This window comes from Paracoccus sp. 22332 (assembly GCF_052045125.1).
Lineage (GTDB): Bacteria > Pseudomonadota > Alphaproteobacteria > Rhodobacterales > Rhodobacteraceae > Paracoccus > Paracoccus haematequi_A.
Map to the genome: position 1 here is coordinate 169,050 of NZ_JBQEOI010000004.1, position 57,671 is coordinate 226,720.

The window sequence follows — 57,671 nt, forward strand, 5'->3', positions numbered from 1 at the left end:
CCGCGCTGTCCGCCCTGGCCGAGGACCGCTTCGACCTGGCGCTGCTGGACGGCAATCTCAAGGGCCAGCCGGTCGATGCGGTGGCCCTGGGCCTGCGCCGGGGGGCGGTGCCGTTCTGTTTCGTGTCGGGCTATGGCCGCGAACATCTGCCCCAGGGGTTCGACGACGCGCCGCTGATCCAGAAGCCCTTTCCCCCGGCCTCGCTGTCGCAGACCCTGGCGCAGCTTCTGCACCCGCCCAGCCCCCGCGCCGCCGAATAGGGCGCGGGCCGGGGTTGTCCGGATCAGCTTTGAAGGGTTCACGCGGGTCCGCGCATCTCAGCCCTGGAATCAGAGCACCCCCGTTGATGTGGGTCGGACCATGGCCGCTGGGGCGGCGGCTGTCAACGCCCCGGATCGGCGGTCAGGAAATCGCGCCGGGCGGCGGTGAAGGGCGCGGCGGATCGGGACATGGGAGCCGAAAATCCGGGCTGGCCGGAGGCGAACAACATCCCCTGGCAGGCGTGACGGCAGGCCGTTCAACCACAGGTGGAGTCGCAGCGGATTTGCGGAACCGCCCGGTAAATTTGTCTTGAAGCGTGTGAACGGCAAGGCCATATCTCCGCGGATGCCGCAGCCGGAGTGCCTGAATGGCCAGCGAAGAAGCCGCCGCCACCCCCCCTGCGGCCGGGATCGCGCCCCCCCACCATCATCATGACCCGTCCCGGCTGACGCCCGCGCTTGTGCTGGCCTGTCTGGGGGTGGTCTATGGCGACATCGGCACCTCGCCGCTGTATGCGCTGCGGGAATCGCTGGTCCATGCCCACGAGGAAGGGCTGCCCGAGACATCCGTCATCGGCATCGTGTCGCTGCTGTTCTGGACAGTGGTGCTGATCGTGACGGTGAAATACGTCATCCTGATCCTGCGCGCGGACAACAACGGCGAAGGCGGCACCCTGTCGCTGGTCGCCAAGGCGCAGGGCGCGCTGAAGGTCGGCCCGCGCGCCCGGCGGCGGCGCCTGCTGATGCTGCTGGGGATCGTCGGCGTGTCGCTGTTCTTCGGAGACAGCATGATCACGCCCGCCATCTCGGTCCTGTCGGCGGTCGAGGGGCTGACCTTGGTCCAGCCGGATTTCGAACCCTGGGTGGTGCCGGTCACGCTGGGCATCGTCACCGCGCTGTTCTGGGTGCAGCGCGGCGGCACGGACCGGATCGCCCGGCTGTTCGGGCCGGTGATGCTGGTGTGGTTTTCCACCATGGCGATCCTGGGAATCGGCCATATCGCCGACGACGCGCGCATCCTCCAGGCGCTGAACCCGCTGCGCGCCCTGGGGTTTCTGACCCATTACGGCATCGCCGCGATGCCGGTCCTGGGGTCGGTCTTCCTGGCCGTGACCGGGGCCGAGGCGCTGTACGCCGACATGGGCCATTTCGGCCGCAGCGCCATCCGCACGGCCTGGAGCGTGCTGGTCTTTCCGGCCCTGGCGCTGTCCTATCTGGGGCAGGGGGCGATGGTGCTGGCGCATCCCGAAACCGTGTCGAACCCGTTTTTCCTGATGGCCCCCGACTGGTTCCTGGCGCCGCTGGTGATCCTGGCCACGGCGGCCACGGTGATCGCGTCGCAGGCGGTGATCTCGGGCGCGTTCTCGGTCGCGGCGCAGGCGGTGCAGATGGGCCTGCTGCCGCGCCTGCACATCATCTATACCTCGGACACGCAGGCCGGGCAGATCTATCTGCCCAAGGTCAACGCGATCCTGCTGCTGGGCGTGGTGTCGCTGGTGCTGGCCTTCGGATCCTCGGCCCGGCTGGCAAGCGCCTATGGCATCGCGGTGACGGGGGACATGGTGATCACCTCGGCCCTGGCGGTGATCGTGTTCCGCTGGGCCTGGGGCTGGGGCTGGCCGCTGATCGCCCTGGTCATGGTGCCGGTGCTGACGATCGAGCTGATCTTCTTTTCGGCCAACCTGATGAAGCTTCTGGACGGCGGCTATATCCCGCTGGTCTTCGCCGCCTGCGCCATCGCCCTGATGGTGATCTGGGTCGAGGGGATGCGCCGCTTGCAGGACAAGCTGGCCGAAGAAAGCATCAGCCTGGATCTGCTGGCCGGAAAGCTGGCGAAATCGCCCCCGGTGATCGTGCCGGGCACGGCGGTGTTCCTGACCGCCGATCCGATGGTCGCGCCCCCCGCGCTGCTGCACAACCTCAAGCACAACCGCGTGCTGCATGAGCGGAACTTCATCGTGAAGGTCGAAAGCGCCACCACTCCGCGCGTGCCGAACGACGCCCGGCTGCGTCTGGAAAGCGTTGCGCCCGGCTTCTGGCGGGCCTGGCTGGCCTTCGGCTACATGGAACAGCCGAACGTCCCCCGCGCCCTGGCCGAGGCCAAGCGCGAGGGCCAGAAATTCGACATCATGTCCACGTCCTTCTTCCTGAACCGGCGGACGCTGCGGTCGGGCCGGGGCACCCTGATGCCCCACTGGATGAGCCGGATCTTCGTGCGCCTGTACCGATCCGCCGCCGAACCGACGAACTATTACCGCCTGCCCTCGAACAGGGTGATCGAACTGGGCCAGCAGAAGAACATCTGACGGGCGGGGGCCGGGGCGCGTCCCGCAAGCTGGTGCCTTGACGGCGCGGCCCGTTTCACGGCTATTGCCAGGATGTTGCAGCCGCACATGGACCCCATGACGCCCCCCGTTCCCGCCGACGATCCCTTTGCCTTCCTGGGCCATACCGGACCCGCCGCCCGGCTTGTCCGCGACTTCGACTGGGGGCGGACCCCGCTGGGCCGGGTCGAGACATAGCCGCAATCGCTGAAGACCGCGACGGCGCTGCTGATCCAGTCCCCGGTTCCCATCGTCATGCTGTGGGGCGAGGAAGGCGTGATGATCTATAACGACGCCTATTCCGTCTTTGCCGGGCACCGGCATCCGGCGCTGTTCGGGTCGAATGTCCGCGAAGGCTGGCCCGAGGTCGCGGATTTCAACGACAACGTCATGAAGGTCGGCCTGGCAGGCGGCACCTTGGCCTATCAGGACCAGGAACTGACGCTGCATCGCAAGGGCTATCCGGAACAGGTCTGGATGAACCTGGACTATTCGCCGGTGCTTGACGAAAGCGGCAAGCCCGCCGGCGTGATCGCCATCGTGATCGAGACGACCAACCGCGTTCTGGCCGAACGCCGCAACCGGGCCGAGTTTCAGCGCCTGCAAGCCCTGTTTTCCCAGGCGCCGACCTTCATGACCATGGTCAGCGGTCCCGAGCACGTCTTCACCCTGGTCAACCCGGAATACCGCAAGCTGATCGGCGGGCGCGACGTGATCGGCCTGGCTGTCCGCGACGCCCTGCCCGAGGTCGCCGACCAGGGCTTTCTGGACCTGCTGGACCACGTCTACAGCTCGGGCGAGGCGGTGACGCGCACGGCGCAGCGCATCCTGCTGCGGTGGCGCGACCAGGGACCGCTGGAGGAACGCTTCCTGGATTTCGTCTATCAGCCGATCCGCGACGAGGACGGCACCGTCGCGCATATCTTCGTGCAGGGATCGGACGTGACCGAACGCGTCCGGGCCGAAAACCACCAGCGGCTGCTGATCAACGAACTGAACCACCGGGTCAAGAACAGCCTGGCCGCCGTGCAGTCGATCGTCACCCAGACCCTGCGCCATGCCACGACGCCGAAGGACGCGGCCCAGGCGATCACCGCGCGGATCATGGCGCTGTCGGGCGCCCACAACGTGCTGACCCGCGAGAACTGGGACGGCGCCGATCTGCGCGCCCTGGTCGAAAGCGCCATCCACCCGTTCCGCGGCCCCGGACCCGACGCCTTCCGGCTGTCCGGCCCGGACATGCGGGTCGGCCCCTATGCCGCCATCTCGATCGCCCTGGCGCTGCACGAGCTGGGCACCAACGCGGTCAAATACGGCGCCCTGTCGGTGCCCGCGGGCAGCGTGCGGATCGGCTGGTCGGTGGGCGGGGACCAGCTGTTCCGGCTGGATTGGACCGAAGCCGGGGGGCCGCCCGTGGTCGAAAGCGGCCGCCGGGGCTTCGGATCGCGGCTGATCCTGCAAGTGCTGCCCGACCAGTTGCAGGGCCAGGCCCGGATCGACTATCGGCCGGACGGGGTCGCCTTCACCCTGACCGCCTCGGTCGAGGCGGTCCGCGACGAGGCGACCTGACCCCATGGCGCGCATTCTGATCGTCGAGGATGAGGTCCTGATCGCCATGCTGCTGGAGGATATCGTGACCGACCTGGGCCATCACCCGGTCGGCCCGGCGATGCGCCTGCAACCCGCCCTGGCCGCCGCCGAGCACGAGGATTTCGATTTCGCCATCCTGGACATCAACCTGGCGGGCCAGCAGTCCTTTCCGGTGGCCGACTGCCTGCTGCGGCGCGGCATCCCCTTCATTTTCGCCAGCGGCTACGGCCAGGCGGGGTTGAACGAGGACTATGCGCGCATCCCGGCGCTGCAAAAGCCCTATGATCCCGGCCAGATCGCCCGGATGATCGAGGGATCGGCCCGCTCGGCCTGAAGAAGACCGCCCTAGGCGACGCTTGCCAGCAGCCGGGCCACATGGTCGGGACCGGCGGGGACGATGCCGGTCGGGTTCAGGGCCTTGATCGAATAATAGCCGGCCTTGATATGGTCCAGGCTCACGGTCCCGGCCACGCCGGGCAGACGCAGCATCCGTTCCAGCCAGGCGGACAGGCGGGGATAGTCGGCCAGGCGGCGGATATTGGTCTTGAACAGCCCGTGATAGGCGGCGTCGAAGCGGATCAGCGTCACGAACAGCCGGATGTCGGATTCCGTCAGCCGGTCGCCGAACAGGTATGCGCCGTCCAGCCCGCCCTCCAGCCGGTCCAGCGTGGCGAAGACGCCCGCCACGGCCTCGTCATAGGCGGTCTGGGTGGATGCGAATCCGGCCTTGTAGACGCCGTTGTTCAGGCCGTCGTAGATCTGCGCGTTCAGCGCGTCGATCCGGGCGGCCAGGTCGGCGGGATAAAGCACGGGACGCCCCGGCGCCAGATCGGCGAAGGCGCTGTCGAACATCCGCAGGATCTCGGCGCTTTCGTTGCTGACGGCGCTGTCGGTGCGTTCGTCCCACAACAGCGGCACCGTCGCCCGGCCGGTATAATCGGCGTCGGCGCGGGTATAGAGCTGATGCAGATGCGACGCGCCGTGCAGGGGGTCGGCATCGGCGCCCGGATAGCCGCCGAAGGCCCAGCCCTGATCGGTCACCACCGGGTTCAGCACGGTCACGGCCACCAGGTCGTCAAGCCCCTTGAGCTTGCGCGCGATCAGCGTGCGCGACGCCCAGGGGCAGATCAGCGCGACATACAGGCGGTAACGCCCCGCCTCGGCCCGGAACCCGCCGCTGCCGGTCGGGCCGGGGCTGCCGTCGGCGGTGATCCAGTTGCGGAAGGACGAATCCTGCCGCATGAAGCGGCCCTGGCCGTCCTTGGCCTGCACGGGTTGCCAGTCCGCCGCCCATCTGCCGTTCACAAGCATGATCGTCCCCCCTTGGCCCCTCAGGCGCGCCGCGCGGTCGGGACCAGGGCATAGGGGCCGTCGCCAAGCGCCGCCAGGGCCGCCTGCACGATGGCCCACATCACCGGGTATTCCCAGCCGCCGCCCGCGTTGGACCAGTTGAAGCCCGCGGCGCCATGGCCGAAGACCGCGGCCCCCAGCAGCACCGGCACCAAGGCCAGCGACACCAGCCGCGCCTTGATCCCCAGGATCAGCGCCAGTCCGCCGCCGATCTCGGCCAGCATGGTCAGCCAGCCAAGCGCGCCGGGCAGGCCGATCGATTCGAAATAACCGGCGGTGCCCGCCGGGGTGAACACGAACAGCTTGGTCAGCCCATGGATCAGGAACAGCGCCCCGGTCGTCACGCGCAGCGCCAGAATGCCCAAGGGGGCGGTCTTGAGGTCGGTCATCGGATCTTCTCCTGCTGGGGCGGCCCCGAGGGCCGGTCATGCGAACCCATATGCGCCCGGAACAGCATGGCGAAAATGGCGGCATTGTGGTATCACTGCCGCCCGGATGTTCCGAATTGGGGGCGGCATGGATCTGGTCGACGGAATGCGGGTCTTCGTTGCGGCGGTCGAGACGGGATCCTTTGCCGGGGCGGCGGCGCGGGTCGGCATCTCGGCCAAGCTGGCGTCGAAATACATGGCCGAGCTTGAGGCGCGGATGGGGACGCAGCTTCTGTACCGCACCACCCGCCGCCTTGGCCTGACCGCCGCCGGACAGCGGCTGATGGCGCGGGCGCCCGACTGGCTGGACCAGCTGGACGAGATGGCCAGCGATCTGCGCGAATCGCAGCGCGGGCTGTCGGGCACCATCCGCGTGTCGGCGGCGGTCACGCATGGCGAATTGCTGCTGGCGCCGCTGCTGCGCCGGTTCCGGGCGGCCCATCCCGGCCTGACGATCGACCTGCGGCTGGCCGATCCCTTCGTCGATCTGGTGGCGCAGGGCATCGACCTTGCCGTGCGCATCGGCAGGCTGGAGGATTCGACGCTGATGGCCCGCAGGCTGGGAGGGATCAGCGTGGTCCTGATCGCCTCGCCCGGCTATCTGGCGCGGCACGGCCATCCCGCCGCGCCCGAGGATCTGGCCGACCATGCCTGCATCCGCGACACCAACATGCGCGGCGACGGTACCTGGCCCCTGTCCGACGGTCAGGGCGAACGGCGCATCGCGGTGCAGGGGCCGTTCCTGGTCAACAGCGCCCGGACCGCCCGCGACCTGGCCCTTGCGGACGAGGGGGTGGCGCTGTGCCCGGATTATGTTGTCCGCGACGATCTGGCCCAGGGGCGGCTGCTGCGGGTGCTGCCCGAGGTCCAGGGCCCGTATCTGGACATCCACGCCGTCTATCCGCCGCAGCGCCGCATGACGCGCCGGACGCGGGCCTTGCTGGAATTCCTGGTCGATGCCTTCGACGGGGCCGGGCCGTGACCCGGCCGCCGTGGGATCACCAGAAATCGATCCGGGTCTGCAACAGCCCCGCTAGCGATTCGGCGTCATGGCCCAGGAAGATCACGCCATAGCCGTTCCCCAGGTCCAGGAACGCCGATTCGCCCAGATCCTGCACCCGATCCCCCAGCGAGGCGGGGTCGATGGGCTGCCCGTTGATGTTCCGGGTCAGCATCAGGCGATCCTCGGCCGAGAAATCGGCGATGATGCCGACGCCATGGGCGCTGCGGAACTGGAACTGGTCCGCGCCCGCGCCGCCGGTCAGGAAATCGTCGCCCGCGCCGCCGTTCAGCACATCGTCGCCGTCGCCGCCGTCGATCAGGTCGTTGCCGCGCCCGCCATGCAGCGTGTCGTTCCCGGCCCGGCCGAAGATCGAATCGTCGCCCCGGCCCAGATCCTCGATGGCGGCGACGAAATCGTTGCCGTCGCCGCAGTCGATGATGTCGTCGCCGCCGCCCGCATCCACCCAGTCGTTGCCCGCCCCGCCCTTGATGCTGTCGTCGCCGAAGCCGCCATGGATCGTGTCGTTGCCGCTGCCGCCGTCCAGCGTGTCGTTGCCGTTGTCGCCGCCCAGCCGGTCGTTGCCGTCGCCACCGAACAGCAGGTCGTCGTTCAGCCCGCCCGACAGGGTGTCGCGCCCTGCGCCGCCCAGCAGGATGTCGCGCCCCGCGCCGCCGTCCAGCAGGTCGTTGCCCGTTCCGCCGACCAGCAGGTCGTCGCCGTCCTGCCCGTCCAGGATGTCGTTCCCGATCCCCCCATGCAGCAGGTCCGAGCCGAAGGATCCGAACAGCCTGTCGTTGCCCGCCCCCCCGAACAGCCAGTCCGAGGCGACGCGCTTGGCCCCCGACCAGGCGTCATGGGACAGCCCGCCGCGCGCCGGATCGGTCAGCCAGCGGACATCCAGCACGTCGTCGCCGTCGCCGCCGAACAGCAGGTTCCAGCCCGCGCCGCCATGCAGCGTGTCGTCGCCGCCATAGCCGGCAAGGATATGGTCGCCGATCCCCGCCACGATCGTGTCGCCCACCGGCCCGCCCAGCCGCAGGCCCGTTGCCAGGCTGTCCAGGAACCGGGGAACGGCCGCCTCTGCAAGCCCCTGCCAGGCGGCCAGAGCCTGGGCCAGTTCCGGGCTGGCCGGCAGCAGCGCCAAGAGGTCGTCGGACAGGACGGTCGGTGTCGAAATGGTCGCCATGGTGCTTTTCCAGTTTGAAAATGGCCCGGCGCCTTCTGCCCGGATTGCGGCCCCGAACCGGGCCATCGGGCGGATCTTATCCCGGCCCCGCGTTGCCGCGATCCAGGAAATAGATGAAATTTTAATTAATTAGCGGTCGGTGGACGCGGCGCTCTCGCTTAGGTTGACGCCCGTAGGGTCAACAGCAAGGAAGGGGCCACCCATGGCCACGATACCAGGAGGCGCGTTCAGCGATTTCCTGTTCGGAACATCGCTTTCGGACTTCATCACGGCGGGCGCGGGCAATGATACCGTGCTGGCCAATTCCGGCGACGACATCGTCTATGGCGGCGCGGGCAACGATCTTCTCAACGGCGGGTCGGGCGACGACCGCCTGCTGGGGGAAGAGGGCGACGACCAGCTTCTGGGCGGGTCGGGCAACGATTCGCTGTTTGGCGGGTCGGGCGCCGACACGCTGTCGGGCGGCGCCGGCGACGACCTGCTGGTCGGCGGGTCGGGCGACGACCTGCTGGTCGGCGGCGCCGGGAACGACACGCTGGACGGCGGCGAGGGCGACGATGCCCTGTCCGGCGATGCCGGGAACGACCTACTGTCGGGCGGGTCGGGCGACGATACGCTGAGGGGCGGCGCCGGCGACGACATCCTGAACGGCGGGTCAGGCGACGATCAGCTTTTCGGCGATGCCGGGGACGATCTTCTGCTGGGCGGCGACGGCGACGACCTGCTGGTCGGCGGCGCCGGGCGCGACACTCTGGACGGCGGCGCGGGCGACGACAACCTGTATGGCGGCGCGGGCGACGACCTGTTCATCTTCTCGGGCGGCGGGGACGTGGTCATGGATTTCTCGGATGGCGACATCCTTCAGATTTCCTCGCGGCTGGAAGGGGTCTCGGTGGGGTCGGCCGTCGAAGTGGCGGAATTCGCCGTGGATCTGGGCGATGCCGGGACGCTGATCGACTTCGGCCAGGGCGACAGCGTGCTGCTGCACGGCGTGTCCTATGAAGACGTGACGGCGGATCCGGGTCGCTTCTTCACGGTCGTCTAGAACGGTTTCTTTACCCCTGCCTGATACCCAGGGTCCGGGCGCCCCTTGCGCCCGGACCACCTTGACCGATTCCTTCGTTCCAGGCGCCAAAAGCATGAATATCCCGCTTGAGAGAACGCTTTTTCCTTCCGGCCCGCGCCGATCCCCCCAGCCGCTGGGTGAGGCGACGGCCATTCCCCTGGGCGATTCCCTGACGGCGGTGTTCTTCGACCGTGCCGCCGGGCGCCCCGGCCGGTTGGCGGCGGAACAGGACGGGCTGCCCCTCTCGCGTCCCTTCGTCGCGGCGGAACTGGGCCTGCGCTCGGGCGGGGTGCGGCATGTGCTGTTCGTGCCCCAGGGCCTCGGCACGCTGCTGTCGCGCCATCTGGTGCTGCGGCTGGGCGACCTGCCCGCCGCCGAAATCGACCCCGCCTGGCTGCAACTGCCCCAGGACGACCTTCCCGCCCTGACGGCGCAGCTTTCGCCGCAAGGAACGGCCCGGCTGCTGCGCGTGATGCTGACCACCGGCGCGTCGCTTTTCGCAGGCGAGGCGCAGGCGGGACTGGCACGGGCCATCCCGCGCCTGATGGATATCTGCGCCATCCCGGCCCTCGCCCCGGTCGCCCGGACCGAGATCGCGGGGAGGACGCTGATCAGCTATGCCCCGCCGGGCCTGTCCGGCCTGCTCTCGGCGGCGGCTGCGATCCGGGACGGGGGTCTGATCCCCCTGCGGCATTCCGATTGCTTCCGCGACGGCAGGCTGCTGCATCTGCTGCTTCCGGCCGGTCCTGCGCCGGAACAGATCGTGGCTCTTGCCGATGCGCCGCTGCGGTTGGCGGCACCGGATGCCGCGCCGCGCCGCCTGTCGGCCCTGGCCTGGATCCAGGCGCGTCCCAAGCCGTGCCGCGACTGGCTGTTCGACCGCCTGGGTGACACCGCCGCAGCACTTGAGCAAGAGCTTGCGGGCAACCAGGCCGAGCCGGCCATCGCGGTCCGGCACCTGTCGGGGCTTTCCGCCGGGCTGCTTCACCTGCTGGTCTTGCAGGATCCCGCGCGCCTGGTCCGGAAGGTCATCCTGGAGCGGCGCGGACAGACGGCCGAACTGACGCCCCTGCACGGACCGGACGGAACGGCGGTGCTGGCCGGACTGGCCGATCTGCCGGGCGGGGCAGGGGGCGACAGCTGCCGCATCCGCGTTCTGCATCGTTCCGGCCGCCTGCGGACGCTGGCCGAAGCGCCGGTCACGCCCTTTGACGGGACCGTTCCCGCCGCTTTCGCGGACGCCTGGGCGGCGGGCGCCCCGGTCCTGCACCCATTGGCTGAGGCCCGCGCCGGTTTTTCCCGCGCGGCGCCGCCGTCGGCCGTCCAGCATTTCGGTCCCACGCAGACATGCGGGCTGCGGATCGTCACCGCCATCGGCGGTTCGGCCGACCTGATCCGCGCCCGCGCCGCCATGATCCTGGCCGAAGCGCCTTCCACCCCGGTCGAGGTCGTCTGCACCATGGCCGACGGTCCTCTGGCCCAGGCGGCGCGCCAGGCCCTGGCCCAGACGGCGGCGATCTATGGCGTCGCGCATCGGCTGGTGCTGCTGCCGGATTGCGCCACCGAAAGCGAACGCCTGTGCGCGGCCCTGGCCCAGGCGCGGGACCTGCCCGCCCTGGTGCTGGGCGGCGATGTCCTGCCGCAGGATCCGGGCTGGCTGGCTTTCTGGCTGCGCCGCCTGCGCAGGCCGGGCGTCCTGGCCCCCGCGCTGCTGGCGCCCGACGGCTCCATCGCGGCCGCCTCGGAAGGCCCCGATCCGTTGCGCGGCCTGCCCGCCGCGCACCTGCCAGCCGGGGGCCGAGCGGCCCCCAGGCCGCTGGCCGCCTGCCTGGCGCTTGGCCCCGCCGGAATCGCGCGGCTTCTGGCCGCACCGCCCCATCCCGACCCCGCCGTCTGGATCGCCCGCGCCCTGGGCGCCGCCGCCCGGACCGAGACCCGCTTTCCCTTTCGCCGCTTCGGTCCCGCGCCCGCGCCGGATGCCTTTACCGTGGCCCTTGCGCAGACCGAATTCGCCCTGATCGGAAAGGATCGTCGATGACCCTTCAGGTCTTGCAGATCGCCCATGACCACCCCGCTTATACCCGCGGCGGCACCGAGATCCTGGCCCATGACCTGACCGGCGCGCTGAATGCGGCGGGCGGGGTCCGTGCCCGGTTTCTGGCCGCCACGACCGCGCTGCAACGCCCCGACGACGCGCCCGGATCGCTGGGCATGCAGGAGGACGACCATCTGCTGCGGACCGGGCGCTATGATCGGTTTTCGATGCTACGGCAGGACGGCACGGACTGGATCGCCGCGCTGGACCGGCTGCTGGGCGCCTTTTGCCCGGATGTGGTGCATCTGCACGGCCTCGACCGCATCGGGGCCGAGGTTCTGGCGGTCATCCGCCGCCTGGCCCCGTCCGCGCGGATCGTGATGACGCTGCACGATTACCAGATCCTGTGCCCCAATGACGGGCTGATGCTGACGGTGCCGGACGGCGCCCGCTGTCGCCTGCCGGGCCAGGACCAGTGCCGTGCCTGCTATCCGGCGATGTCCTCGGCCGCGCATCTGCTGCGCAAGGCGCATCTGACGGCGCTGCTGTCGCTGGTCGACCGGTTCATCGCGCCGTCGCGCTTTCTGGCCGACCGCTTCGTGGAATGGGGCCTTTGCGCCGACCGGATCACCGTTCTGCCCAACCAGGTCCGGCAGGTGGCGCAACCCGATCGGGCGCCGCGCGCCCGTCCCGACCGCTTTGCGTTTTTCGGCACCGTCGCCCCGCATAAGGGGATCCTGCCCTTGCTCTCGGCCGCGCGCCTGGCGGGTGACCGGCTGACGCTGGATCTGCACGGCGGGCTGGGCCATGCCGAAGACGGCTTCCGCCGCGCCTTCGCCGACGCCCTGGCGGCCGCGCCCCAGGCCAGCCATCCCGGCCCCTATGACCGCGCGGATCTGCCGGGGCTGATGGCCCGCGCGGACTGGCTGGTGATGCCGTCGATCTGGTGGGAGAACGCGCCCCTCGTCCTGCTTGAGGCGCGGGCGGCGGGCCTGCCGGTGATCTGTTCCGGCATCGGCGGCATGGCCGAGCTGGTGGAACACGGTGTCACCGGCATCCACGTCCCCCCCGGCGACCCCCGCGCCCTGGCCGAGACGATGCGCGCCGCCGCAGCCGACCGAAACGGCCAGGCCCGCATGGCCGCCGCGCAGCGCGCCCGCCACGACGACACCGCCTATCGCGGCTTCGTCGACGCCCATCTGGACCTCTATCGCAACCTTTCGGGAAAGATTTCCGCATGAGTCCCGCCGACGGAGCCTTCTTTGCCATCGCCCAGGACAGCCCGCCTGGGCTGTCCGACCGGGATGCCCCCCTGGTGCCGGATCTGGCGATCATCCTGCCGGGGGGCCGGACGCTTCTGGCCCTGTCTGACCTGGAGGATGCCTTGCCCCGCCAGGGATCCTGCGGCGATGCGCCCTGGCGGGCGGCCTGCTGGCCCGTGCGGGGGGGACGTGCCGGGCTGGCGCTTGTCGGGGCGCCGCTTCTGGCGACCGGCTCGCTTCGCGATCAGGCGGGCGCGGACTATCGGATTGCCCCGCCCCGTGCCGTCGATGTCGCCCCGGCCGCCCTGGCCGATTTCGTGCGGCGCCACGGAATAAGCAGCCGCGCGGCATTCGATTTCCTGGCCGATGGCGCGGATCTGGAGGCAGGCGACGGCGATTTCGCGGCCCGGTTCTTGTCGCTGGCCACCGAAGCGGGGGGCTTTGTGGAAATCCTGGCCTGCCCCGACACCGGGGGGCTGTTTGCCCAGGGCTGGGCGATGTCCCTTGCCGCCGGGCGCCACGATCTGGCCCGGCTGGACGGCAGCTTGAAGGTCTGCGAGGCCGATGTGGCGGTCTTCTCGCGCAAGGATATTCCGCCCCCTGGCATGGGGTTCTGCCTGTTCAGCCTGGACTGGGGGGGGACCGATCTGGATGGGCTGGACTGCCTGTTCTATGAACAGGGCGGCGTGCTGAGGCGGCTGGAGATCGTGCGCGGATCCGTCGTGAAGCTGCATGGCGACGCGGCCGCCGACCATGTGCGGCAGATGCTGCCCCGGCTGGCGGGTGACGGCAAGGTGGTCAGCATCCACCGCCGCATCTGCCGTCCCCGGTTCCAGGGCGTGGACACGCTGTCCCTGACTCCTCTGCCCATCGCCGCCGCCTTCGACGCGGTGTTCCAGGCCCCCTCGGGCGGGCTGCTGGCAACGGGCTGGCTGCTGGATCCGCTGCGGCGGGTGGAACGCGTCATCGTCAAAAGCACCGCCGGGCTTTACGCCCCCCTGCACGACCGCTGGAACCCGCTGCCGCGCGCCGACCTGAACGCGGGTTTTGCCGACGACCCCCGGTTCGGCCGCCTTCTGGATGCCGCCGACAACACCCATGGCTTCGTGGCCTTCGCCCCCGGCAGGCCCCGCCAGGGGGATGAGGATTTCTATCTGGAACTGGTCCTGGACGACGGCTCGTGCCTGTTCCGGCCGCTGGCGATCACCCCCCTGGAGGGTCGCGAGGGGCTGCCGCAGATCCTGTCGGCGATGCCCCTGCACGATCCGGCCATTGACCTGATCGTCGAGACCTCGCTGGCGCCGTTCCTGGCGCAACTGCCCGCCGCGCCTCGGAAATCCCGCGTGGCGCAGCACCCCATTTCCCTGTCGCCCGAGGGGGGAGAGATCACCGCCGTGATCCCTCTGGCCCGGCTGGAGCATTTCCAGCCGATGATGGCGCTGCTGTCGGGCACGTCCGAGGCAGGGCGGCTGGATCTGGTGCTCGTCATGACGCGGACCGATGCGGCGGGCGCGGCCGCGCGGCTGAAGGATCTGTTCGCCTTCTACGGGCTGCGGGGGCGGTTGCTGCTGGTGCCCGACGGGGCCGATCCCTGCGCCCGGATCGAAGCGGGGCTGGCCCTGGCCGAGGGATCGCGCGTGCTGATCTGGCATCCCTCGGTGCTTCCGGCGACGCCCGGTTGGCTTGACCTGCTGGACGGAGAGCTGACGGCGCTGGAAACGCCGGGCCTGATCTCTCCGACCCTGGTGTATGAAGACGGATCGATCTTTTACGGCGGCGACGGCGCGGCGGGGGATGCCCCGATGCTGGGCTATCCGCGCGGCTGGCTGGTCCGGGGCGCCCCCCAGCCTGTGGCGGCGGGGGCGGCGCAGTTTGCCCTGATCGACCGCGATGCCATGGAGGGCGCGGGGGGCTTTGCGGGGCGTCTGTATTCCGGCGCGATGCTGCACCGCGATCTGGCGCGCCGCCTGCACGACGGCGGTTTCGGGACATGGGCCTCGCGCCGCGTCGATTTCTGGATGCTGGACGATCTGCCCGCCGCGCAGGACGTCATGACGCGTCTTCTGGAAACGATTGATTCAGCTTTGCTGGCTAAGACTGGCCCGACCGACAGTGGAGACCGACTCGGATGAAGGCCCTTGTTCTCAGCCATGCGCATCCCGCCTTTTCCATCGGCGGGGCGCAGGTCGCATCCTACAACCTGTTCCAAGGCATGAAGCAGCAGCAGGGCTGGGACGCCCATTACATGGCCGGGGTCGGTCCCCCGGTCGCGCGCCATGCGGCGACTCCGCTGATGTCCCTGGGCCAGGCCCCGGACGAGACGCTGTTCTGGACCAACGACTATGACTGGTTCCACCTGGGCCTGAACGACACCGCCGCGATCATCCGGCATTTCGAACGCTTCCTGTCCGACCTGCGGCCCGATATCGTGAACTTTCACCACGTCATGGGCTTCGGCATCCAGGCGATCCGTGCCGCGCGCCGCGCCCTGGGCGACGTGCCGATCGTCTATACCTTGCACGAATACCTGCCGATCTGCGCCCATCACGGGCAGATGATCAAGGCCCGCTCGGGCGCGCTGTGCATGAAGGCCTCGGCTTCGGAATGCGGGATGTGCTTTCCCGAGATCGGCGCCGCGAACATGCTGCGGCGGGAATTGTTCATCAAATCCTTTTTCGATCAGGTGGACGCCTTCGTGTCGCCATCGCGGTTCCTGTTGAAGCGGTTCCAGGACTGGGGCCTGCCGCGCGAAAAGCTGGTGATGATCGAAAACGGCCTGGACGGCGGCCCCGTCGCGCCGATCCGACCCCTTTCGGCGGGCGGACGCCGCAACCGCTTCGCCTATTTCGGCCAGTTGAACCCCTTCAAGGGCATCAAGGTTCTGGTCGAGGCCGTGACCCGTATCCCGGAAAAGGTCTGGGGAGACGGAATCCTTTACGTCTTCGGCGGCAACCTGGAACACCAGCCCGAGGATTTCCAGGCCCAGGTCAAGGAACTGTTCCGCCTGTCCGGCCGGCGCCTGCGCTTCATGGGATCCTATAAAAGCGCCGATCTGCCGCATCTGATGCGCGAGGTGGACTGGACCATCGTGCCCTCGACCTGGTGGGAAAACGCCCCTGTGGTGATTCAAGAGGCTTTCCACCATCGTCGCCCGATCATCGCCTCCGACATCGGCGGCATGGCCGAAAAGGTGCGCGACGGCATCGACGGGCTGCATTTCCGCGTCTCGAATCCCGAAAGTCTGGCCGAGGCGATGACCCGCGCGATGGACCCGGCCGTCTGGAACCGCCTGCATGGCGGCATCCAGCCCCCAACCACCGCGACCGAGGCTGCGCGCCTGCATGCGGCACTGTTCGACAAGCTTCTGGCCCGTCGGGCCGAACCCGTTCTGGCGGCCCGCCATGGCTGACGGCGCGGCAGAGAGTCCCTGGCGCGGGGCACTGGTCGATCTGGCCAAGGGGGTGGCGGCGGCGGCCTTCATCGGCTTTTTCGTCAACCTTCTGTATCTGTCGCTGCCGCTGTATCAGGCGCAGATCTTCGACCGCGTGATCTCGTCGGCCAGTTTCGAGACGCTGACCGCATTGACGATCATCGTCGGGCTGATGTTCGTTTTCCAGTCGATGCTGGATTTCCTGCGGTCGCGCCTGCTTCTGGTGGTGGCCGCGCGCCTGTCGACCGCGCTTGGCCGCCCGGTCTTCGAAGCCGCAGTCGAGACGGCGTTGAAATCGGGCACGGCGTCTGCGGCGACGGCGATGCGCGACCTGAACGGACTTCGCGGCTTTGTCGCCGGAGGGGCGATCACCCTGCCGATGGACATGGCCTTCACGCCGATCCTGCTGGTCGTTCTGGCCCTGCTGCATCCGCTTTACGGACTGGTGGGGCTGTGCGGCGCGGGACTGCTGACCCTGGTGGCCCTCGCGACCGAGATGCTGGCCCGGCGCCCCGCCGCGACGGCCATTCAGAAGAACGTCCTGCTGCAAGCCGACACCGCCAACGCCATCCGCAATTCCGAGGTGATCGCGGCGATGGGGATGCTGCCGGATCTGTCGCGGCGATGGCGGCGGGGGCAGGCGATGTCGCTTGACAGCATCGAGGCCGGGGGGACCACGGCGAAATTCCTGGCGGCCTTCGCGCGCGGGTCGCGGGTCGGCCTTCAGATCGCGGTGATCTGCACCGGCGCCGCCCTGGTCATCCGCCAGGAGGCAAGTCCGGGCACGATTCTGGCGGCGGCGGTGATCACCTCGCGGATGCTGTCGCCCTTCGAACATCTGATCGACGGGTGGCGGCAATGGGTCAACGCCCTGGCCATCGCGCAACGCCTGCGCCGCCTTCTGCGCGACGGCGCCCGGACCCGGTCGGCCGTCGAGGTTCCGGTCGGCCGGGCCGATCTTCTGGTCGACCGGCTCAGCTATGTCCCGCCGGGACAGGACGCGCCCTTGCTGCGCAATGTCGGCTTTGCAATCGGGCCGGGGGAAATGGTCGGCGTGATCGGTCCTTCGGGGGCGGGGAAATCGACGCTGGCCCGGCTGGTGGTCGGGCTTTGGGCGCCGACCACAGGCGGAATCTTCCTGGATGGGCAGTCCACCTTTCTTCACGAACGGGCCAGCTTCGGCCAGGCGGTCGGCTATCTTCCCCAGGAGCCCCTGCTTCTGGACGGGACGGTGCGCGAAAACATCGCCCGCTTCCGCGACGCCCCGATCGAAGATGTCGTCGCCGCCGCGCGCCAGGCGGGGGTTCACGACATGATCGGCCGGCTGCCCAAGGGGTATGAGACGCCGCTGGTCGACGGCGGCGCGCGCCTGTCCGGCGGGCAGCGGCAGCGGATCGCCCTGGCCCGCGCGGTCTTCGGGCGTCCCCGGCTTCTGGTGCTGGACGAACCCAATTCCTCGCTGGATGCCGACGGTGAGGCCGCGCTGATCCAGGCGGTGGACCAGGCCCGCGCCTCGGGTGCCGCCGTGCTGATCGTGGCGCAGCGGATGTCGATCCTGAACAAGGCCGACCGCTTGGTCCTGCTGCGCGACGGCGCGGTGGCCCATTACGGCGACAAGGCCGAGGTGCTGGCGGCCCTCGGACCCCGCCGCCGCGCATCCGCCGTCGCAGAAAAGGCGCGCCTGTCATGACCGCGATCCCCGACGACGACACCCTGCCTGCCTATCGGCCGGTGTTCCTGACGGCGCTGGCGACGATCCTGTTCCTGGTCTGCACGCTGGGCGGCTGGGGGATCGCGGCGCGGCTGGACGGCGCCGTGGTGACTCAGGGCGTCGTTCTGGCCGAAAGCAAGCGCAAGACGGTCGAAAACCTGGAAGGCGGCATCCTGTCCGACCTGCTGGTGGCGCCGGGGGACCGGGTGCGGGCGGGTCAGCCCGTGGCGCAACTGGACACCACCCAGGACCGAGAGCGCCTGGCCCAGATGCAGGCCGAGCGTCTGGCCCTGGTCTTCGACATCTGGCGGCTGGAGGCCGAGGCCCGCGGCCTTCCCCTGGACACCGCCCACCCGCCCGAGGCCGATCCGGCCCGCAGCGCCGCGCAGGCCGCGCTTTATGATGCCCGGCTGGCCCTGCACAATGGGCAGATCGCGTCGCTGATGCGCCAAGCCGACCATCTGGCCGCCCAGGCCCAGGCCAACCGCGCCCAGGCCCGCGCATCCCAACGACAACTCGACAGCTGGACGCAGGAGCGGGCCAATACCGAAGCCCTGGTCGGACGCGGCGCGGCAACCCCGCAGAAGCTCCGAGAGATCGAGCGGAACCTGTCCGTTCTCGAGGGCGAGCGGGACGAATATGCGGGCTTGGCTCAAGCCAATGACCGCGATAACGCGCGGGTCGCGGCCGACATCGCCACCCTGCGCCGGCAGCGCGTGGCCGAGGCGAACGAGCAGCTGGCCCAAGCCCGCCGCGTCCTTCCCGCGCTTCAGGCGCAGATCCGCGCCGGCGAGGACATCCTTCACCGCCGCACGCTTCGCGCCCCGCAGGACGGGCTGGTGGTCGACATTCCCATCGTCACGCCCGGCGCGGTGATCGGGTCCGGCGCGATGGTCATGGAAATCCTGCCCGATGCCGATCCCCTTGTCATCCAGGCGCGGCTGCCGCCCGAATCCATCGACACCGTGCATGTCGGCCGCAAGGCCAGGGTCAGGCTGACGGCCTATCGCCGCGCCACGGCGCCGACGCTCGACGGCGAGGTCACCTATGTCTCGGCCGATCTGCTGGAGGATCCGCGCGACGGCAGCCACTATTTCGAGGCGCGGGTCAGGCTGGATCCAGCCGCCCTGGATCCGCATCCCGACGTGGCGCTGACTGCGGGGATGCCGGTCGAGGTGGCGATCCAGACCGGCGAACGGCGCGCGGGCGATTACCTGCTGGAACCGATCCTGCGGCATCTGCGCAAGGCGATGCGGGATGAGTGAATTCTTAACCTTCCCAGGCGACATTCGGATCGGGAAACAGGGGGAACGAGAATGAACGAAGGCACCTTCACGCTGAAACACGCCGATCTTCCGGCGCTAGACCGGGCGGGCCTGCGCCTTCCGGGACTTCTCCAGACGGGGCGGCTTGCCGCGGGATCGCGGATCGAAGGTCCGACCTCGATCATCGCGGCGGTGTCGCAGGGGGCGTTCATCGACATCGGCGCCTTCTGCAATCTCAGCGGCGGGACGATCAACAATGTGCGCTTCGGGCGCTATTGCTCGATCGCCTCGGGGGTGATCATCGGGACGCACGAACATCCGACCGACTGGCTGACGACCTCTCGCACGGCCTATTTCCCGCAGGTGAACGGCTGGCGAGACCTTGTCGCCCCGGACCGGCAAGAGGAAATCCGCCGCGGCCTGCGCCCCTTCAAGGCAAGCTGCCCGATCACCGAGATCGGCCATGATGTCTGGATCGGCCAGGGCGCCTTCATCAAGTCGGGCGTGACGATCGGAACGGGGTCGATCATCGGTGCGCGGGCCGTCGTGCTGCGCGACGTTCCGCCCTATTCCATCGTGGTGGGAACGCCGGGCCGGGTGGTGCGCCTGCGCTTCCCCGAGGAGGTGGTCGCCCGTCTGCTGGCCCTGCAATGGTGGCGCTATTCGATTTTCGACCTGTTCTCGGCGCCGCTGGACGATATCGGCGCGGCCCTGGACCGGATCGAGGAACTGGCCGGGATTGGGCAGCTTGCGCCCTACGATGGGCCTGTCGTGACGGCGGATGCGCTGCGCGATCCGCAGGGCCTGGCCGCCGATCTTGCGGCGCGCTTCTCGCGGCCTTTGGCGCAGGCCAGTTGAATGAGGACAGCGGCGCCTTCCGGGCCGGTGGATTGGCTTACGCCCTTTCCTGCGCCCTGGGTAAGCCTCGGTGGTGAACGGTTCGGGCGCGGATGCCGGCAGATGGGCCTGAGGCGCGTTCGCTGTGCCACGGCGGGCGGACATGACGAACCGCGCCCCCGGATGCCGAGGGCGCATCAATTGGATCTCGAGGATTCCGGCATGTCGCGTTGCCGGGCCGCATCGTCACAAGGATTGCCGGATGACAGACCAGACGCCTTTTCCGCAGGCCGCGAAGGAGCCCCGGCTGTATGGCGTGATCGACGTACTGCGCGCCGACCGCGTGGCGGGTTGGGTGATCGACCGGACCGACGCCGCCCGCTGCGCGACGGTCGAGCTGCGCCGCGAAGGGCGGTTGGTCGGGACAACGACCGCCAACCGGCCGCGCAAGGACCTGGAACGCCAGGCGGTCGGCACGGGGGCCTATGGCTTTGCCTTCGCCTTCGACCCCCCGCTGGAAGAGGGGATGGACTTCACGGTCGCGGTCACGGCCAGGTCGCATGACGGGGTCGCGCTGCCCTTGCACCCCGTGGGGGGCGCGGCGAGGCCGGTTTCGCCCGAAAGGAAGGCGCTTGGTCTGATCCTTGCCGAACTGGCCGACCTGCGCGACCAGATCGCCGGCCTGCGCGCGGAGGCCGCGTCGGCCGAGGGGGACCGGGCGCGGTTCCAGGACCGGCTGGAGCTGGTGCAGCTGCGGCTCGAAAGTGGCATCTCGGCGGTGGATGCCCCCGCTGGTCGCGCGCCCGGATGGCTGGCCGGTGTGGCGCTGTCGGGCGCCGTCATCGCGGTCGGATCCCTGGCGATCGGGCTTGTTTCGCTGTGGGGCGGCTAGAGGAGAGTGAACGGCGTCTCTGACAGGTTTCTGAAAATCATCCTGGGGTCGTTTCGCGATGGAAATCTCCCCCAAACTCTTGGATTCGCTGAAAATCGCGCCATGCGGGGCGTGTTCGGACCGATTTTCCGGCTTCCGCATGAGATCAGGCACGGTACGGCTTTTCACCGACCTTCTAGAAGCGGAAGCGGGCCGAGCGGGTGTGCCTTGCGCCGCTGCGGCGGTATCCGGGCAATAAGATCGGCGAAGGAAAGGTTTTCTGAGGGTGCGTGACAAGCGGGCAGTTTCCGCTTGATTCTCTGGCCGCGTTCGGGCCGTTCCTGCGGTGTCCGGGGCGGGAAATCATGAAGCGTGGCCGTCGAAGTCGCGCCGAGCAGGCACTCTGTCACGGCGGTTTCCGCGTCAGGGCCTCTTGTCCGACGGGTTTTCTATCAGAAGCGTCGCCCTGGGCGAGACCGGCATCCATGGCGCTATGGCGCGGGCAGCGGGACTTTCTTGCCGGGGTGCCAGGCGGTGGGACCATCAAGGGTCCACGGTGACGCAGCCGACATCGTGCTTCGGCCACCCCCAACCCTGATCCCCATTACCGCCGGTCCGGCGAAACGCCGATGCAGCCCGCCTGATGCCCGTCGCCACCCTGCGCCTAGGTTTGCTATCGCTTCAGGATCGACACCAGATCCAGCCCCGTCGTCACCTTGTTGCTGAGATCGAGGTCGGTCTTGATCTGCTGGAGATGGTCCTGCATCAGCCGGGCCGCCCCGTCGGCGTCGCGGGCGCGGATCCGGTCCACGATGCGGGAATGGTCGTGGTCGCGGCAGTCGGTCATGTCCTGGGCGCCGAAGATGCCGATGATCAGCGAGGTGCGGGTGATCATCTCTTTCATGATCCGCATCATGGTGGGATTGCCGGCGACCTGCGCCAGCAGCCCGTGGAACTGGCCCGACAGGCGGATCGCGTCGCGCCGCCGCCCGGCGTGGTGGGCCTGATGTTCGCGTTCGATGTGATCGGCCAGCAAGGCGATTTCCGCATCCGTCGCCCGCGTCACCGCCAGCCGCGCGATCGAGGGTTCCAGCATCAGCCGCGCCTCGAACACCTCGTGCGCCTGTTCGCTGGTGGGGCTGGCGACAAAGGCGCCGCGATTGGCATGAAGCTCGACGATCTGGCGGCTGGCCAGAAGCAGCAGGGCCCGGCGGATCCGCATCCGACCCACGCCGAAGGCGTCGCACAGGGCCGATTCGGAAAGTTTCGTTCCGGGGGGCAGGCGCTGTTCTATGACTGCCTCGAAAATATGCTCGACGATGTCTTCTTCGCCAATCTCGGCGGCTTCTGCTGCTGCGTCCGCTGCGTCCATCGGCGATCGTTTCCCTGCAATTTGCTGTCGTTCCCCCCGGAAATAGGGTCAGGACCAGGTTACAGCAAGACAAGCCGCCCTTCCAGATTGTTAACAAAAATGTTGACATCTGTGTTAACTGGTTCAGCATGACAGGATGAAAAGCGCCGCCGGCGGGTTCTGGCCGCCGGGCAACAAGGCGCATCCGAACAGGGAGCCATTCATGCTGCGTCGTCATGTCCTGAAATCCACCGCCCTGGCCTTCGCCGCCAGTCTTGTCCTGACCCCCGCCGCCCATGCCCAGAACCCCACGCTGAAGATCGGTTTCGTGGGCGTCACCTCGGGGCCTGCCGCCGCCTGGGGCATCTCGAACCAGCGGTCGCTGGAAACCCGCGCCGCCTGGCTGAACGAACTGGGCGGCGTCCAGATCGGCGACACCACCTACGACATCCAGATCGTCGCCTTCGACGACCAGAAGGATCCCAAGCGCGCCATCGCCGGGATGGAGCGCATGGCGCAGGAGGGGGTGCATTACGTCGTCGGTCCCAATGTCGACGACGGCGCCGCCGCCGTCCGCCCGGTGGCCGAACAGAACGGCATCATCTATTTCCCCTATGCCTTCCCCAAGGAACTGTATGTCGCGCCTGCCTCGAACGCGATCCTGGGGATGGTGGCGAATTACCAGTCCGGCCCGGCGATCTACAAATACCTCATGGACAACAAGGGCGTGCAGAAGGTGGCCTTCGTGGCCGCCAATGAATCCGACCCGCTGAGCCAGCGGGATTCCGGGATCGAGGCCGCCAAGGCCCTGGGGCTGGAGGTGGTGTCGGACCGCGTGACCTATCAGGTGGACACGACCGACTTCACCCCGGTCCTGCTGCCGGTGCTGCAAGCCCAGCCCGACCTGCTGGTGCTGTCGGGCGTGTCGCCCGCCAATGCGCCGCAACTGATCCGGTCGGCCCGCGAACTGGGATACGAGGGGCTGATCTCCACCGAGACCGCGCAGGATGCCAGCGTGCTGGCCGAGGGGGCGGGCGATCTGGCCGAGGGCTTCATCTCGGTCGGCGGCGCCTCGACCCCGGAACTGGCCTCGGACACGATGCGGGAATTCGTGGACCGCTATACCAAGATGTTCGGCGAATATAACGATGAATCGAACACCAAGGTCTATGCCCTGGAATACATCATCGAGACGCTGAAGGCGAACCCCGCTGCCATCGACGACGTGGAGGCCTTCAAGACCGCCATCGACACCTTCGAGGCGCCGAACCCCTTCATGGTCGGCGACGCCAAGCTGCGCTATGTCGGCCAAAGCTCTTTCGGGCAGAAGCGCCAGATCGCCGTGCCGCTGGTCGTGAACGAATACCGGGGTGGCAAGTTCGAGACCCTGTTCGTGGCCGAGGTCGACTGACCGCGCATCATCCGGGGTCCGGGCAGCCGGACCCCGCCTTTCAACGACAGCGGGGCGGCGGGATGGAACAGATCATCGCAAACGGGCTGTATCTCGGCGCGCAATACGCGCTGATCGCACTGGGCCTGACACTTATCTTTTCACTGATGAACGTGCTGAACTTTGCCCATGGGCAGATGTATGTGTTCGGCGGCTTCGTCTGCTATACGGTCGTGGCGCAACTGGGGATGCCCTTCATCCTGGGGCTGGTCGCATCGGCCCTGGTCCTGGGGGTGATGGGCGCGCTGATCGAGCGGTTCCTGTTCCGCCCGGTGATCCGGCGGTCCAAGCGCGACGAATCGACCATGCTGCTGGCGGCGGGGATCGCGTTCTTCCTGGACGCGGTGATCCTGCTGCTGTTCGGCGAAAAGCAGCGCGGCGTGCCCAAGATCGTGAACGGGGTGTTCAACTGGGATTTCCGGCTGATCATGCCCTATGACCGGATCCTGATCGGGGTGCTGGCCATCGCGCTGATCGCGGGCTTCATCCTGTTCATGCAATATTCCAAGGCGGGCCGCGCCATGCGCGCGCTTGCCCAGGACCGCATGGCCGCGCAGCTGATGGGGGTCGATGTGGACCGCTATTCGATGATCGGCTTCGCCATGGGCGCGATGCTGGCGGGGCTGGTCGGCGCCTTGCTGGTCACGATCACCGGGGTGAACCTGGGAATGGGCGGGCCGACCTCGGTCAAGGCGTTCCTGATGATCATGATCGGCGGGGCGGGCGTCATCTCCGGCGCCATCGCTGGGGGCTTCATCCTGGGGATGATGGAAAGCGTCGGGCTGTCGGTCCTGTCGTCTTATGGCGATGTCACCTATCTGGTGATCTTCGCCACGCTGATGGTCTTTCTTGCCATCCGGCCGCAGGGCCTGATGGGCAAACCCTGGGGCTGAGCGATGGATACGCAAACACAGGCTTATTCGGGGCGGGCGCCGGACCGGACCCGCCGGTCCACGCGGCAGGTGCTGGGCGTGGTGCTGTTCCTGGCCTTCGTCTTCGGCGTCGTGCCTGCCTTCATCGCGGCGACGGGGCGGTGGGATTTCTATTACACGCTGACCTCGGTGGCGCTGCTGTCCGTCGCGGCGGCGGGGGTCTGGCTGACCTTCTATATCGGCCGGATCAACATCGGGCAGGGCGCCTATGCCCTGGCGGGGGGCTATGTCTCGACCATCCTGATGACCCAGGGGGGCGTCAGCTTCTGGCTGACGCTGCCGCTGGCGGGGCTGTTCTGCGCCTTGATCTCGGTGCTGATCGGCTGGCCGATCCTGCGGTTGCGCGGCGTTTATTTCGCGATGGTCACGCTGGTCCTGACCGAGGTCGCGCGCCTGACCGCCCTGGCCCTGCCCGTCACCAACGGCGCCAAGGGCATCACCTCGATCCCGCTGCCGGGGGGTGTGTCGGTGATGGGCGTCACCCTGATCCCCGATTTCGCCACGCTTCAGAACCCGCGACAGGCGTTTTACTTCGTGGCTGTCACGGTGATGGTGCTGGTCTATCTGGTGCTGTGGCGGATCGTGAATTCGCGGCTGGGCCACCTGTGCCGCAGCCTTCAGCAGAACGAGGAGCTGTCTGCATCCATCGGCGTCAACACCGCCTGGCTGCGGGTGCTGGCCTATGCGATCTCCAGCTTTTTCGGGGGTGTGGCGGGGGCGATGTTCGTGTCGATCTCGCAATCCATCTATCCGTCGTCCTTCGTGGTGCAGGACAGCGTGAACTTCATGCTGTACTGCTTCGTCGGCGGCCTGGGCTATGTCTTCGGGCCGATGCTGGGCACGCTGCTTCTGTATTTCGGCTGGGATCTGTTGCAGGTCGCGGGCCAGTACCAGTTGCTGATCTATTCCGGCACGATGATCGCGCTGATGCTGGTGCTGCCCAACGGCGTTCTCAGCCTGTTCGACAGGAAGGGGGCGGGGAAATGACCGCGATCCTGGAAATCCGCAACCTGACCAAGAAATTCGGCGGGCTGACGGCTAACAACGACATCAGCTTCGATGTGGCGCAGGGGGAAATCCTGTCCGTGATCGGCCCGAACGGGGCGGGAAAATCGACGCTGTTCAAGCAGATCGCCGGGTTCGAACGGCCCACGGCGGGCGAGGTGCGCTACAAGGGGGACCGCATCTCGGGCCTGCCGCCGCACAAGGTGGCGCGGATGGGGGTGGTGCGGACCTTTCAGGAAACCACCATCTTCAAGTCGATGACGGTGCGCGAGAACGTCATCGTCGCCCATCACCTGCGGTCCCGCGCCAGTCTGCTGGGCTATTTCCTGAACAGCGCCCAGGCCCGCGCGGACGAGGCCGATTTCGCCCGGTCCGCCGACGACATCATCGGCTTCCTGGGCTTGGCCGAGATCCGGGACGAACTGGCCTCGAACCTGCCGCAGGGCCATCTGCGCGCGCTTGGCATGGCCATCGGGCTGGCCACGCAGCCGCAGGTGATCCTGCTGGACGAACCCTTCGCGGGCATGAACCACGACGAGACGATGCGCATGGTGGCGCTTGTGCGGCGGCTGCGCGACGAACGCGGCATCACCGTGCTTCTGGTCGAACACGACATGCCGGCGGTGATGAGGATTTCCGACCGGATCGTCTGCATCAACTTCGGCCAGAAGATCGCCGAAGGCAGCCCCGCCGAAATCCAGGCCAACCCCCGCGTGATCGAGGCCTATCTTGGGTCCGAGGACGCGGCAATCGGGATATGAGGCGGTGACACGGATGCTGGATTTCGAGAATGTCGAGCTTTACTACGATCACGTCTATGCGCTGAAGGGCGTGTCGCTGGACCTGCGCGAGGGCGAGACGGTGGCCCTGATCGGCGCGAACGGGGCGGGCAAGTCCTCGATCCTGCGGGCGATCACCGGGCTGCGGCGCATCAGGTCGGGCCGGATCGCCTTTCTGGGCGACCGGCTGGACGGCGCGTCCCCCGCCGACATCGTGCGGCGCGGCATCGTCATGGTGCCCGAAGGCCGCCGGGTGTTTCCGCTGATGAGCGTGCGCGACAACCTGCTGATGGGGGCCTTCACCCGACGCGACAAGGCGGGCATCGCGCAAACGCTGGACAGCGTTCTGGAGCGGTTTCCGCGCCTGCGCGAACGCATCAACCAGCAGGCCAGCACCCTGTCGGGGGGCGAGCAGCAGATGATGGTGATCGGCCGCGCGCTGATGGCGAAACCGCGCCTGCTGCTCCTGGACGAACCCAGCCTTGGTATCGCGCCGAAGCTGGTCCAGGACATCGCGCGGGCCATCGTGGCGATCAGCCGCGACGAAGGCGTGTCGGTGCTGCTGGTCGAACAGAACAGCCGCATGGCGCTGTCGATTTCGAACCGGGCCTATGCGCTGTCCACCGGGCAGGTGGTGCTGTCGGGAAATTCGCGCGCGCTTCTGGACGATCCGCGCGTCAAGGCCGCCTACCTGGGCGGAGAGGTCTGAATGCGCATCCTGGTCCTGAACCCCAACACCACCGCGTCGATGACCGCCAAGATCGGCGCCGCCGCCCGACGCGCCGCCGCGCCCGGCACCGAGATCCTGGCCCTGAACCCCGCCCACGGCCCCGCCTCGATCGAGGGCTATTACGACGAGGCCATCAGCCTGGCAGGGCTGCTGGGGGTGATCCGCGACAATCCCGACGTGGACGGGGTGGTGATCGCCTGTTTCGACGATACCGGCTTGGACGCGGCGCGCTGCCTGACCGACAAGCCGGTCGTGGGCATCGGCGAGGCCGCCTATCACATGGCCTCGATGATCGCCAACCGCTTCTCGGTGGTGACGACGCTGGCGCGGTCGGTCCCGGCCCTGGAACACAACCTGCACCGCTATGGCCTGTGGGCGCGCTGCGCCCGCGTCCGGTCGTCCGAGGTCGCGGTGCTGGAGCTGGAGGAACCGGGCAGCGACGCCAGCACCCGCATCAGCGCGGAAATCGCCCGTGCCATTGCCGACGACCGGGCCGAGGCCATCGTGCTGGGCTGCGCGGGCATGACCGATCTGGCCGGGCGCCTGTCGGCGGACCATGGGATCCCGGTGCTGGACGGGGTCAGTTGCGCGGTGGCGCTGTGCGAATCGCTGGTGCGGCTGGGGCTGCGAACCTCGCGCCTGGGCGGCTATGCCCCGGTGCCGCCGCACAAGCTGGCGTAAGGGGCGGGCCGGTCCCGCCCCCCGCGTGGGTCAGCCCAGGCCCAGCTTGCCGCGCAGGGTCGCCAGATCCTCGGCCAGGGTGTTGACCTTGGCCGACAGCGCGGTGCGGTCGGCATCGGTCAGTTCCTCATAGGACACGAAGCCGCCGTCGGCGGTCCTGTATTTCGCCAGCACCTCGTCCACGGCCGCGAAATTACCGTCCACCTTGGCCACGAAATCGGCGTTGTCGGCTTCGATCAGCGGGCGGAACAGGGTATAGATCTTTTCGGACCCTTCGAAATTCGCGTCGAAATCCCACAGGTCGGTGCGGCTGTAGCGGTCCTCCTCGCCCGAGATCTTGGTGGCCGCGACCTCCTCCATCAACACGGCGGCGCCGCCCACCACGACTTCCGGCGGGAAGGTCAGCGCGCTGATCCGCGCGTCCAGATCCTTGATGTCGGCCAGCAGTTTGTCGGCATATTGGTCCAGCCCCTCGGTCGAACCCTGCGACCACAGCCCGTATTCGATGCGATGGAATCCGGTGAAGGCGGGATCCTGTTCGGCCTTTTCGTAATCGTCGGCGCGCGCGTCGATCGACACGTCCAGATCCGAGAACAGTTCGGCGATGGGTTCGATCCGTTCATAGCTGGTGCGGGTCGGCGCGAACAGCGACTTGGCGCGGTCCAGGTCGCCCGCCTTGATGGCGGCGACGAAGGCTTCGGCATCCGTCACCAGCTGCGCGGTATTCTCGGCCACGAAAATCTTGTAGTCGGACAGCGGCCCGACCAGTTCCAGCGATGGTTCGGCGGCAAGCGCGGCGGTGGCAAGGCCAAGGCCCAGGGCGGTGCCGCGAAGAAGGGTTGCGATCATCTCAAGGTCTCCTCGTGATCGTCGGGGATGGGTTGGCTGGGCGTCACGTCCGCCGGGCTGCGTCGACAAGCGCCCGGCCCAGGTAATCCGCATCGTCGCGGACGCCGGGCAGGGCGAAGAAATAACCGCCGCCGATGGGCTTGATATATTCCTCAAGCGGCTCGCCGTTCAGGCGGTTCTGCACGGCGATGAAGCCTGCCTCCAGGTCGGCCTGCCAGCAGATGAACAGCAGGCCTTGGTCCAGCTGGCCGTTTTTCAGCGCGCCTCGGGAATAGTTGAAGGGACGGCGCATGATCAGGTTCTTCTGGCTTTCCGCGTCGCGGGGATTGGCCAGCCGGATATGCGATTCGGCGTCGGTGACGCGCCCTTCGGGATCGGCGGCATAATCGGGAACCTGCTGTTCGGTCGCGTCCAGGCCGCCGTCAAGCGGCGCGCCGGTCATCTTGCGCCGCCCGAAGACGCGTTCCTGTTCGACCAGGGCCGTGCGGTCCCAGCGTTCCACCATGTTGCGGATGATCCGCACCGCCTGATAGCTGCCGCCCTGCGCCCAGTCGGGTTCATGCGCGCCATGGGTCCAGACGATCCGGTCCATCAGCGCGGCGTCGTTGGAATCGGGATTGGCCGATCCGTCGCGGAAACCCAGGAAATTCCGCGCGCTCGGCGTGGCGCCTTCGGCGTCGGGGACGACCGGGGGCACGTTGCCTTCGACCATCCAGCGCAGCACCAGGAATTCCGGCAGGGTCTTCACGATGTCGCGCAAGGCATGGATGTTGGTGTCCTGAAGATTGGCGCAGAACTGGATCGACAGGTCGCCATGGCACAAAGCGGGATCCAGGGCGTCGTTCGGAAACCGCGCCATGCGTTGCAGGGTCGCGGGTTTCAGGCCCGCCAGCCACGGCCGGTCGTCGAACAGCGACGCGCCCAGGGCCACGGTGATGGTCAGGTTGCCGGGCAGGATCACCGGCCCCAGCAGCCCCGACCCGGCGGGCGGCAGCGCCGGATCCAGATCGGGGACCGGACCGCCCCCGGTCAGGAACCGCGCGCGGTCGGTCAGCAGCCGCAGCATCCGTTCCAGGTCGTCGACCGATCCCGCCACCACGTCGAAGGACGCGAGGATGCCGTTTTCCGGGCGCGGCGTGGTGATCCCCGCCTGGTGCGGGCCGTGGAACGGCACCCGCTGCGCGGCGGTCCCGGCATCGGCGGGGGGCGCGTCGCTGACCTGGGGGGCGGGTTCCCCGGCGCGCGCGGCAAGCGCCAGGCCGCTGGCCCCCAGGCCCAGAAGGACGGCGCGGCGGGTCGGGGCAAGGCGCATCTCAGTCGAGTCCGATCACGGGTTGCAGCCGGTCCAGCACCGCCTGGAAAGCGGTCAGGGAACCGGCCAGGCGGTGCCGGGCATCGTCCGGCACCTGGTCATAGGCGGGCCAGCCCCCGCCCTGTTTCAGCGCCGCCAGATCCAGTTCGACCTGGGCCTGCGCCGCGCCGATGTCGGCGTCGAGGGCCGGATCGATCCCCGCCGCCACCGACCGCAGCAGTCCGGCCAGCTTGCCGATCCCATCCAGGCTGGCCTGCAATTCCTCAAGGTCGTTGCCGGCATACAGGTTCTCGCCCGCGGGGACATGGGCGGTGGCAAGCTGGCCCGCCGCCGCGCCGGGCAGGGCGGTCAGCAGGGCGGGGTCCAGGTCCACCGCCTTCAGCCGCGTCGACAGGTCTTGCAGGTCGGCTATCAGGCGGTCGGCGACGGGCAGCAGCCCGTCGGTGCCGGCCTGCCCGAACAGCCCGTATTCCAGCCGGTGATAGCCGGTGAAGCCCGGATCCGCCTCGCGCCCCGCCAGATAGGCGGCATTGGGGTCGATGGCGTTTTCCAGATCCGACAGGCGCGAGGCCAGCGGCTCGATATGGCGATAGGGGATGCGGGCGGCCTTCCACGCCTGTTGCGCGCCGGGCAGGTCGCCCGCCGCGATGGCGGTCCGCAGCGCCTGAGCGGTCTTCACGGCGGCATTGGCCTGCATCACCAGATAGACGCGGTATTCCGACAGCGGCCCCAGGAACTTGCGCAGCGTGACCTGGGACGCGGCGGCCGCCGCCTCGTCCGAGGCGGTGACATGCAGGCTGCCGCGCGGGTTCGACAGCAGCCCGCAGGTGATCGCGTAATCGCCGGGCGCCAGTTGCACGGTCAGGGTCTGGCGAAAGCCGGGGGCGATGTTTTCCCGTTCGGCCACGACCATCACGCCGTCCAGGATCTCCCATTCGATCGGGCGATCCGAATTGTTCACGATTTCGAAGCTGCGCCTGCCGCCTGCGACGGTGATGTCGCCGGGATCGCAGCTTTGCGCGCCGACGCTGACGGTCATGTCGGCCACCGCGCCGCGATTGGCGGCGGCGTTTTGCCGCGCGGCATACCAGAAGGCGCCGCCCCCGGCCACGGCCAGCAGGGCGGCCAGGGCAGCGGCAAGGCCCAGGCCCGCGCGGGAAGGAGCGTCGGTCATGTCAGATCCCGGACAGAGTGGCGGCGCGGCGCGGCGGCCGCGTCGGGGCGCAGGAACAGGACCAGCATCACCGTCAGGAAGGCCGCATAGACGACGGCCTCGCCCAGGGTGGGGGCGTCGCGGTACCCCAGGACGCCCGCCAGCACCGTGCCCAGGGGGCTGGTTTCGGGCAGGATGTGGCTGATGTCGTAGACGCGCGCCTGCAAGCCGTTCCAGACGCCCGCCTCGTGCAGGGCCTTCAGCGATCCCGCCAGCAGCCCGGCGGCCACGAACAGGATGAAGACCCCCGTCCAGCGGAAGAAGCGCGCCAGATCCAGCCGCAGCGCGCCCGCATAGATCCCCCAGCCGATCCCGGCCGACACGGCGACCCCCAGGGCCGCGCCCAGCGGCGCCAGCACGTCGCGGCTTTGCTGAAGCACCGCCAGCAGGAAGAAGATCGATTCCAGCCCCTCGCGGGCGACGGCCAGGAACACCATGCCGATCAGCGCCCAGGCCCCGCCGCCCACCGCCGCCTCGACCGAGGCGTGCAGCGTCGACTTCATCGACCGCGCCGCGCGGCGCATCCAGAAGACCATCCAGACCAGCACCGCCACGGCGACAAGCCCGATCGCGCCTTCGAACAGTTCCTGCGCCTTTTGCGGGAACGAGGCGCTTGCCAGTTGCAGCGCGGCGCCCGCGAACAGGGCGGCGGCGATGGCCAGGAACACGCCGATCCAGACGGCGGGCAGCCAGGCCGCGCGCCCCGTGCGGCGCAGGTATCCCGCGATGATGCCGACGATCAGCGCGGCCTCCAGCCCCTCGCGCAGCATGATCAGGAATGGTGCAAGCATGGCGTTTCCCCTGCTCGGTGCCGCGATTCGATCACTACGCCACCCATGCGCCGAGTCAATCCAGATTATTTGGGTCGGATATTCTGTCGCAGTCCGCGACGGGGCTGCCGGGAAAGGCCGGTTCGTCCCGGCACATCCTTTGGATGAAATACGAAACCATGGATCACCCCAGGGGCGCGGTCACTTCGATGGCGATTAACTGTTTTGCCACAGAATGAATTTGTCCCGGACCTGTCCCGTCGCCCAGGTTGCCCGCAAGGCGGATCATGGCGGGATGCCCGTCATCCGCATCCGCCGCCTGTCGACATCGTGCCGGTGCTGCCGGTGCGCCAGAATCATGGGATTGAACAGCGATGATGATGGACTTCCTGCTGCGCCAGAACGCGGCCTCGACCTTTGACCTCGGCGATCTTTACCCTGGCGCGACCGGGTTCGAGATCACCACCTCGGACGCGGGCAGCGCGACCGCCACGATCCAGGACGGCGTGCTGACGATCGAGCCGGGCGCGCTTGGCCATGCCGACCTGACGCTGACCTTCAAGGATGCCGAGGGCAACAGCGTCACCGACAGCTTCCGCGCCATCGTTGCGGGTCCGAATGCCTACAGCTTCATCGCCGTGCCGGACACGCAAAGCTATACCTCGACCACGGACCCGGAAATCCGGGCCATGTTCGCCGAGATGATCCAGCATATCGCCGCCCACAAGGACGCGCTGAACATCGCCCATGTGTTGCAGGTCGGCGATGTGACCGACAACAACTATGACCATCAGTGGCAGATCGCCAAGGACGCCTGGAGCCATATGGACGGCGTCATCGACTATACGCTGGCGGTGGGCAACCACGATCAGGGCGACGGCGGACACGCGCAGGACTTCACCTCGAAGATCGACGATTACTTCACGCCCGAACAACTGGGCGTGGACGGGACCTATGACGGTTACGACCAGCCTTCGCTGCGCAACAGTTACAATACCTTCACCAGCCCGGACGGGCAGGACTGGCTGATCCTCAGCCTGGAATTCGGCGCCCCCGATGACGTGCTGCGTTGGGCGGGCGAGGTGATCGAGGGCCATCTGGACCACCGCGTCATCATCAACACCCATTCCTGGAACGGCGGCGACAAGCGCGTCGATCCCACCACCGAGGCGCTGACCGGCGAGAACGGCGGCTGGGGCTATGGCATCCGCGACGATGTCCGCAACGTCAACGACGGTGAGGACATGTATCGCGAGCTGGCGTCGAAATATCCCAACATCAGTTTCACCTTCAACGGCCACAACTTCCTGGACGGGGCCGAGACCGTGGTCAGCCAGACCGCGGGCGGCAACAACCTGTATCAGATTTTCGTCAACTATCAGAACGGCATCGCGGACGAGATCACCGGCGGCGGCGACGCCTCGCTGGGGGGACGCGCGGGCAATGGCGCCTTCCGTATCGTCGTGGTCGACCCCGACAACGACCGCATCACCACGCACACCAAGTTCAGCGGGCTGGACAAGTTCTTCGACCGCGTGGACCATCAGGAAACCTTCGAAAACGCCGGGATCGGTGCCCCGAAAGAGATCGCCATCGCCAAGGCGGGCGCGGATCTGGTTCTGGCGGCCGATGCCGATGGGCTGGCCGATGTGACGCTGGATGCCTCGGGCACGATCCTGCCGGATGACGGGCGCGCGCTGACCTATCGCTGGTATGACGCGCAGGGCTTGCTGCTGGCCGAGGGCGACAAGCCCGGACTGTCGGTCGAACTGGGGCAGGGCACCAACCGTCTGGTGCTGGAGGTCAGCGACGATCAGGGTAACGTCAGCCGCGACGAAAAGACCGTCATCGTCGAGGGCCCGCGCCACTTGCTGACCGAGACCTTCGACGACGGCAAGGCGCAGGGCTGGACCACGCCCGACGCCGCCCGCCCGCCCTTCCAGATCGGCACCGACACGGGCTTCCAGAAGCCTGCCGTGAACGACGGCGAGACGATCTCGCTGAACCTCTCGTTCGATTCGAGCTTCCGCCCCTATGACAAGATGACCGGCGATGTCATGGTGTCCTATGACGGCGGCGCGACCTGGAGCGTGCTGAAATCCTTCACCACCGCCAATACCGGCGGCAACAGTTCGCTGGATCACGTCAACGAGCGCGTCTCGATCGATTTCGAGGCGCCGGTGTCGGCGGAATCGGTCAGCTTCGGCTTCCGGCTCAGCGGCGCGGACAATGACTGGTGGTGGGCCATCGACGATGTCGAGGTCAGCGTGGACACCCCCGAGGGGCGCAAGCTGCTGCTGTCGGAAAGCTTCGACGGGCTGACCGACAAGCTGCAACCGGCCGCCGATGAAAACATCCCCGCCGACCGGCTGGGCTGGACCCACGAGACGCCCGAGGGCTGGGACCGCGAGAATGCCGAAGGCATGGCCCCCGGCACCACGGAATGGAGCGGCTGGAGCTTTGCCACGCCCGAATTCTGGACCTCGGCCGACCGGCAGGAGCGCGATTACTTCAAGCTGGGCGACGGTGTGATCGCCATCGCCGATGCCGACGAATGGGACGATTACAACGGCGGCGCGCAGGGCCGCGCCGACAGCTTCGACAGCCGTCTGAAGACCCCGGCCATCGACCTGCGCCCCTATGGCGGCGGCCAGCCTGCGGCGGAACCGGCCAGCGTGGCGCGGATCGCCGCGCTGCAACCCGATCAGGGCATTCTGGTCAAGCCGGATGCGACCGGCCAGATCCTGGAATATACGCTGGTCCTGGACATCCTGGCGGACCGTCCGGCCAAGGGTTGGGCGGGGCTGTTCCAGACCGATGTGACCAATACCACCGATGCCGATCTGTATCTGCAAGATGATGGCGGGCTTGGCACGCTGGGCGTCTATGGGGGCGAATTCAAGTTCGGCCAATGGAACCGCGTGACCATCAGCGTCACGGTCGAGGACGGCGCGCATGTGATGCGCAAATACATCGACGGCACGCTGGTCGGCACGCAGACGGTCGACGGCAACGTCGCCGATGGCAGCCGCTGGACCATCGACGCGGACAAGGGTTTCCTGCTGTTCGCCGACCGCGACAACTATACGTCGGAAATGTTCGTGAACGCGGTGGCCTTTACCCCGGAACGGCTGTCGGATGCCGATATCGCCGCGATGGGCGGGGTCGATGCCGACGGTCCGCTGGCCGGATCGGCCACCCAAGGCGCCTTCCAGATGAACTTCGACGGCGCGCTGGATCAGCTGGATTTCGGCAAGGCTGCGGTCGGCACGCTGGCGCCTGCGGACAATCTGGGATCCTTCCTGCTGAAAGGCTCGATCTTCGGCAATCCCAATGGCGAAGGCGAGGGCGCGCTATACGCCCAGACCAACGGCGGGAACGAACTGCTGGTCTATCAGGGCAATCCCGATGCCGACTGGACCGATTACGTCTTCGACATGGTGGTCCATCCCGCAGACAACGACACCATCGGCGCGGTGTTCTATTGGCAGGATGAAAACAACCACTACGAACTGGCCATCGACCAGCAGAGCTTCACCCGACAGCTTGTCCGCGTCCAGAACGGCGAACGCACGGTCCTGGCGCAGGAATCGGGCGCCTATCGCCACCACGCGGATCAGGATCTGCGCATCGCGGTCGGCGACAGCGGCATCATCGTCACGCTGGACGATCAGCTTCTGTTCGGAGGCCCGGTCGTCGATGCCGATCCGCTGTCGGGCGGCACGGTCGGGATCCTCAGCCGCGCGATGGACCGCGCGTCCTTCGACGAGGTGTCGGTGAACGGCCAGGTGTTGTCGGCCCGCGCCCTGGGCCAGACCCGTGCCATCGACCTGGATGGCGACGGGCGCGAGGGCATCGCCGTCACCGCCGCCGCGACCATCAGCCCCGCCGCTGTCGCCAGCTATGAATGGCTGCTGGGCGGCAAGGTTGTCGCGACCGGCCGCGACGCGGTGATCGCCGCGGGCGTCGGCGAATCGCAGGTCACGCTGCGGGTCACGGATGTGAACGGCAAGGTCTCGCAGGATCGCGTCGATCTTGAGGTGACGGGCCGCGACAAGCTGCTGTTCGCCGACGATTTCCGCAGCGGGTCGCTGGACCGTTACACCATCGTGGACAACGGCACGAACATGCCCTCGGACTGGCGGATCGTGGATGGCGTGCTGGTTCAGGACAGCGATATCGGATCGGGTCAGCAGGGTCCGGGTTGGGGGGCCTGGTCCAAGGGCGGCGAGGGCGCCTATATCCTGCGCGACGGCACCTATGCGCTGATCGAGGGCGGGCAGGACTGGTCCGATTACGCGGTCGAGGTGGATGTGACGCCATCCGATGACGATGCCCTTGGGGTTCTGGTCCGCTATGTCGATGACCAGAATTACTACAAGGTCGAACTGGACGATCAGGCCGGACTGGCCCAGATCATCCGCGTCGAAGACGGCTACGAGACCGTGCTGGCGCGCGGCTGGCACAACTATGCCCAGGACCAGACGATGCGCCTGCGTGTCGAGGCCGAGGGGGACCGCCTGTCGGTCAACGTGGACGGGGTCGAGGTCTTCGAATCGCTGGTCACCGACACGGCTTTCGCCAAGGGGGGCGTCGCGCTTTACAGCTATGCCAGCACCGGGCTGGGCTTTGACAACCTTGCCGTGGTCCGGCTGGACGATGCCCCCTCGATGAACATCGTGATGGGCACGGCGGGGCGCGACCGGCTGCAAGGCACGGACGGCGCCGACCTGCTGATCGGCGCGGGCGGCAACATGGATCAGCTGACCGGCGGTGCCGGGGCCGATCTGTTCCATTTCGGCTTCGAAGCCCTGGACGGGGTGCGGGCGCGGACCACGATCACCGATTACGAGGTCGGCGTGGACCGGATCTCGCTGGCCGAGGGCGTTTCGGTGGCGCGGATCCAGCAGGCGGGGGCCACGGTCGTCGCCTATCTGGACGATCCCCAGGGTCAGGACGACGCCATCTATATCCGCGGAACGGGCGTGACCGCCGACAGCATCGTCTTCTTCAACGATGATCCCCTGGTGTTCGCGTAAGCGCGGCCGCCCCCGCATTCAGAAAGGCATAGCCATGTTCAAACCCCTTCTTGCCGCGCTGCTGATGGCGCTTCCCCTGGGCGCGGCGGCGGCGCCCGTCGCCGCCCCCGTCATCGACGTTCCGCAGGCCAGCGGATATTTCCTGGCCCACGAGGGCACCGGCGACTTCTTGGCCTTTGATGCGCTGGCGGTGGTCGATGGCGTGGCCACGGGCGACAGCCTGCTGGCCGATCTGTCGCTGACCTTCGATCTGGCGGATCCCTATGCGGATGCCAGCGGCGCCTTTTCGCTGCGCGACGAGGGCGGCTGGCTGGTCGATGGCGTGCTGGACCGGGTCAGCGCCAGCGACGGCGTGCTGTCCCTGGTCTTCGGCGATCTGACCGGCAGCATCGCGGGCCTGTTCGGCGACAGCCTGACCGTGTCGCTGGCCTTCCTGTCGCTGCCCGACTCGGATCCGCTGCGGGCGCTGCGCGATGGCGAAACCTATGACATCGCCTATTGGGCCGAGGGGGCGTCCCAGCCCGCGCCGGTGCCGCTGCCCGCCGGGGCGCTGCTTCTGGTGTCGGGTCTGGGGATGCTGGTGCTGCGCCGGTCGCGCCGCGCGACGGCCTGACCGCCCGGCGGCCGGGGCGCGCGATGCCCCGGCCGTCATGAAACCGCCATATCCCCGCAGTAATCCGGCCGTTCGCAGACGGTTGGGTGACTCGTGAATTTTTCGCATATCCGGGCCTTTCATGCCGTGGCGCGCGAAGGCGGCGTGGCGCGGGCGGCGCTTGTTCTCGGCGTGTCGCAATCCACCCTGTCCCAGCAGATCCATGCGCTTGAGGCCCGCCACGCCCTGCGGCTGTTCGAAAAGCGCGGGCGCAGGCTTGCGCTGACCAATGCGGGCCAGAACCTGTTGCAGGTCACCGAACGGCTGATGGAGGTGGTGGACGAGGTTCAGGTCACCCTGCGCGGCCCCGGTGCGCTTGTGAACGGCCATCTGTCGATCATGTCCGACAGCACGGCGCTTGCGGTCGAGCTGATGCGCCGCTTTGGCGAACGCCATCCGGCGGTGTCGCTGATGCTGGCCATCGCCTCGGTCGACGATATCGGCCAGGCCGTACGTGACGGCAGCGCCGATATCGGCATCGCCATGAACCCGCCGATCGGCGATGTCATCACCGCCGAGCCGCTGATGCGCGAACGCTTCCACCTGGTTCTGGCGCGCGATCACCCCCTGGCCCGCCGCCGCGCCGTGGCCTTCCCGGATTTGCAGGGCGAGACGATCATCATGCGCGAACCGGGATCGCGGACCCGCGCCTTCGTCCAGCAGATGCTGGATATCGAGGGCGTGCGGACGGGCCGCGAAATCACCATCCGCGAACGCAGCGCCATCCGCGAGGCAGTGGCGCGCCGCATGGGCGTCGCGTTCTTCGTGATCTCGGAAGTGCCGCCGGACCGCCGCCTGACCACCCGCCCGCTGATCCCGTCGCGGGCCCGGCTGGAGCTGGACGAATACCTGCTGATCCGCAAGGACCGTCGGCACAAGCCGGTCGTCGCCGCCTTTCGCGATGTGGTCAGCGGCTTCATCGCCGAGAAACTGCCCGCCGAAGCCCTGGTCGGGGGCTGACGGTCTTTATCGCTGGACCGGAACGGCCATCGGCTGCGGGGCGATCACCCGCCGCGCGTCGGGAAAGACGTCCGGCGGGCCGACCACCACGATCGTGGCGCCGGTTTCGGCGCGCAGCCTTGCGATCAGCGGGGCCTGGTCGGGGCTGAGCGCGGGGTGATCGACCACGATCAGGTCGGGCTGCATCAGCGCCGCGCGGGCCAGGCCCAAGGCCAGTTGTTCCTGGGTGGACAGGCTGCCCGCCGCCTCGGGCAGCGCCTCGCGGGTGCTGCCGATCCGGTCCAGAACCTGCCGCAACCCATAGGCGCGGGCGGCGGCGCGGATCGCCCGGCCCCTGGGGCGAGGAGAGACGCCCAGCGTCAGCGTGCGGCGCAGGCTGCCTTTCAGGACCAGCGGCGCGGGACCGATATAGGCGATGCGCGGCAGGCCCTCCTGGGCGCCATAGGCGATCCGGCCGGACCGCGGCCGGTCCTGCGCGGCGATCAGGCGGGCGAGGTCGCTTTTGCCCGATCCCGGCGGTCCCCAGATCACGGCCAGGGCGCCCGCGGGGATATCCAGTTCCGCCGGGCGGTCCAAGTGGGTGCGGCCGGTGAAGCGCACCGGCACCGGGCCGCGACGCGGGGCGATGCGGCGCAACTGGCTGGGCCGGGCCAGCAGGCGTTCGCAGGCGTCGCGGGCGATGCGCCAGGCGCACCAGCGGTCCCAGATCGAGGCAAGGTCGGTCAGCGGCATCACCAGGATCGACAGCACCGCCAGGGCCGCCGCCGTTTCCGCCGTCGGCAGGCCGCGTCGCGCGGCGGTCCAGATCACCGCCGCGCCGCCAAGCGCCGCGCCCAGCTGAGGCAGCAGGCGCAGCACTTCGCGATGCAGCCGCCGCGCGGTCGCGTCGCGCGCCAGGGTCCGGCCCGNGGCGGGCCAGTTCGTTGGCGGTGCGCCCGGTCAGGTCCAGTTCGGTGGCCAGGCCCAGACGCTCGATCACCGACATGGCGATGCCCGCGCGGCGGCTGCGCAGATGGCGGTGCCGCTGGCCCAGGCCGCCCGCGAACAGCGCGGCGGGGATCAGGGCGGCGCAGACCGGCAGCAGCGCCGCGACGGCAAGCGCGGGTTGCAGCAGCACCAGCGCCAGCAGCGCGCCGGGCAGGATCACCAGGGCGGGGATCGCCTGGGCGATGCCGCCCCCGGCCCAGTTGCGCGCCGCCGACAGATCGCCCACGAAGCGCAGCGACAGCCCGCCCTGGCGCCGCGCGGCCAGGTCCGAACGGTTCATCCCGGCGATATGGGCATAGAGCCGGTGGCGCAGGCTGCTGGCGAAGCTGTGGCCCACCGACTCGGCCTGGACGCGGGCGGCCATCCGCAGCAGGCCCACGCCGATCCCGCCCGCGACCAACGGCACGAAGGCCGCGGCCCCCGGCATCTCGCCCCGGCTCATGGCGCCGAAAGCGGATCGGGTGGCGAAGGCCACGGCGCCCAGGGCCGCGGCTTGGCCGATTCCCAGGCAGGCGATGGCGCACAGCCGCGCCATCCGCCCATCGGCCCCGACCCGGGGCAACCCGCCCATCAGGCCGCCCGGTCGGTCGCGTCGGGGCGGGCGCTGCGCAGGAACCCGGCGACCAGACGGCCGGCCACCTCGGCCGAGGTCAGTTCCTCGCGCGCGTAATGCGCGATGCCGGTGGCGGCGACGGCCTCGGTCTGGCCCAGGGGAGAGCAGGTGACCATCCCCGAGATGGCGAAGGGCCGCAGCCCGTGGGCGCGCAGCACCTGGGTTCCGCCCAGGGCGCCCAGGGCGTCGGGCGCGGCGAACAGGATGCCGTCCAGCCGCGACCTGATACGAGATCCGCGCAGGATCGAAGCCGTTTCGGCCTGGAAGACGCCGTCGGCGATTTCCACCACGACGATCTGGGCGCCATCGGCTGCGGCATTGCCGACGAGGGCCTCGAAGCCCGCCTCGATCCGGGGCAGGGGCATCCGATAGGTGGTGGGCATCCCGGCATCGGTGAAATCGGTGGCGGGCACGCCCGCATCCTCGAAGGCGTTGAAATCGCCGAAGGCGCCGGTGCCGGTGGCCTTGACCCCCGCAACCCGGTATCCCGCCGCCGCAAGACCATGCGCGATGCTGACGGCGGCGGTGGTCTTGCCGGAATTCATCGAGGCCCCGAAGACGCCGATCACCGTCACATGGTCGGGGATGGTCGCGGCGGGCAGGGCGTAATCGGCGACGTTCATCCGCCTGCCCGAAGCGTCGATCAGGATGCCGACCGGCTCCAGCCGGGTGGGGGGCGCCATCCGGCTGTGGGCGCGCTCCATCCGCCCGACGATGCCGCCGCCCGCCAGAAGATCGGCGACGGGGCCGTCCAGGACCGCGCGCCCCTCGAACTGGTCGGGGGCATAGCGGTCGCCCAGGCACAGCACGACCAGATCGCCGGGATACAGCTCGGACGTGCGGCAGCCTGCAAGCTGAAGCTTGCGGTGCTGGCCCAGCTGGGCAACCCGGCACAGGACCAGATCGCCCGCCACGGCTGCGGCGAAATCGGCCGACAGTCCGGCCAAGGCGTCCTGGTCCACGCGGCGGGTGGTGAAGGCCCATTTCAGGGTGTCGGGCGACGGGAATTCGTTCAGGGCAGGCATTGCGCATCTCCTTTGTGGCGCGGTTGCACGAGGATTACGGCGCGGCGCGGCGGTTATTCCCGAGGGTGGGGGAAAAAGTGGCGCAGCAGGGCGCCGGGCCGCTGACCACAGGCCCCTTGCCGCCTTTCCGCCGCGACTGGAGAATGCCGCCCGGATCGGATAGCACCCGAAAGGCTGCCGCCTTGCGGGGCGCGGCGGGGTGAAACTGAAAGGCCATGAATGCACGCCAATCCGGCAGCCGCGCTTGAGCTTGAAGGCGTGTCGCGCCATTTCGACGGCCGTCCGGTGCTGTCGGACATTTCGCTGGCGATCCCGCCCGGCAAGATCACCTGCCTGCTGGGTCAATCGGGCTGCGGCAAATCGACCCTGCTCAGGATCATCTCGGGCGTGGACCGGCCCGATCCCGGCAGCCGCATCCTGATGGACGGCACCCAGCTTGTCGGCCCCGGCCGCTTCGTCGAACCCGAGGACCGCCATATCGGGTTCATGTTCCAGGACTATGCGCTTTTCCCGCATCTGACGGTGGCCGAAAACCTGGCCTTCGGCCTGCGCCATCTGCCCCGCCCCGCCCGGCGCCAGCGGGTGGCCGAGGTGGTGGACCGGATCGTCGGCCTGGGCCATCTGCTGGACCGCTATCCCCATTCCCTGTCGGGCGGCGAACAGCAGCGGGTGGCCCTGGCCCGCGCCTTGGCCCCCAAGCCCGCCGTCCTGCTGATGGACGAGCCGTTCTCGAACCTCGACCAGGGCCTGCGCGAACGGGTCCGCCAAGAGACGGTCGCGACCCTGCGCGAAGCCGGCACGACCGCGATCATGGTCACGCATGATCCGCAAGAGGCCCTGGCCGTGGGCGATCTGATCGTGCTGATGCGTGACGGCCGGATCGAGCAGGCCGCCTCTCCGTTCGAGATTTACGACCGGCCCTGTTCGGCCTATGCGGCGGAATTCATGGGCCCCTGCAACCGGCTGACGGGCATCTGGTCGGACGGCCGGATCGTGACCCCCATCGGCACCTTCCCGGCCGATCTGGATCTGCCCGACGGCGCGCTGGCCCTGGCCTGCATCCGCCCGCAGGCGCTGTCGATCGGTCCCGACGAACAGGGGATTTCCGCCCGGATCGTCGGCAAGACCTTCACCGGGGAAAGCGAACAGATCGACATCATGGTCCATCCCCTGGCCCAGACGCTGCGGATGCATTCCCATGTCCGCATCCCCATGGCCATCGGCGACAAGGTCAGCCTGCAACTGAACGGCGCCCAGATTCATGTCTTCCCCGAGGATCCGTACGGCGGGCAGGATCCCCTGGATCAAAGCTGAGGAAAATAATAGACTATCCCGCGCCCGTGACGTATGACCCTGCGGAAACATCCATGGGTTATGGGAGGTCACATGAAATCCGCACCGTTCGTTCTTCGCGCCGCCTTGGCATCGACAGCCATTCTTGCCGCGACGGGCGCCGCCCAGGCCCAGGAACTGAACCTTTATACCTCGCGCGAACCGGGACTGGTCGAGCCGCTGCTGGCCGCCTTCACCGAATCCACGGGCATCACGGTGAACACCGTCTTTCTGAAGGACGGGCTGGCGGAACGCGTGGCGTCCGAGGGCGAAAGCTCGCCCGCCGACCTGCTGATGGCGGTCGATGCGGGCAACCTGGCCGATCTGGTGGACAAGGGCCTGACCCAGCCGGTCGAATCCGAGGTTCTGACCGCGGCAGTGCCGGAAAACCTGCGCGATCCCGGCAACCAGTGGTTCGCCCTGTCGATGCGCGCGCGCGTGATCTATGCCGCCAAGGATCTGGACACCGACAGCATCACCTATGAAAGCCTGGCGGACCCGGAATGGAAGGGCCGCATCTGCATCCGGTCGGGCCAGCATCCCTATAACACGGCGCTGTTTTCGGCCTTCATGGCCCATCACGGCGCGGCCGAGACCGAGGAATGGCTGACCGGCCTCAAGGCCAATCTGGCGCGGCAGGCGGGGGGCGGCGACCGCGACGGGGCCAAGGACATCCTGGGCGGCATCTGCGACATCGCGGTGGCGAATTCGTATTATGTCGGCCTGATGCAGTCCGGGAAGGGCGGCGACGAACAGCGCGCCTGGGGCGATGCGATCAAGGTGATCCTGCCCACCTTCGAGGAAGGCGGCACGCATGTGAACATCAGCGGCGCGGCCGTCGCCAAGCACGCCCCGAACCGCGATCAGGCGGTGCAACTGCTGGAATATCTGGTCTCGGACGAGGCGCAGAAGATTTATGCCGAGGCGAATTACGAATACCCCGTCAAGCCCGGCGCTGCGGTCGATCCGATCATCGCCTCGTTCGGCGAATTGCAGGTCGATCCCACGCCGCTGACCCGGATCGTGGAGAACCGCAAGGAGGCCAGCGAACTGGTCGACCGTGTCGGCTTCGACAACTGAGACGGCGGGCGGGGCCTCGCCCCGCCGCCTCCTGTCTGCGGCGGTCCTGTCGGCCGAATCCGTCCTGCGCCTGCGCGGCGGGTTCTGGGTCTGGGCCAGCCTGCTGATCGCGGCCCTGGTCCTTGTCCCTGTCCTGGCCCTGGGCTGGCAGGCGGCCCAGGGGTCCGAGGGCCTGTGGTCCCATCTGGCGCGGCATGTGCTGCCCCGTGCCCTGGGCCAGACGGCGATGCTGATGGCCGGTGTCGGCTGTCTGACGGCGGTGATCGGGATCACGGTGGCATGGCTGGTCACGGCCTATGACTTTCCCGGCCGCCGGATGCTGGAATGGGCGCTGCTGCTGCCCCTGGCCGTGCCGACCTATATCATCGCCTATGTCTATCTGGACATGCTGCACCCGCTTGGCCCGTTCCAGTCGCTGGTCAGGGCGGTGCTGGGCTTCGACAGCCCGCGCGACTTCCGCCTGCCCGACATCCGGTCGATGACCGGCGCGATCCTGCTGCTGGGCCTTGTCCTTTACCCCTATGTCTATCTGCCGGTGCGGGCGATGTTCATGACCCAGGCCGCCAACCTGGTCGAGGTCGCCCATACCCTGGGCACCTCGCGGCGGCGGATGCTGTGGCGCGTCGCGCTGCCGCTGGCGCGCCCGGCCATCGCCATCGGCACCAGCCTGGCGCTGATGGAGGTGCTGAACGACATCGGCGCCTCGGAATTCCTGGGGGTCCGGTCGCTGACGATCTCGGTCTATACGACCTGGGTCACGCGATCCGACCTTGCCGGTGCGTCGCAGATCGCCCTGGCGATGCTGCTGCTGGTGGTCGCGCTGATCTCGCTTGAGCGGTGGGCGCGCCGCAAGCAGCGTTACTCGGTCAGTGCGCAGCGCGCCCGCAGCATGGCGCGCCACCCCCTGAAAGGCGCGGCCCGCTGGGCGGCGCTGTCGGTCTGCCTGTTGCCCGTGATGCTGGGCTTCGTGCTGCCCGCCCTCTATCTGGCGACCGAAGCCTGGAAGCGGTTCCAGTTCGCGGGCCTGTCCGCCCGCCTTCTGACCGAGGCCCGGAACACCTTCGCCTTGTCCGCCCTGGCCACCGCCGCCGTGCTGGCCTGCGGCCTGATCGTCGCCTATGCCGCGCGCCTGTTTCCGCAGCGGGGGATGCAGGTGGTCCAGCGGGCCGCGTCGCTGGGCTATGCGATGCCGGGCACGATCCTGGCGCTTGGCATCCTGATCGCGGCGGGCGGTCTGGACCGCTGGATCGGCCGGACGGCCAGGGATCTGCTGGGCATCGATCCGGGGCTGGTGCTGATCGGGTCGGGGCTGGCGCTTGGCTATGCCTATCTGGCGCGGTTCCTGGCGATCTCGGTCGGCTCGGTCGAGGCCGGGCTGACCCGCATCCCGCGCAGCTATGACCAGTCGGCGCGCACCCTGGGCCATGGCATCGGCAGCACGCTGCGCCGTGTCCACCTGCCGCTGTCCAGGGCGGCTCTTGCCGCAGCCGGGCTGCTGGTCTTTGTCGACTGCATGAAGGAACTGTCCGCGACCCTGCTGCTGCGCCCGCTGAACTTCGAAACCCTGGCGACGCATCTATACGGAGAGGCCGCGCGCGGAACCTATGAAGAGGCCGCCATCGCCGCCCTGGCCATCGTCCTGGTGGGGATCCTGCCGGTGATCCTGCTGGCGCGGGTGGGCCAGAGGAACGGCTGAACGCGGACGCCCCCCGGGCTGCGTCAAGAAACCGCCACAAATCCGCAGCGCCAGTGTCATAATCGGGCTGCACACACCTGTGACCGTAAGAAGGGAACAGTGACGTGCAAAAACTTGCGCTTCTGACCTCGGCGATTGCGCTGGCTTCCGCGATGCCCGCCATGTCCGAGACGACATTCAACAGGATCGGCAGCTTCGCGACGCCCGACAACGCGGCCGAAGGGGCGGACCGGACAAAGGCCAGTTCGGCCGAGATCATTTCGGCTTCCGAAGACGGCAACACGCTGGTCTATTCCGACAGCCCGTTAGGGGTTCTGGGATTTCTGGACATCACCGATCCCGCCGCGCCGAAGGGGCTGGGCACGGTCGAGATGGACGGCGAACCCACCACCGCGGTGATCATCGGCAATCGCGTCTATGCAGGCGTCGACACGTCCGAATTCTTCACCCAGCCGTCGGGCGCGCTGCGCGTCCTGGATCTGGCCAGCCACGACATCCTGACCTCCTGCGACCTGGGCGGGCAGCCCGACGCCGTGGTGAAGGCGCGTGACGGCAGCTTCCTGGCCGTCGCCATCGAAAACCAGCGGGACGAGGATCACGACGACGGGATCCTGCCGCAGATGCCGGCGGGCTATGTCGTCAAGCTGCCGGTGTCGGGGGACGAATTGGATTGCGGCGCACAGCAGCGCATCGACCTGACGGGCCTTGCCGAGATCGCCCCCGAGGATCCCGAGCCGGAATATCTGGATGTGAACGACGCGGGCGAAATCGTCGTCACGCTTCAGGAAAACAACCATATCGTGGTGATCGGCGCCGATGGCGCGGTCAAGTCGCATTTCAGCGCGGGAACCGTCAGCCTGGAGGGGATCGACGCCCGCGACGACGGCGCCCTGCGCTTCGAGGACAGCCTGGCCGACATTCCGCGAGAGCCGGATGCGGTCAAGTGGATCGACGCCGACCATGTCGCGACCGCCAACGAGGGCGATTATCAAGGCGGTTCGCGCGGCTGGACGATCTTCCATCGCGACGGCACCGTGGTCTTCGATTCCGGCAATACCTTCGAACATGCCGTGATCCAGGCGGGGCATTATCCCGACAAGCGGTCCGACGCCAAGGGCGTCGAGCCGGAATCGATCGAGGTCGCGACCTTCAACGGGACGCCCTATGTCTTCGTGGTGTCCGAGCGCGGCTCGGTCGTCGGCGTTTATGACGTGTCCGATCTTGCGGCACCGCGCCTGACCCAGTTGCTGCCTTCGGGCATCAGCCCCGAGGGGATCGTGGCCCTGCCCGAACGCAACCTGCTGATCACCGCGAACGAGGCCGATCTGGGCGAGGACGGCGGCGCGCGCGCCCATGTGATGCTGTTCCAGGGCGGGACCGGCCCGGCCGCCTATCCCATGCTGACATCGGCAGGTGCCGAAGACCTGATCGGCTGGGGCGCGCTGTCCGGCCTTGCCGCGGGCGAGGCGCCGGGGCAGCTTTTCGCCGTCTCGGACAGCGTTTATGGCAACCAGCCCGCGATCTACACGATCGACGCGACGCAGACCCCGGCCCGGATCACCGCCAAGACGGTCGTGACGCGGAACGGCGACGCGGCGCAGAAGCTGGATCTGGAAGGGATCGCCCCGGACGGAGAGGGCGGCTTCTGGCTGGCTTCGGAAGGGCGCAGCGACCGGCTGATCCCCCACGCGATCTATCGCGTCGATGCCAAAGGCGAGATCCGGGACGAGATCGGCCTTCCCGCCGAACTGCTGGCGCACGAGACCCGCTTTGGCTTCGAGGGCATCGCCTTTTATGGCAACCGCCTGTGGCTGGCGGTCCAACGCGAATGGGGCGACGATCCCGCCGGGCAGGTGAAGCTTGTCTCCTATGACCTGGAATCCGAGGAATGGGGCGCGGTGGCCTATCCGCTGGAACCCACCGACGAGGGCTGGATGGGCCTGTCCGAGATCGCCATCCACGGCGACCGGGCCTATGTCATCGAACGCGACAACCTGATCGGCGCCGCCGCGCGGGTGAAGAAGCTGTTCGCGGTCCCGCTGGCCGACCTGCAACCCGTCCCCCTGGGCCAGCCGCTGCCCCTGGTCACCAAGCACGAGGTTCGCGACCTGATCCCCGATCTGAAACGGGGCGGTGGCTATGTCGTCGACAAGGTCGAGGGCTTTGCCATCGATGCGGCTGGCGAAGGCTGGGTCGTCACCGACAACGACGGCGTGGACGACAGCTCGGGCGAGACGCTGTTCTGGTCCGTCGGCCCCGTCGCCGCCGCGCAATAGCAAGGAAGGGCGCCCGCCAGACGGGCGCCCTCCGGCAGACGGGCGCCCTCCGGCAGACGGCTTACCGGTTCAGAAGCGCGTCCCGTTCCTGCTCAAGATCGACCAGCAGCGGCGTCTTGGCGCGCCATTCCTCGTACCAGGTCTCGACCGCGTCGCCGAAGACATCCGGCCCGACCTCTTTCAGCGGGGCGCCCGCTTCGACCAGCCGGGCGCGATAGTCGGCGTCGATTCCGGGATAGGCGGCGCGGATGTCGGCGGTCGTCTGCGCCATCAGCCCGGCGATCAGGGCGCGGTCATCCTCGGAATAGGTCTGCCATTTGCGGGCGGACGCCACGGCGAACATCGGGAAAATCATGTGCCGGGTGTCCAGAACCTGGGCCGAATGGTCGTGAAAACGGTTGTTCCAGGTGCCTTCAAGGTCGATCTGCATCCCGTCGATCTGGCCGTTGGTATAGGCGTCGAACAGTTCCGGCAGCGGCAGTGGCGTGGGCGCGGTTCCGGCGCGGGTCCAGAAATCCAGTTCCTGCGCCAGGGGCACGGTGCGGATCTTGTGGCCCGCCAGGGTCTCGCCCTCGGCCACCGGGCGCGAGACCAGCACGATCCGCATTCCCGCCATCCCCAGGCCCAGGCCCTTCAGCCCCAGCCCGCCCAGTCGGTCCTGCAAGGCGGCGGCCGTATCGCCCTCCAGCAGACGTGCGGCGGATTCGGCGTCGGGCACCAGATAGGGCGCGACCAGAATGCCGAAATCGGCGTTGCGGTTGGCCAGTTCGCCCACCGTCAGGAACGCAAAATCCAACGCGCCCGCTTGAAGCTGTTGCAGCATCTGCGCTTCGTTTCCCAACTGCCCCGAGGGGAAGACGCTCAGCGTCAGGCGGCCGTCGGTTTCGTCGGCCAGCGTTTCGGCCAGCTTCTGCGCCGACAGCGTCCACTGGTGCGACGGCGGCGTGACCATGCCGATGCGCAGCGTCTCGGCAAAGGCAGGCGCGGCAAGCATCAGCAGGCAGGCGGCGGCTTTCAGGATTTTCATGGGTCAGGCTCCGGCTTGGAAGGCGGCGACGATGGACATGCCCGCCAGGACGGCCAGCATGGCGGCGAAGAAGGGCATCAGCAGCCAGGACAGCCGCTCGGCCCGGACCCCGGTCAGCAGCGAGGCGGTGAACAGTCCGGCGCCGACCGGGGGCGACAGCAGCCCCAGGGCCAGGTTGGCGCAGAGGATCACCCCGAAGGCCAGCGGGTCGATGCCATAGACCCCGGTCGAGATCGGAAGCAGGACCGGCGCGGTCAGGATGATGGCCGGGATCGGCTCCAGCACGGTGCCCAGCAGCAACAGCAGCAGGTTCAGCAGGATCAGGAACATCAGGGGCGACGAGGCCATGTCCTGCACCCAGGCGGCGGCCTGTGCTGGCAGGTTGCCGAAGGTCAGCACCCAGGCCAGCACCTGCGCGGCTGCGACCAGATACAGCACCGCGCCCGAGGTGACGGCGGTGCGCACGAAGGCGGCGGGCAGGTCGCGGGGCCGCAAGTCGCCATAGATCAGGCCGCCCACGACGATGGCCGCGACCGAGGCGACGGCGGCGGCCTCGGTCGGGGTGGCGATGCCACCGATGATCGAGCCGATGGCGATGGCGGGGACCACCAGGGCGGGCAGGGCGTCGGCGGCGGCGCGCAGCCGCGCGGGCAGCGGCTGGGACGGAACGCGGGGCAGGGCGTGGCGCCAGCCCAGCCAGCCGATCACCAGGGCGAAAGAGGCGGCCAGGGCCAGGCCGGGAATGACCGAGGCGATGAACAGATCCCCCACCGGCACCTGCGCGATGGCGGCATAGACGATCAGGTTCATCGACGGCGGCAGGACCGGCGCCAGCAACCCGCCCGCCGCCGTCACCGTGGTCGCCAGGTCGCGGGGATAGCCCGCGCGCTCCATCTCGGGCACGGCAAGCCGGGTCATCACGGTCAGTTGCGCCACCGTGGACCCCAGGATCGAGGCCATCATCAGGTTCGCCAGCAGGTTCACATAGGCCAGCCCCGCCCGGACCGGCCAGATCAGCGCCTGCGCCAGGACCAGCAGGCGCCGCCCGATGCCGCCGACGCCCATCAGTTCGCCCAGCAGGATGAACAGCGGCAGCGACAGCAGGCTGTAGCTTTCGATGCCCGCGAACAACTGCTGGCCGAAGCCTTGCAGCAAGGCGGTGTTGTCCTGGTTCACGATCAGGATCAGCGCGGTGGCGATCATCGCAAAGGCGATGGGCGCGCCGATCGCCAGCAGCGCTAGGAAGGACAGGCCCGCCGTCACCGCCGCAGCCCCCGCAGGTCTGTCAGCAAGGCGGCCAGGCAATGAATCAGGGCCGTCGCGCAGGTCAGCGGCAGGGCCAGCCAGAACCAGATCTTGCGCAGGCCCAGGGTGTTGGTCGGATCGCTGTAGACGAAGTTGAAGCTTTCCTGGGCCAGGGCCGCGCCCGATCCTGCGCGCAGCAGGCCCGGCAGGTCGAACCACCGCCACAGGATCGCCGCCAGCACCAGCAGGAAGGCCAGCACCGCCAGGTCGGCCAGCAGCGCCAGCCGGGCGCGGCCGCGCGGGTCCAGCCGGTCGGGCAGCAGGCCGATGGCCATGTGCCCCCGCATGGCGATCCCCAGCGAGGCGCCGACGAAGGCCAGGATCACCATCAGGTGGACGGCCAGTTCGTCCGTCCAGATCAGCGGCCGCCCGGCCGCGCGGGACACGACATTCGCCAGCAGCAGCGCCAGGATGGCGGCCACGAGGATGCCCCCCGCCGCGGCTTCGGCCCGCATGACGGCGCGGCTTGCCCGCTGCAAGGCGTGATCGTCGGACGCGGACAAGGCCTCAGCGCCGCCCGGCCATGCGCTTCAGCGTGCCGTCGCGCCACATCGCCTGGTGGACGCCCACCATCGCCACATGCCCCGCGACGGCGGCCAGCAGCAGCCAGGCCAGCTCTCCGTGCAGGGCGCCGGCCAGGGCGGCGGTCCATTCGACCGGCGGCGACTTGGGTGCGAAGATCTGCGCGCCGAACAGGGTCAGGCCGCGTTCGGACCCCCAGGCGCGCAGCAGGCCCAGCGACGGGATGGCCAGCATCAGCAGATACAGAAGCCCGTGCCCGGCGGCCGCCGCGCGGCCTTGCCAGCCGTCGCCATGCGCGGGCCGGGTGCGGCGATTGGCCAGGGCCCACAGGACGCGCAGGATCACCAGCACGAACAGCGCGGCGCCCACCGGCGCATGGCTGCCGACAAAGGGCGCCAGCCAGTCCTGGCGGCCATAGATCGCCCGCAGCCCCATCCCCAGGAACTGCCACAGGATCAGCGCGGCCATCAGCCAGTGCAGGATTCGCGTCACGGCTCCATAGACATGCGGCGTGTCTCGCAGCGGCACCCGCAAGGGGATATGGCTCATGGCTGGACCTCGGGCTTCGGGGGACGACCGGCGGATGGCTGCGATGGCTGGCTTTCCACGGGTCTTTCCCGCCTCTTAGCGGGTCGGACGGCCCTGTCCAAGCCCGTCGCGCGAAAAGTTGACGATTTAAGTCAGGGGGCTTATGCCGCAGGCGAACCGACCCGGAAGGCCAGCGATGTGACCCAGACCCAGCCCATCCCCCAGCAGATCTGGCCCGACGACCTGGCCGCCCGCTATCGCCAGCGGGGATACTGGCGGGGCGAGACGTTCGGCCAGATGCTGCGCGACCGCGCCGCCCGGCACCCGGATCGGCTGGCGGTGGTGGACGGCGCCCGCCGCTGGACCTATGCCGATCTGCTGGCGCGCGCCGAATCGGCCGCCGGGGGTTATCTGACGCTGGGCCTGCGTCCGGGGGACCGGGTGCTGGTGCAGATCCCCAATATCGCGCCGTTCTTTCCGGCGGTCTTCGGGCTGTTCCTGGCGGGGCTGATCCCGGTCTATGCGCTGCCCGCGCACCGCCAGACCGAACTGATCCATTTCGCCGCCCGCTCGGGCGCGAAAGCCATGGTGATCGCCGACCGGCACGAGGGCTTCGACTATCGCCCGCTGGCCGATCTGGTCCGGGCCGAGGCCCCCGGCATCGCCCATGTCGTGGTCATCGGAGAGCCGGGCGGCGGTCATGTTCCCTTCGACAGCCTGCAAGCCGGTCCCGAATTGCCGCAGGTCGATCCGTCCTCGGTCGCGTTCCTGCAAATCTCGGGCGGTTCCACGGGCCTGTCCAAGCTGATTCCCCGGACGCATGACGACTATATCTACAGCTTCCGCGAAAGCGCGCGGATCTGCGGGCTGACCGGCGACAGCGTGTATCTGTGCGCGCTGCCCGTCGCCCATAACTTCCCGATGAGCTCGCCCGGCGTCTTCGGGGCGCTTCATGCGGGCGCGCGGGTGGTGATGGCGCCGAACCCGGCTGCGGAAACCGCCTTCTCGCTGATCGCGCGCGAAGGGGTGACGATCACCGGCGTGGTGCCGCCCGTGGCGCTGCTGTGGATGGCGGCGGCGGCCAAGACCCCGCACGACCTGTCCAGCCTGCAAGTGTTGCAGGTCGGCGGCGCCAAGTTCATCCCCGAGGCCGCCGCCCGCGTCCGCCCGACCCTGGGCTGCACGCTGCAACAGGTCTTCGGCATGGCGGAAGGGCTGGTGAACTATACCCGCCTGGACGATCCCGAGGACATCATCACCGGCACCCAGGGCCGCCCGATCAGCCCCGACGACGAGCTGCTGATCCTGGACGACACCGGCGATCCCGTGCCCGAGGGCGAGCCGGGCCATCTGCTGACGCGCGGCCCCTATACGATCCGCGCCTATCACAACGATCCGTCGGCCAACGCGCGCAGCTTCACGCCCGACGGTTTTTATCGCACCGGAGACATCGTGAAGCGGCTGCCCGGCGGCTATCTGGTGGTGCAGGGCCGGGCGGGCGATCACATCAACCGCGCGGGCGAGAAGATTTCCGCCGAAGAGATCGAGGATCACCTGCTGGCCCATCCGGCGGTCTTCGACGCCGCCGTGGTTTCCATTCCCGACGAATTTCTGGGCGAACGAAGCTGCGCCTTCGTCATCGCCGCCGAGGGCGCCAGCCCGCGCGCGCCGGAGCTGAAGGCCTTCATGCGCGGGCGGGGGGTCGCGGAATTCAAGGTGCCCGACCAGGTGGTCTTCGTCCCCGAATTCCAGACCACCGCCGTCGGCAAGGTCAGCCGCAACGTCCTGCGCGCCGAATTGCGCAGCCGCTATCTGAAGGAAACCACATGACCCTGACGCTGGACCGGATGCGCGCCGATATCGCCAAGGCCATCCACATGGACCCGTCCGAGATTCGCGACGATGACCATCTGGGCGACCTGGGCCTGGATTCCCTGCGCCTGATGCGGCTGGTCCTGGCCTGGGAGGAAGCGGGCCTGACCTCGGATTTCAGCCTGTTCGCCGAATACGAGACGCTGGGCGACTGGTGGACCCATATCGTGGCGCCCGCCCAAGGTGCCTGACATGCGCCCCCTGACCGAGGCGCAGGAAGGGTTGTGGTATGCCCAGGCGCTTGACCAGACCAACCCGATCCTGAACACCGGGCAGTATCTGGACCTGCGCGGCCCGGTCGATCTGGACGCGCTGCAAGACGCGCTAGCGCGGACGCTGGCGGAAACCGAGGCGCTGCGCCTGCGCTTTCGCGGCGGCCCGGACGGGCCGGTGCAATGGTTGGACCCCGACCCGATCCTGCCGCGCCTCATTCACGCCACCGAAGCCGAGGCCCTGGCCGCGATGCGCGCCGACAGCGGCCGCGCCATCGACCTGGCGGCGGGACCGGCGGCGGCCTTCACGGTCTTCGTGCTGAACCCCGACCGGGTGCTGGTCTATGAACGCATCCACCATCTGGCGATCGACGGCTATGGCATGGTGCTGGTGACGAACCGGATCGGGGAACACTACTCGGCCATCGTGACCGGCGGCCCGGCGCCGTTGCCCTTTCCGCCGCTGGACCGCGCCCATGACGAAGATGCGGCCTATCGCGCATCCGACAGGCGCGCGCAGGACGCGGCCTGGTGGCAGGCCCGGCTGGCGGGCCTTCCCGAGGTGACGGGTCCGGCGACCGGGACCGCCGTCAGCGCCCATCATTTCCTGCGCGAAAGCCGCTGGCTGGACGCGGGCCTGCTGGCGCGGCTGGCCGATTTCTCCGACAGCCATCGGCTGGGCTGGCCGGACGTGCTGACCGGGTTGACCGGCGCCTATCTGGCCCGCTGGACGGGCGGCAGCGCCGTGATCGGCGTTCCCTTCATGGCCCGGATGGGGCGCAAGATCGCGCGCCTGCCCTGCATGGCGATGAACGTCCTGCCGCAGCAGGTCACCCCCGACGAAGGCGCGCCGCTGGCCGACTGGCTGTCGGGCCTGGCCCGCGACATGGCCCAGGCCCGCCGCCACGGCCTGTATCGCAGCGAATATCTGCGTCGCGACCTGGGCCTGATCGGCGGATCGCGCAGGCTGTACGGCCCGCTGGTCAACGTTCAGCCCTTCGACCGCGCGCCGCGTTTCGCGGGTTTGCAGGTCGGCCTGCATATCCTGGGCGCGGGGGCCGTGGACGACCTGACCCTGACCTTCCGGGGCGATCCGCAATCGGGCCTGCTGTTCGAGGTGGACGCGAACCCGAGCCTTTATTCCCCCCAGGACGTGGCCGGTCATTCGGCCCGCCTGCCCGAATTCCTCGCTGCCGCCCTGGACGCCGCGACCCTGGCCCCCGTGCCGACCGCCAGCCGGGCCGAGATCGCCGCTGCCGCAGCCGTCAACGCGACCGACCATCCGATCCCTGACACCACCCTTGCGGCACTGATCCAGGCGCAGATCGCCGCGACCCCCGATGCGCCCGCCGTGACCTTCGGCGACAGCACGATCAGCTTCGCGGATCTTGACCGCCGCAGCGTCGCATTGGGCGCGCATCTGGCCGGGATGGGGGCGGGCCCGGGGCGGATCGTGGCCGTCGCGCTGGAACGGTCGCTGAACCTGCCGGTGGTGCTGCTGGCGATCCTGCGGGCGGGCGCGGCCTATCTGCCGCTGGACCCGGATCATCCGCCCGACCGCATTGCGCGGATTCTGTCGATGGCGCGGCCGGTTGCGGTGATAACTTCACCCGATTTCAAGGCGCTGTTCCCGGCCCATGCGCCGCTGCTGACCGACTGGCCTGACCATGGGACCGCCCCGGCCCGGCCCGCGCCGGGCGACATGGCCTATGTCATCTACACCTCGGGCTCGACGGGCGATCCGAAGGGCGTGGTCATCGATCACCGCGCCATCGTCAACCGCCTGCTGTGGATGCGCGATCACTACGGCATCGACGCATCCGACCGCATCCTGCAAAAGACCCCCGCCACCTTCGACGTGTCGGTGTGGGAGTTCTTCCTGCCGATGATCGCAGGGGCCGAACTGGTCATGGCCCCGCCCGGCGCGCATCGCGATCCCTCGGCCATCGCCGCGCTGATCCGCCGCCACGCGATCACCACGCTGCATTTCGTGCCCTCGATGCTGTCGGCCTTTCTGGCCGCGCCCGCGTCCCAGGGCCTGGCCCTGCGCCGGGTCTTCTGTTCGGGCGAGGAACTGACCGCCGATCAGCGCAGCCGGTTCCACGCCCGCATCCGGGCAGAGCTGCACAACCTCTATGGCCCGACCGAGGCCGCCGTCGATGTCAGCTTCTGGCCCGCCGGGCCGGATGATGCCTCGAACCCGCTGCCCATCGGCTGGCCGGTCTGGAACACGTCCTTGCATGTCCTGGACGACCGGATGCGCCCGGTCCCGCCGGGGCTGGCGGGGCATCTGTATCTAGGCGGGGCGCAGCTTGCGCGCGGTTATCTGGGCCGGGACGACCTGACGGCGCAACGTTTCATCGCCGCGCCGGACGGGACGCGGCTTTACGCAACGGGCGATCTGGCGCGCAGGCGGCATGACGGGGCCGTGGTCTATCTGGGCCGGTCCGACCATCAGGTGAAGATCCGCGGGCTGCGGATCGAACTGGGCGAGATCGAAGCCGCAGTCATGGCCTCTGGCCTCGCCCGCGAATGCGTCGTCCTGGCGCGAGAGGATCGGGCAGGGGAGAAGCGCCTGGTGGGCTATGTCGTGCCCTCGGGCGGCGAACCGGCGGGGCTGTCCGCGCATCTGGCCGCCAGCCTGCCCGCCTATATGGTTCCCGCCGCCTGGGTCATGCTGGACGCCTTGCCCGTCACGTCGAACGGCAAGCTGGACCGCAAGGCGCTGCCCGCGCCGGAATTCTCGGCCGCCGGGCGCGCGGCGCAGACGGAGACCGAACACCTGCTGTCCCGCCTGTATGCCGAGGCTCTGCACCTGCCCGACCTGCCTGGTGCCCAGGCCGATTTCTTCGCGCTTGGCGGCGATTCCCTGTCCGCCGTCCGCCTGTGCCTGCGAATCGAGGAGGAAACCGGCCGCGATCCCGGCCTTGGCACGATCTTCGAACATCCGGTGCTGGAGCTTCTGGCCGCCGCGCTTGAGAAAGCACATCAGGATGACGGCCTCAGCCCCTTGATCCTGCTGGCCGACGGCGATCCGGCGGCATCGCCGCTGTTCCTGATTCATCCGGCGGGCGGCATCGCCTGGGGCTATCGCCACCTGGCCCGGCTGATCGCGCCTGCGCGGCGCGTCTGGGGGGTGCAGCACCCGGCGCTTGACCTGACGGTGCCGCTGCCCGACAGCCTTCAGGCCTTGGCGCGGGACTATGCGGCGCAGATCGCGGCGGAGGCCCCTGACGGGCCGGTCCATCTCGCCGGCTGGTCGGTGGGCGGCATCCTGGCGCAGTCCGTGGCCATCGAGCTTGCGGCGCATGGGCGGCAGGCCGGCCTGGTCGCGGCGCTGGACAGCTATCCCGCCGATGTCTGGCGGGACGAGCCGGAACCCGATCCCGTCGCCGCCCTGCGCGCGCTGCTGGCCATCGCGGGCCACGACCCGGACGCGCATCGCGACCTGGACACGCGGCAAAAGGTCGTGGCCTTCCTGCGCGCGGGCGACACCGCGCTTGGCGCGCTGCCCGAGGCGGTGCTGGACGGCGTGGTCCGCACCGTCACCGACACCAACCGCCTGGTGCGCGGCCATCACCACCGGCATTGGCCCGGCAGGCTGACCCATATCCGCGCGGGGCTGGACCACCGGGACCGCGACCTGCGCGCCGGGATGTGGCGGGCCTATGCGACCCATGTCGAGGAACTGTCGGTGCCGTTCCTGCATCCCGCCATGACCTCGGCCGCCGCCTCGGCGCTGATCGCGCCGATGCTGGCCGCGCGGATGGATCAGGCTGACGCGGCGGCGAAGGGCAGCGCCAGCGGCAGGGATCCGGCGATCGTCTCGATGTGAATCAGTCCCGGCAGGACGTGGACCTGCGGCGACAACCCGTTGCGGTCGCGCAGGTCGGCCACGAACTGCATCGTCGCGGGCGCCGGGCCGTCGGGCGGCGGGCCGTCGCTGCCCGACCGCTTTTCCCGGTCGCCCAGGGCAACCAGCAGGGGCGGCGGCGCCGTCATCCGCCCCGCGCGGTCGGCCACCCGCCGGATCAGCGCCTCGTCCCACCAGATCGACGGGCTGATCGCGGCATATCGCGCAAAGGCATCGGGCCGGGTCAGCAGCGCATACAGCGTGAACAGCCCGCCGAAGGAATGGCCCCACAGCGCGCGCCGGGCCGGATCGACGGGGGCCGCAGCCTCGGCCGCCGCGCGCAGCGGGCCGGTCAGCCGGTCCAGAAACAGCGCCGCGCCCCCGGCCATGCGGCCCGGATGGACCGGATCGGGGCGGATGCCGTCGCCCGGACCCTCGGGCGCGGTGAAGTCCAGCGTGCGCTGTTCGCGGGCGAATTGCCGGTCGGTGTCATAGCCGACGCCAGCCAGAATCAGTCCTGGCACCATCGCCAGGTGATCGGGCGTCAGGAAGTCGAAGGCGGCGTTGCCGTCCAACAGGTACAGGATCGGCCAACCCGCCGCCGGGGCCNCACGGCAAGAAACAGCCGGTGCCCCGGACCCGCGTTCACGACAGTTTGCGACAAAGAATGTGTCGGCACCTCGGCATCGAAGATCCGCAAGCCCGCGTGCTTGCGCGCATGGTCCGGCCCGACTTTTCCGGTGTTGTGCATTCGATCCCTTACCATTTTCCTGGCGGACAAGGTTGACAAACTTCGTCGGGAATATACTGCTGCCCGCGATCGAAGCCAGCCCGGATGCCGGACAAGCCTGAAAAGCGATCCATTCTTCAAGGAGATCACGATGGCAACCCTTTCTCGCCGCCCCGTCCGCGCCCTGTTCGGCGCCTCTGCCCTGGCCCTGATGCTGGCCGCAGGCCCCGTCGCCGCCGAAACCATCTTCACGCCCACCTCTGACGGGTTCA

General features: G+C 68.6%; 47 protein-coding genes (2 of these 47 cut by a window edge). 32 read left to right on the top strand and 15 right to left on the bottom strand.

Features of this window, described 5'->3' with window-relative positions; genetic code table 11:
• From ACTJI6_RS06565 to ACTJI6_RS06580, 4 genes are all read left to right on the top strand, one after another.
• Nucleotides 1–260, top strand: the 3' end of a protein-coding gene (locus ACTJI6_RS06565) for a response regulator (protein ID WP_440798921.1). 1,564 nt of this gene lie to the left of the window's left edge; the window shows 260 of its 1,824 coding nt (coding positions 1,565–1,824); its start codon lies off the left edge, out of view; it ends in the stop codon at nt 258–260.
• A 368-nt stretch (nt 261–628) separates the two neighbouring features.
• Nucleotides 629–2,566, top strand: a complete 1,938-nt coding sequence (locus tag ACTJI6_RS06570) for a potassium transporter Kup (protein WP_126154313.1) — start codon at nt 629–631, stop codon at nt 2,564–2,566.
• A gap of 249 nt (nt 2,567–2,815) precedes the next feature.
• Nucleotides 2,816–4,153: a sensor histidine kinase gene (locus ACTJI6_RS06575; protein WP_440799143.1), complete on the top strand. Its 1,338-nt coding sequence runs from the start codon at nt 2,816–2,818 to the stop codon at nt 4,151–4,153.
• Between the two features lie 4 nt (nt 4,154–4,157).
• Complete coding sequence (locus tag ACTJI6_RS06580; RefSeq protein ID WP_440798923.1) at nt 4,158–4,508, top strand: response regulator; 351 nt, start codon at nt 4,158–4,160, stop codon at nt 4,506–4,508.
• Between the two features lie 11 nt (nt 4,509–4,519).
• Here the strand turns inward: ACTJI6_RS06580 and ACTJI6_RS06585 are convergent, their stop codons facing one another.
• Together ACTJI6_RS06585 and ACTJI6_RS06590 are read right to left on the bottom strand one after the other, a co-directional pair.
• Nucleotides 4,520–5,485, bottom strand: a complete 966-nt coding sequence (locus ACTJI6_RS06585; protein WP_440798925.1) for a glutathione S-transferase family protein — start codon at nt 5,483–5,485, stop codon at nt 4,520–4,522.
• A gap of 20 nt (nt 5,486–5,505) precedes the next feature.
• Complete coding sequence (locus tag ACTJI6_RS06590) at nt 5,506–5,913, bottom strand: DoxX family protein (RefSeq protein ID WP_440798927.1); 408 nt, start codon at nt 5,911–5,913, stop codon at nt 5,506–5,508.
• 127 nt (nt 5,914–6,040) lie between these two features.
• Here ACTJI6_RS06590 and ACTJI6_RS06595 point away from each other — a divergent pair, with 127 nt between their 5' ends.
• The gene (locus ACTJI6_RS06595) at nt 6,041–6,934 is read left to right on the top strand and encodes a LysR family transcriptional regulator (protein ID WP_440798929.1); all 894 of its coding nucleotides are present in this window, start codon (nt 6,041–6,043) and stop codon (nt 6,932–6,934) included.
• A gap of 16 nt (nt 6,935–6,950) precedes the next feature.
• Here ACTJI6_RS06595 and ACTJI6_RS06600 read toward each other — a convergent pair whose 3' ends face one another.
• Nucleotides 6,951–8,141, bottom strand: coding sequence for a calcium-binding protein (locus tag ACTJI6_RS06600; RefSeq protein ID WP_440798931.1), 1,191 nt, complete (start codon nt 8,139–8,141; stop codon nt 6,951–6,953).
• A gap of 202 nt (nt 8,142–8,343) precedes the next feature.
• Between ACTJI6_RS06600 and ACTJI6_RS06605 the strand changes: the two genes are divergently transcribed.
• From ACTJI6_RS06605 to ACTJI6_RS06645, 9 genes are all read left to right on the top strand, one after another.
• The gene (locus ACTJI6_RS06605; protein WP_440798933.1) at nt 8,344–9,186 is read left to right on the top strand and encodes a calcium-binding protein; all 843 of its coding nucleotides are present in this window, start codon (nt 8,344–8,346) and stop codon (nt 9,184–9,186) included.
• Nucleotides 9,187–9,280: 94 nt separating this feature from the next.
• On the top strand, nt 9,281–11,245 hold the full coding sequence (locus ACTJI6_RS06610; RefSeq protein WP_440798935.1) for a hypothetical protein: 1,965 nt from the start codon (nt 9,281–9,283) through the stop codon (nt 11,243–11,245).
• Nucleotides 11,242–12,483 (top strand): glycosyltransferase family 4 protein, encoded by a 1,242-nt coding sequence (locus ACTJI6_RS06615; protein ID WP_440798937.1) that lies wholly within the window; start codon nt 11,242–11,244, stop codon nt 12,481–12,483. Before ACTJI6_RS06610 ends, ACTJI6_RS06615 begins: the two co-directional genes overlap by 4 nt.
• Complete coding sequence (locus ACTJI6_RS06620; protein WP_440798939.1) at nt 12,480–14,636, top strand: hypothetical protein; 2,157 nt, start codon at nt 12,480–12,482, stop codon at nt 14,634–14,636. The genes ACTJI6_RS06615 and ACTJI6_RS06620 overlap by 4 nt, the downstream gene beginning before the upstream one ends.
• Nucleotides 14,633–15,913, top strand: a complete 1,281-nt coding sequence (locus ACTJI6_RS06625; RefSeq protein ID WP_440798941.1) for a glycosyltransferase family 4 protein — start codon at nt 14,633–14,635, stop codon at nt 15,911–15,913. The genes ACTJI6_RS06620 and ACTJI6_RS06625 overlap by 4 nt, the downstream gene beginning before the upstream one ends.
• Complete coding sequence (locus tag ACTJI6_RS06630; RefSeq protein WP_440798943.1) at nt 15,906–17,624, top strand: type I secretion system permease/ATPase; 1,719 nt, start codon at nt 15,906–15,908, stop codon at nt 17,622–17,624. The genes ACTJI6_RS06625 and ACTJI6_RS06630 overlap by 8 nt, the downstream gene beginning before the upstream one ends.
• Nucleotides 17,621–18,910 (top strand): HlyD family type I secretion periplasmic adaptor subunit, encoded by a 1,290-nt coding sequence (locus tag ACTJI6_RS06635; RefSeq protein ID WP_440798945.1) that lies wholly within the window; start codon nt 17,621–17,623, stop codon nt 18,908–18,910. The genes ACTJI6_RS06630 and ACTJI6_RS06635 overlap by 4 nt, the downstream gene beginning before the upstream one ends.
• Nucleotides 18,911–18,961: 51 nt before the next feature.
• The gene (locus ACTJI6_RS06640) at nt 18,962–19,768 is read left to right on the top strand and encodes a CatB-related O-acetyltransferase (RefSeq protein WP_440798947.1); all 807 of its coding nucleotides are present in this window, start codon (nt 18,962–18,964) and stop codon (nt 19,766–19,768) included.
• Between the two features lie 241 nt (nt 19,769–20,009).
• Nucleotides 20,010–20,639 carry a hypothetical protein gene (locus tag ACTJI6_RS06645; RefSeq protein ID WP_440798949.1) on the top strand — a complete coding sequence of 210 codons (630 nt, stop codon included), beginning with the start codon at nt 20,010–20,012 and terminating at the stop codon, nt 20,637–20,639.
• Nucleotides 20,640–21,291: 652 nt separating this feature from the next.
• Here the strand turns inward: ACTJI6_RS06645 and ACTJI6_RS06650 are convergent.
• Nucleotides 21,292–21,990, bottom strand: a complete 699-nt coding sequence (locus ACTJI6_RS06650; protein WP_126154319.1) for a GntR family transcriptional regulator — start codon at nt 21,988–21,990, stop codon at nt 21,292–21,294.
• Nucleotides 21,991–22,192: 202 nt separating this feature from the next.
• Between ACTJI6_RS06650 and ACTJI6_RS06655 the strand changes: the two genes are divergently transcribed.
• The 6 genes from ACTJI6_RS06655 to ACTJI6_RS06680 all read left to right on the top strand — a co-directional run bounded on the left by ACTJI6_RS06655 (nt 22,193) and on the right by ACTJI6_RS06680 (nt 27,546).
• Complete coding sequence (locus tag ACTJI6_RS06655) at nt 22,193–23,380, top strand: ABC transporter substrate-binding protein (protein WP_440798951.1); 1,188 nt, start codon at nt 22,193–22,195, stop codon at nt 23,378–23,380.
• 62 nt (nt 23,381–23,442) lie between these two features.
• Nucleotides 23,443–24,312, top strand: coding sequence for a branched-chain amino acid ABC transporter permease (locus ACTJI6_RS06660; protein WP_440798953.1), 870 nt, complete (start codon nt 23,443–23,445; stop codon nt 24,310–24,312).
• A 3-nt stretch (nt 24,313–24,315) separates the two neighbouring features.
• Nucleotides 24,316–25,338 (top strand): branched-chain amino acid ABC transporter permease, encoded by a 1,023-nt coding sequence (locus ACTJI6_RS06665; RefSeq protein WP_440798955.1) that lies wholly within the window; start codon nt 24,316–24,318, stop codon nt 25,336–25,338.
• The gene (locus tag ACTJI6_RS06670) at nt 25,335–26,117 is read left to right on the top strand and encodes an ABC transporter ATP-binding protein (protein ID WP_440798957.1); all 783 of its coding nucleotides are present in this window, start codon (nt 25,335–25,337) and stop codon (nt 26,115–26,117) included. Before ACTJI6_RS06665 ends, ACTJI6_RS06670 begins: the two co-directional genes overlap by 4 nt.
• 4 nt (nt 26,118–26,121) lie before the next feature.
• Entirely contained in the window at nt 26,122–26,844 is a 723-nt protein-coding gene (locus tag ACTJI6_RS06675; RefSeq protein WP_440798959.1) for an ABC transporter ATP-binding protein, read from the top strand.
• Nucleotides 26,845–27,546 carry an aspartate/glutamate racemase family protein gene (locus ACTJI6_RS06680; protein WP_126154325.1) on the top strand — a complete coding sequence of 234 codons (702 nt, stop codon included), beginning with the start codon at nt 26,845–26,847 and terminating at the stop codon, nt 27,544–27,546.
• A gap of 30 nt (nt 27,547–27,576) precedes the next feature.
• Here the strand turns inward: ACTJI6_RS06680 and efeO (ACTJI6_RS06685) are convergent, their stop codons facing one another.
• The 4 genes from efeO (ACTJI6_RS06685) to efeU are packed head-to-tail and all read right to left on the bottom strand — an operon-like array spanning nt 27,577 to nt 31,711.
• Nucleotides 27,577–28,395, bottom strand: a complete 819-nt coding sequence (gene efeO, locus ACTJI6_RS06685) for an iron uptake system protein EfeO (RefSeq protein ID WP_440798961.1) — start codon at nt 28,393–28,395, stop codon at nt 27,577–27,579.
• 43 nt (nt 28,396–28,438) lie between these two features.
• A complete protein-coding gene (gene efeB, locus ACTJI6_RS06690; RefSeq protein WP_440798963.1) occupies nt 28,439–29,707 on the bottom strand; it encodes an iron uptake transporter deferrochelatase/peroxidase subunit in 1,269 nt (422 codons plus the stop codon).
• A gap of 1 nt (nt 29,708) precedes the next feature.
• Nucleotides 29,709–30,881, bottom strand: a complete 1,173-nt coding sequence (gene efeO / locus ACTJI6_RS06695; protein WP_440798965.1) for an iron uptake system protein EfeO — start codon at nt 30,879–30,881, stop codon at nt 29,709–29,711.
• Entirely contained in the window at nt 30,878–31,711 is an 834-nt protein-coding gene (efeU, locus tag ACTJI6_RS06700; RefSeq protein ID WP_440798967.1) for an iron uptake transporter permease EfeU, read from the bottom strand. The genes efeO (ACTJI6_RS06695) and efeU overlap by 4 nt, the downstream gene beginning before the upstream one ends.
• A 353-nt stretch (nt 31,712–32,064) precedes the next feature.
• On the opposite strand from efeU, the gene ACTJI6_RS06705 reads away from it, so the two are divergent.
• The 3 genes from ACTJI6_RS06705 to ACTJI6_RS06715 all read left to right on the top strand — a co-directional run bounded on the left by ACTJI6_RS06705 (nt 32,065) and on the right by ACTJI6_RS06715 (nt 38,341).
• Entirely contained in the window at nt 32,065–36,729 is a 4,665-nt protein-coding gene (locus ACTJI6_RS06705) for a hypothetical protein (RefSeq protein ID WP_440798969.1), read from the top strand.
• A 34-nt stretch (nt 36,730–36,763) separates the two neighbouring features.
• Nucleotides 36,764–37,342, top strand: a complete 579-nt coding sequence (locus tag ACTJI6_RS06710) for a hypothetical protein (RefSeq protein ID WP_440798971.1) — start codon at nt 36,764–36,766, stop codon at nt 37,340–37,342.
• A 93-nt stretch (nt 37,343–37,435) separates the two neighbouring features.
• Nucleotides 37,436–38,341, top strand: a complete 906-nt coding sequence (locus tag ACTJI6_RS06715) for a LysR substrate-binding domain-containing protein (RefSeq protein WP_440798973.1) — start codon at nt 37,436–37,438, stop codon at nt 38,339–38,341.
• A gap of 6 nt (nt 38,342–38,347) precedes the next feature.
• Here the strand turns inward: ACTJI6_RS06715 and ACTJI6_RS06720 are convergent, their stop codons facing one another.
• Nucleotides 38,348–39,199: an ATP-binding cassette domain-containing protein gene (locus ACTJI6_RS06720; protein WP_440798975.1), complete on the bottom strand. Its 852-nt coding sequence runs from the start codon at nt 39,197–39,199 to the stop codon at nt 38,348–38,350.
• A gap of 154 nt (nt 39,200–39,353) precedes the next feature.
• Between ACTJI6_RS06720 and ACTJI6_RS06725 the strand changes: the two genes are divergently transcribed.
• Entirely contained in the window at nt 39,354–39,998 is a 645-nt protein-coding gene (locus ACTJI6_RS06725) for a hypothetical protein (RefSeq protein ID WP_440798977.1), read from the top strand.
• On the opposite strand, the gene ACTJI6_RS06730 is transcribed toward ACTJI6_RS06725, so the two are convergent.
• Complete coding sequence (locus ACTJI6_RS06730; protein WP_440798979.1) at nt 39,899–40,966, bottom strand: hypothetical protein; 1,068 nt, start codon at nt 40,964–40,966, stop codon at nt 39,899–39,901. The genes ACTJI6_RS06725 and ACTJI6_RS06730 overlap by 100 nt on opposite strands.
• Before the next feature lie 219 nt (nt 40,967–41,185).
• On the opposite strand from ACTJI6_RS06730, the gene ACTJI6_RS06735 reads away from it, so the two are divergent.
• The 4 genes from ACTJI6_RS06735 (at nt 41,186) to ACTJI6_RS06750 (ending at nt 47,350) form a co-directional block, all read left to right on the top strand.
• Complete coding sequence (locus ACTJI6_RS06735) at nt 41,186–42,280, top strand: ABC transporter ATP-binding protein (protein ID WP_440798981.1); 1,095 nt, start codon at nt 41,186–41,188, stop codon at nt 42,278–42,280.
• Nucleotides 42,281–42,352: 72 nt separating this feature from the next.
• Nucleotides 42,353–43,378 carry a Fe(3+) ABC transporter substrate-binding protein gene (locus ACTJI6_RS06740; RefSeq protein WP_440798983.1) on the top strand — a complete coding sequence of 342 codons (1,026 nt, stop codon included), beginning with the start codon at nt 42,353–42,355 and terminating at the stop codon, nt 43,376–43,378.
• Entirely contained in the window at nt 43,359–45,074 is a 1,716-nt protein-coding gene (locus tag ACTJI6_RS06745) for an ABC transporter permease (protein ID WP_440798985.1), read from the top strand. The genes ACTJI6_RS06740 and ACTJI6_RS06745 overlap by 20 nt, the downstream gene beginning before the upstream one ends.
• Before the next feature lie 152 nt (nt 45,075–45,226).
• Nucleotides 45,227–47,350: an esterase-like activity of phytase family protein gene (locus ACTJI6_RS06750; protein ID WP_440799145.1), complete on the top strand. Its 2,124-nt coding sequence runs from the start codon at nt 45,227–45,229 to the stop codon at nt 47,348–47,350.
• A 61-nt stretch (nt 47,351–47,411) separates the two neighbouring features.
• Here ACTJI6_RS06750 and ACTJI6_RS06755 read toward each other — a convergent pair whose 3' ends face one another.
• From ACTJI6_RS06755 to ACTJI6_RS06770, 4 genes are read right to left on the bottom strand one after another with little or no spacing between them, the layout of a single operon-like run.
• Nucleotides 47,412–48,377, bottom strand: coding sequence for a TRAP transporter substrate-binding protein (locus ACTJI6_RS06755; RefSeq protein WP_440798987.1), 966 nt, complete (start codon nt 48,375–48,377; stop codon nt 47,412–47,414).
• Between the two features lie 3 nt (nt 48,378–48,380).
• A complete protein-coding gene (locus ACTJI6_RS06760; protein ID WP_440798989.1) occupies nt 48,381–49,640 on the bottom strand; it encodes a TRAP transporter large permease in 1,260 nt (419 codons plus the stop codon).
• Complete coding sequence (locus ACTJI6_RS06765) at nt 49,637–50,185, bottom strand: TRAP transporter small permease (protein ID WP_440798991.1); 549 nt, start codon at nt 50,183–50,185, stop codon at nt 49,637–49,639. Before ACTJI6_RS06765 ends, ACTJI6_RS06760 begins: the two co-directional genes overlap by 4 nt.
• 4 nt (nt 50,186–50,189) lie before the next feature.
• A complete protein-coding gene (locus tag ACTJI6_RS06770) occupies nt 50,190–50,753 on the bottom strand; it encodes a cytochrome b (protein WP_440798993.1) in 564 nt (187 codons plus the stop codon).
• Between the two features lie 177 nt (nt 50,754–50,930).
• On the opposite strand from ACTJI6_RS06770, the gene ACTJI6_RS06775 reads away from it, so the two are divergent.
• From ACTJI6_RS06775 to ACTJI6_RS06785, 3 genes are read left to right on the top strand one after another with little or no spacing between them, the layout of a single operon-like run.
• Complete coding sequence (locus tag ACTJI6_RS06775; protein WP_440798995.1) at nt 50,931–52,562, top strand: (2,3-dihydroxybenzoyl)adenylate synthase; 1,632 nt, start codon at nt 50,931–50,933, stop codon at nt 52,560–52,562.
• A complete protein-coding gene (locus ACTJI6_RS06780) occupies nt 52,559–52,795 on the top strand; it encodes a phosphopantetheine-binding protein (protein WP_440798997.1) in 237 nt (78 codons plus the stop codon). Before ACTJI6_RS06775 ends, ACTJI6_RS06780 begins: the two co-directional genes overlap by 4 nt.
• Nucleotide 52,796: 1 nt before the next feature.
• Entirely contained in the window at nt 52,797–56,651 is a 3,855-nt protein-coding gene (locus ACTJI6_RS06785; RefSeq protein WP_440798999.1) for an amino acid adenylation domain-containing protein, read from the top strand.
• Here the strand turns inward: ACTJI6_RS06785 and ACTJI6_RS06790 are convergent.
• On the bottom strand, nt 56,588–57,244 hold the full coding sequence (locus ACTJI6_RS06790; protein WP_440799001.1) for an alpha/beta hydrolase: 657 nt from the start codon (nt 57,242–57,244) through the stop codon (nt 56,588–56,590). The two genes, ACTJI6_RS06785 and ACTJI6_RS06790, sit on opposite strands and share 64 nt — an antisense overlap.
• A gap of 306 nt (nt 57,245–57,550) precedes the next feature.
• Here ACTJI6_RS06790 and ACTJI6_RS06795 point away from each other — a divergent pair, with 306 nt between their 5' ends.
• Nucleotides 57,551–57,671 carry the 5' end (the start) of an ATP-binding protein gene (locus tag ACTJI6_RS06795; protein ID WP_440799002.1) on the top strand. It continues 1,286 nt past the right edge of the window, so 121 of the gene's 1,407 nt are visible here — the first part of the coding sequence; its start codon is at nt 57,551–57,553; its stop codon lies off the right edge, out of view.

Excerpts from the sequence above, each read along its gene's own strand:
- ACTJI6_RS06645 (WP_440798949.1), top strand. The coding sequence starts at position 20,010 with ATGACAGACCAGACGCCTTTTCCGCAGGCCGCGAAGGAGCCCCGGCTG.
- ACTJI6_RS06625 (WP_440798941.1), top strand. The coding sequence starts at position 14,633 with ATGAAGGCCCTTGTTCTCAGCCATGCGCATCCCGCCTTTTCCATCGGC.
- ACTJI6_RS06750 (WP_440799145.1), top strand. The coding sequence starts at position 45,227 with ATGCCCGCCATGTCCGAGACGACATTCAACAGGATCGGCAGCTTCGCG.
- ACTJI6_RS06710 (WP_440798971.1), top strand. The coding sequence starts at position 36,764 with ATGTTCAAACCCCTTCTTGCCGCGCTGCTGATGGCGCTTCCCCTGGGC.
- ACTJI6_RS06635 (WP_440798945.1), top strand. The coding sequence starts at position 17,621 with ATGACCGCGATCCCCGACGACGACACCCTGCCTGCCTATCGGCCGGTG.
- ACTJI6_RS06735 (WP_440798981.1), top strand. The coding sequence starts at position 41,186 with ATGCACGCCAATCCGGCAGCCGCGCTTGAGCTTGAAGGCGTGTCGCGC.
- ACTJI6_RS06665 (WP_440798955.1), top strand. The coding sequence starts at position 24,316 with ATGGATACGCAAACACAGGCTTATTCGGGGCGGGCGCCGGACCGGACC.
- ACTJI6_RS06660 (WP_440798953.1), top strand. The coding sequence starts at position 23,443 with ATGGAACAGATCATCGCAAACGGGCTGTATCTCGGCGCGCAATACGCG.
- efeU (WP_440798967.1), bottom strand. The coding sequence starts at position 31,711 with ATGCTTGCACCATTCCTGATCATGCTGCGCGAGGGGCTGGAGGCCGCG.
- ACTJI6_RS06595 (WP_440798929.1), top strand. The coding sequence starts at position 6,041 with ATGGATCTGGTCGACGGAATGCGGGTCTTCGTTGCGGCGGTCGAGACG.
- ACTJI6_RS06740 (WP_440798983.1), top strand. The coding sequence starts at position 42,353 with ATGAAATCCGCACCGTTCGTTCTTCGCGCCGCCTTGGCATCGACAGCC.
- efeO (WP_440798965.1), bottom strand. The coding sequence starts at position 30,881 with ATGACCGACGCTCCTTCCCGCGCGGGCCTGGGCCTTGCCGCTGCCCTG.
- ACTJI6_RS06650 (WP_126154319.1), bottom strand. The coding sequence starts at position 21,990 with ATGGACGCAGCGGACGCAGCAGCAGAAGCCGCCGAGATTGGCGAAGAA.
- ACTJI6_RS06640 (WP_440798947.1), top strand. The coding sequence starts at position 18,962 with ATGAACGAAGGCACCTTCACGCTGAAACACGCCGATCTTCCGGCGCTA.
- ACTJI6_RS06605 (WP_440798933.1), top strand. The coding sequence starts at position 8,344 with ATGGCCACGATACCAGGAGGCGCGTTCAGCGATTTCCTGTTCGGAACA.
- ACTJI6_RS06580 (WP_440798923.1), top strand. The coding sequence starts at position 4,158 with ATGGCGCGCATTCTGATCGTCGAGGATGAGGTCCTGATCGCCATGCTG.
- ACTJI6_RS06725 (WP_440798977.1), top strand. The coding sequence starts at position 39,354 with ATGGCGGTGCCGCTGGCCCAGGCCGCCCGCGAACAGCGCGGCGGGGAT.
- ACTJI6_RS06785 (WP_440798999.1), top strand. The coding sequence starts at position 52,797 with ATGCGCCCCCTGACCGAGGCGCAGGAAGGGTTGTGGTATGCCCAGGCG.
- ACTJI6_RS06655 (WP_440798951.1), top strand. The coding sequence starts at position 22,193 with ATGCTGCGTCGTCATGTCCTGAAATCCACCGCCCTGGCCTTCGCCGCC.
- ACTJI6_RS06610 (WP_440798935.1), top strand. The coding sequence starts at position 9,281 with ATGAATATCCCGCTTGAGAGAACGCTTTTTCCTTCCGGCCCGCGCCGA.
- ACTJI6_RS06600 (WP_440798931.1), bottom strand. The coding sequence starts at position 8,141 with ATGGCGACCATTTCGACACCGACCGTCCTGTCCGACGACCTCTTGGCG.
- ACTJI6_RS06630 (WP_440798943.1), top strand. The coding sequence starts at position 15,906 with ATGGCTGACGGCGCGGCAGAGAGTCCCTGGCGCGGGGCACTGGTCGAT.
- ACTJI6_RS06780 (WP_440798997.1), top strand. The coding sequence starts at position 52,559 with ATGACCCTGACGCTGGACCGGATGCGCGCCGATATCGCCAAGGCCATC.
- efeB (WP_440798963.1), bottom strand. The coding sequence starts at position 29,707 with ATGCGCCTTGCCCCGACCCGCCGCGCCGTCCTTCTGGGCCTGGGGGCC.
- ACTJI6_RS06615 (WP_440798937.1), top strand. The coding sequence starts at position 11,242 with ATGACCCTTCAGGTCTTGCAGATCGCCCATGACCACCCCGCTTATACC.
- ACTJI6_RS06680 (WP_126154325.1), top strand. The coding sequence starts at position 26,845 with ATGCGCATCCTGGTCCTGAACCCCAACACCACCGCGTCGATGACCGCC.
- ACTJI6_RS06770 (WP_440798993.1), bottom strand. The coding sequence starts at position 50,753 with ATGAGCCATATCCCCTTGCGGGTGCCGCTGCGAGACACGCCGCATGTC.
- efeO (WP_440798961.1), bottom strand. The coding sequence starts at position 28,395 with ATGATCGCAACCCTTCTTCGCGGCACCGCCCTGGGCCTTGGCCTTGCC.
- ACTJI6_RS06755 (WP_440798987.1), bottom strand. The coding sequence starts at position 48,377 with ATGAAAATCCTGAAAGCCGCCGCCTGCCTGCTGATGCTTGCCGCGCCT.
- ACTJI6_RS06705 (WP_440798969.1), top strand. The coding sequence starts at position 32,065 with ATGATGATGGACTTCCTGCTGCGCCAGAACGCGGCCTCGACCTTTGAC.
- ACTJI6_RS06570 (WP_126154313.1), top strand. The coding sequence starts at position 629 with ATGGCCAGCGAAGAAGCCGCCGCCACCCCCCCTGCGGCCGGGATCGCG.
- ACTJI6_RS06620 (WP_440798939.1), top strand. The coding sequence starts at position 12,480 with ATGAGTCCCGCCGACGGAGCCTTCTTTGCCATCGCCCAGGACAGCCCG.
- ACTJI6_RS06670 (WP_440798957.1), top strand. The coding sequence starts at position 25,335 with ATGACCGCGATCCTGGAAATCCGCAACCTGACCAAGAAATTCGGCGGG.
- ACTJI6_RS06730 (WP_440798979.1), bottom strand. The coding sequence starts at position 40,966 with ATGCCTGCCCTGAACGAATTCCCGTCGCCCGACACCCTGAAATGGGCC.
- ACTJI6_RS06590 (WP_440798927.1), bottom strand. The coding sequence starts at position 5,913 with ATGACCGACCTCAAGACCGCCCCCTTGGGCATTCTGGCGCTGCGCGTG.
- ACTJI6_RS06585 (WP_440798925.1), bottom strand. The coding sequence starts at position 5,485 with ATGCTTGTGAACGGCAGATGGGCGGCGGACTGGCAACCCGTGCAGGCC.